The organism is Amphritea pacifica, assembly GCF_016924145.1.
In the GTDB taxonomy this organism is placed as follows: Bacteria; Pseudomonadota; Gammaproteobacteria; order Pseudomonadales; family Balneatricaceae; genus Amphritea; species Amphritea pacifica.
In genome coordinates, this window is the sequence record NZ_JAFFZO010000009.1 from 37,631 (window position 1) to 95,301 (window position 57,671).

General features: G+C 52.0%; 55 protein-coding genes (1 of these 55 cut by a window edge). 23 read left to right on the forward strand and 32 right to left on the reverse strand.

All coding sequences use genetic code 11. The annotated features are described in order from the left end of the window. Window positions 1-313 precede the first annotated feature (313 nt). Both JW499_RS06375 and JW499_RS06380 read right to left on the reverse strand, forming a co-directional pair. A complete protein-coding gene (locus tag JW499_RS06375; protein WP_205209813.1) occupies window positions 314-1,078 on the reverse strand; it encodes a ParA family protein in 765 nt (254 codons plus the stop codon). Between the two features lie 61 nt (window positions 1,079-1,139). Then, window positions 1,140-2,183 carry a DUF2333 family protein gene (locus tag JW499_RS06380; protein WP_205209814.1) on the reverse strand — a complete coding sequence of 348 codons (1,044 nt, stop codon included), beginning with the start codon at window positions 2,181-2,183 and terminating at the stop codon, window positions 1,140-1,142. A 361-nt stretch (window positions 2,184-2,544) separates the two neighbouring features. Here JW499_RS06380 and aroQ point away from each other — a divergent pair, with 361 nt between their 5' ends. The 10 genes from aroQ to JW499_RS06430 all read left to right on the forward strand — a co-directional run bounded on the left by aroQ (window position 2,545) and on the right by JW499_RS06430 (window position 13,402). Next, the gene (gene aroQ, locus JW499_RS06385) at window positions 2,545-2,988 is read left to right on the forward strand and encodes a type II 3-dehydroquinate dehydratase (RefSeq protein ID WP_091359951.1); all 444 of its coding nucleotides are present in this window, start codon (window positions 2,545-2,547) and stop codon (window positions 2,986-2,988) included. Window positions 2,989-3,017: 29 nt separating this feature from the next. Next, entirely contained in the window at window positions 3,018-3,470 is a 453-nt protein-coding gene (gene accB, locus JW499_RS06390) for an acetyl-CoA carboxylase biotin carboxyl carrier protein (protein ID WP_205209815.1), read from the forward strand. A gap of 25 nt (window positions 3,471-3,495) precedes the next feature. Further along, window positions 3,496-4,839 (forward strand): acetyl-CoA carboxylase biotin carboxylase subunit, encoded by a 1,344-nt coding sequence (gene accC / locus JW499_RS06395; protein ID WP_205209816.1) that lies wholly within the window; start codon window positions 3,496-3,498, stop codon window positions 4,837-4,839. A 102-nt stretch (window positions 4,840-4,941) separates the two neighbouring features. Further along, on the forward strand, window positions 4,942-5,835 hold the full coding sequence (prmA, locus tag JW499_RS06400; RefSeq protein WP_205209817.1) for a 50S ribosomal protein L11 methyltransferase: 894 nt from the start codon (window positions 4,942-4,944) through the stop codon (window positions 5,833-5,835). 12 nt (window positions 5,836-5,847) lie between these two features. Then, the gene (locus JW499_RS06405; RefSeq protein ID WP_205209818.1) at window positions 5,848-7,287 is read left to right on the forward strand and encodes a DUF3426 domain-containing protein; all 1,440 of its coding nucleotides are present in this window, start codon (window positions 5,848-5,850) and stop codon (window positions 7,285-7,287) included. Between the two features lie 233 nt (window positions 7,288-7,520). Further along, window positions 7,521-8,525, forward strand: a complete 1,005-nt coding sequence (gene dusB, locus JW499_RS06410) for a tRNA dihydrouridine synthase DusB (RefSeq protein ID WP_232846266.1) — start codon at window positions 7,521-7,523, stop codon at window positions 8,523-8,525. Window positions 8,526-8,547: 22 nt separating this feature from the next. Beyond that, on the forward strand, window positions 8,548-8,838 hold the full coding sequence (fis, locus tag JW499_RS06415) for a DNA-binding transcriptional regulator Fis (RefSeq protein ID WP_091359963.1): 291 nt from the start codon (window positions 8,548-8,550) through the stop codon (window positions 8,836-8,838). A gap of 37 nt (window positions 8,839-8,875) precedes the next feature. Further along, window positions 8,876-10,459 (forward strand): bifunctional phosphoribosylaminoimidazolecarboxamide formyltransferase/IMP cyclohydrolase, encoded by a 1,584-nt coding sequence (purH, locus tag JW499_RS06420; protein WP_205209820.1) that lies wholly within the window; start codon window positions 8,876-8,878, stop codon window positions 10,457-10,459. A gap of 72 nt (window positions 10,460-10,531) precedes the next feature. Further along, entirely contained in the window at window positions 10,532-11,815 is a 1,284-nt protein-coding gene (gene purD / locus JW499_RS06425; RefSeq protein ID WP_205209821.1) for a phosphoribosylamine--glycine ligase, read from the forward strand. 150 nt (window positions 11,816-11,965) lie between these two features. Then, window positions 11,966-13,402 (forward strand): L,D-transpeptidase Cds6 family protein, encoded by a 1,437-nt coding sequence (locus JW499_RS06430; protein ID WP_205209822.1) that lies wholly within the window; start codon window positions 11,966-11,968, stop codon window positions 13,400-13,402. 103 nt (window positions 13,403-13,505) lie between these two features. Here the strand turns inward: JW499_RS06430 and JW499_RS06435 are convergent, their stop codons facing one another. Next, on the reverse strand, window positions 13,506-14,729 hold the full coding sequence (locus tag JW499_RS06435) for a L,D-transpeptidase family protein (protein WP_205209823.1): 1,224 nt from the start codon (window positions 14,727-14,729) through the stop codon (window positions 13,506-13,508). Between the two features lie 576 nt (window positions 14,730-15,305). Between JW499_RS06435 and JW499_RS06440 the strand changes: the two genes are divergently transcribed. From JW499_RS06440 to JW499_RS06470, 7 genes are all read left to right on the forward strand, one after another. Next, on the forward strand, window positions 15,306-16,352 hold the full coding sequence (locus JW499_RS06440) for a Leu/Phe/Val dehydrogenase (protein WP_205209824.1): 1,047 nt from the start codon (window positions 15,306-15,308) through the stop codon (window positions 16,350-16,352). 10 nt (window positions 16,353-16,362) lie between these two features. Further along, window positions 16,363-17,451, forward strand: a complete 1,089-nt coding sequence (gene pdhA / locus JW499_RS06445) for a pyruvate dehydrogenase (acetyl-transferring) E1 component subunit alpha (RefSeq protein ID WP_205209825.1) — start codon at window positions 16,363-16,365, stop codon at window positions 17,449-17,451. Further along, window positions 17,444-18,427 (forward strand): alpha-ketoacid dehydrogenase subunit beta, encoded by a 984-nt coding sequence (locus tag JW499_RS06450; protein ID WP_205209826.1) that lies wholly within the window; start codon window positions 17,444-17,446, stop codon window positions 18,425-18,427. Before pdhA ends, JW499_RS06450 begins: the two co-directional genes overlap by 8 nt. Next, window positions 18,424-19,539: a dihydrolipoamide acetyltransferase family protein gene (locus JW499_RS06455; RefSeq protein ID WP_205209827.1), complete on the forward strand. Its 1,116-nt coding sequence runs from the start codon at window positions 18,424-18,426 to the stop codon at window positions 19,537-19,539. The genes JW499_RS06450 and JW499_RS06455 overlap by 4 nt, the downstream gene beginning before the upstream one ends. A gap of 178 nt (window positions 19,540-19,717) precedes the next feature. After that, window positions 19,718-21,640: a PrkA family serine protein kinase gene (locus tag JW499_RS06460; RefSeq protein WP_091359978.1), complete on the forward strand. Its 1,923-nt coding sequence runs from the start codon at window positions 19,718-19,720 to the stop codon at window positions 21,638-21,640. 40 nt (window positions 21,641-21,680) lie between these two features. After that, the gene (locus tag JW499_RS06465; RefSeq protein WP_205209828.1) at window positions 21,681-22,955 is read left to right on the forward strand and encodes a YeaH/YhbH family protein; all 1,275 of its coding nucleotides are present in this window, start codon (window positions 21,681-21,683) and stop codon (window positions 22,953-22,955) included. A 4-nt stretch (window positions 22,956-22,959) separates the two neighbouring features. Beyond that, a complete protein-coding gene (locus JW499_RS06470) occupies window positions 22,960-24,477 on the forward strand; it encodes a SpoVR family protein (RefSeq protein ID WP_205209829.1) in 1,518 nt (505 codons plus the stop codon). Window positions 24,478-24,528: 51 nt separating this feature from the next. Here the strand turns inward: JW499_RS06470 and JW499_RS06475 are convergent, their stop codons facing one another. The 3 genes from JW499_RS06475 to JW499_RS06485 all read right to left on the reverse strand — a co-directional run bounded on the left by JW499_RS06475 (window position 24,529) and on the right by JW499_RS06485 (window position 26,705). Further along, complete coding sequence (locus JW499_RS06475; protein ID WP_205209897.1) at window positions 24,529-24,894, reverse strand: histidine triad nucleotide-binding protein; 366 nt, start codon at window positions 24,892-24,894, stop codon at window positions 24,529-24,531. Window positions 24,895-25,216: 322 nt separating this feature from the next. Next, window positions 25,217-25,684 (reverse strand): hypothetical protein, encoded by a 468-nt coding sequence (locus tag JW499_RS06480; RefSeq protein ID WP_205209830.1) that lies wholly within the window; start codon window positions 25,682-25,684, stop codon window positions 25,217-25,219. Then, on the reverse strand, window positions 25,668-26,705 hold the full coding sequence (locus tag JW499_RS06485) for a hypothetical protein (RefSeq protein ID WP_205209831.1): 1,038 nt from the start codon (window positions 26,703-26,705) through the stop codon (window positions 25,668-25,670). Before JW499_RS06485 ends, JW499_RS06480 begins: the two co-directional genes overlap by 17 nt. Before the next feature lie 633 nt (window positions 26,706-27,338). On the opposite strand from JW499_RS06485, the gene JW499_RS06490 reads away from it, so the two are divergent. After that, complete coding sequence (locus JW499_RS06490; protein WP_205209832.1) at window positions 27,339-28,280, forward strand: bifunctional enoyl-CoA hydratase/phosphate acetyltransferase; 942 nt, start codon at window positions 27,339-27,341, stop codon at window positions 28,278-28,280. Between the two features lies 1 nt (window position 28,281). Beyond that, the gene (locus JW499_RS06495; protein ID WP_205209833.1) at window positions 28,282-29,472 is read left to right on the forward strand and encodes an acetate/propionate family kinase; all 1,191 of its coding nucleotides are present in this window, start codon (window positions 28,282-28,284) and stop codon (window positions 29,470-29,472) included. A 319-nt stretch (window positions 29,473-29,791) separates the two neighbouring features. Here the strand turns inward: JW499_RS06495 and JW499_RS06500 are convergent, their stop codons facing one another. After that, the gene (locus JW499_RS06500; RefSeq protein ID WP_205209834.1) at window positions 29,792-30,049 is read right to left on the reverse strand and encodes a YdcH family protein; all 258 of its coding nucleotides are present in this window, start codon (window positions 30,047-30,049) and stop codon (window positions 29,792-29,794) included. Window positions 30,050-30,444: 395 nt separating this feature from the next. Between JW499_RS06500 and JW499_RS06505 the strand changes: the two genes are divergently transcribed. Continuing rightward, window positions 30,445-30,723 (forward strand): hypothetical protein, encoded by a 279-nt coding sequence (locus JW499_RS06505; protein ID WP_205209835.1) that lies wholly within the window; start codon window positions 30,445-30,447, stop codon window positions 30,721-30,723. Window positions 30,724-30,858: 135 nt separating this feature from the next. Here the strand turns inward: JW499_RS06505 and rlmB are convergent, their stop codons facing one another. From rlmB to JW499_RS06545, 8 genes are all read right to left on the reverse strand, one after another. After that, window positions 30,859-31,599, reverse strand: a complete 741-nt coding sequence (gene rlmB / locus JW499_RS06510) for a 23S rRNA (guanosine(2251)-2'-O)-methyltransferase RlmB (RefSeq protein ID WP_205209836.1) — start codon at window positions 31,597-31,599, stop codon at window positions 30,859-30,861. Further along, entirely contained in the window at window positions 31,589-32,635 is a 1,047-nt protein-coding gene (hemH, locus tag JW499_RS06515) for a ferrochelatase (protein WP_205209837.1), read from the reverse strand. The genes rlmB and hemH overlap by 11 nt, the downstream gene beginning before the upstream one ends. A 114-nt stretch (window positions 32,636-32,749) precedes the next feature. Continuing rightward, on the reverse strand, window positions 32,750-33,406 hold the full coding sequence (gene adk / locus JW499_RS06520; RefSeq protein ID WP_205209838.1) for an adenylate kinase: 657 nt from the start codon (window positions 33,404-33,406) through the stop codon (window positions 32,750-32,752). Window positions 33,407-33,813: 407 nt separating this feature from the next. After that, entirely contained in the window at window positions 33,814-36,420 is a 2,607-nt protein-coding gene (gene ppc, locus JW499_RS06525) for a phosphoenolpyruvate carboxylase (RefSeq protein ID WP_205209839.1), read from the reverse strand. 97 nt (window positions 36,421-36,517) lie between these two features. Beyond that, on the reverse strand, window positions 36,518-36,904 hold the full coding sequence (locus JW499_RS06530; RefSeq protein ID WP_205209840.1) for a hypothetical protein: 387 nt from the start codon (window positions 36,902-36,904) through the stop codon (window positions 36,518-36,520). Between the two features lie 23 nt (window positions 36,905-36,927). Continuing rightward, on the reverse strand, window positions 36,928-37,740 hold the full coding sequence (mazG, locus tag JW499_RS06535) for a nucleoside triphosphate pyrophosphohydrolase (RefSeq protein WP_205209841.1): 813 nt from the start codon (window positions 37,738-37,740) through the stop codon (window positions 36,928-36,930). Beyond that, on the reverse strand, window positions 37,740-39,995 hold the full coding sequence (gene relA / locus JW499_RS06540) for a GTP diphosphokinase (protein WP_205209842.1): 2,256 nt from the start codon (window positions 39,993-39,995) through the stop codon (window positions 37,740-37,742). The genes mazG and relA overlap by 1 nt, the downstream gene beginning before the upstream one ends. A 274-nt stretch (window positions 39,996-40,269) precedes the next feature. Next, the gene (locus JW499_RS06545; RefSeq protein ID WP_205209843.1) at window positions 40,270-40,911 is read right to left on the reverse strand and encodes a class I SAM-dependent methyltransferase; all 642 of its coding nucleotides are present in this window, start codon (window positions 40,909-40,911) and stop codon (window positions 40,270-40,272) included. A gap of 67 nt (window positions 40,912-40,978) precedes the next feature. Here JW499_RS06545 and JW499_RS06550 point away from each other — a divergent pair, with 67 nt between their 5' ends. After that, window positions 40,979-41,410, forward strand: coding sequence for an acyl-CoA thioesterase (locus tag JW499_RS06550; RefSeq protein ID WP_205209844.1), 432 nt, complete (start codon window positions 40,979-40,981; stop codon window positions 41,408-41,410). 219 nt (window positions 41,411-41,629) lie between these two features. Here JW499_RS06550 and JW499_RS06555 read toward each other — a convergent pair whose 3' ends face one another. Beyond that, window positions 41,630-41,824: a CopG family transcriptional regulator gene (locus JW499_RS06555; RefSeq protein ID WP_205209845.1), complete on the reverse strand. Its 195-nt coding sequence runs from the start codon at window positions 41,822-41,824 to the stop codon at window positions 41,630-41,632. A 166-nt stretch (window positions 41,825-41,990) separates the two neighbouring features. Between JW499_RS06555 and dauA the strand changes: the two genes are divergently transcribed. Beyond that, complete coding sequence (dauA, locus tag JW499_RS06560; protein ID WP_205209846.1) at window positions 41,991-43,739, forward strand: C4-dicarboxylic acid transporter DauA; 1,749 nt, start codon at window positions 41,991-41,993, stop codon at window positions 43,737-43,739. Between the two features lie 121 nt (window positions 43,740-43,860). Here dauA and dnaB read toward each other — a convergent pair whose 3' ends face one another. The 6 genes from dnaB to JW499_RS06590 all read right to left on the reverse strand — a co-directional run bounded on the left by dnaB (window position 43,861) and on the right by JW499_RS06590 (window position 48,385). Further along, window positions 43,861-45,243 carry a replicative DNA helicase gene (gene dnaB, locus JW499_RS06565; protein ID WP_091360025.1) on the reverse strand — a complete coding sequence of 461 codons (1,383 nt, stop codon included), beginning with the start codon at window positions 45,241-45,243 and terminating at the stop codon, window positions 43,861-43,863. 139 nt (window positions 45,244-45,382) lie between these two features. Then, window positions 45,383-45,829, reverse strand: coding sequence for a 50S ribosomal protein L9 (gene rplI / locus JW499_RS06570; protein WP_205209847.1), 447 nt, complete (start codon window positions 45,827-45,829; stop codon window positions 45,383-45,385). A gap of 119 nt (window positions 45,830-45,948) precedes the next feature. After that, window positions 45,949-46,176, reverse strand: a complete 228-nt coding sequence (gene rpsR, locus JW499_RS06575; RefSeq protein WP_019622438.1) for a 30S ribosomal protein S18 — start codon at window positions 46,174-46,176, stop codon at window positions 45,949-45,951. A 32-nt stretch (window positions 46,177-46,208) separates the two neighbouring features. Then, complete coding sequence (rpsF, locus tag JW499_RS06580) at window positions 46,209-46,652, reverse strand: 30S ribosomal protein S6 (RefSeq protein ID WP_205209848.1); 444 nt, start codon at window positions 46,650-46,652, stop codon at window positions 46,209-46,211. Between the two features lie 175 nt (window positions 46,653-46,827). Continuing rightward, window positions 46,828-47,304, reverse strand: coding sequence for a hypothetical protein (locus JW499_RS06585; protein WP_205209849.1), 477 nt, complete (start codon window positions 47,302-47,304; stop codon window positions 46,828-46,830). Between the two features lie 136 nt (window positions 47,305-47,440). Continuing rightward, window positions 47,441-48,385, reverse strand: coding sequence for a GlxA family transcriptional regulator (locus JW499_RS06590; RefSeq protein ID WP_205209850.1), 945 nt, complete (start codon window positions 48,383-48,385; stop codon window positions 47,441-47,443). Between the two features lie 144 nt (window positions 48,386-48,529). Between JW499_RS06590 and JW499_RS06595 the strand changes: the two genes are divergently transcribed. Beyond that, window positions 48,530-49,096 carry a cysteine hydrolase family protein gene (locus tag JW499_RS06595; protein WP_205209851.1) on the forward strand — a complete coding sequence of 189 codons (567 nt, stop codon included), beginning with the start codon at window positions 48,530-48,532 and terminating at the stop codon, window positions 49,094-49,096. A 191-nt stretch (window positions 49,097-49,287) separates the two neighbouring features. On the opposite strand, the gene JW499_RS06600 is transcribed toward JW499_RS06595, so the two are convergent. The 10 genes from JW499_RS06600 to JW499_RS06645 form a co-directional block, all read right to left on the reverse strand. After that, complete coding sequence (locus JW499_RS06600; protein WP_205209852.1) at window positions 49,288-49,695, reverse strand: OsmC family protein; 408 nt, start codon at window positions 49,693-49,695, stop codon at window positions 49,288-49,290. 27 nt (window positions 49,696-49,722) lie between these two features. Further along, complete coding sequence (trpC, locus tag JW499_RS06605; protein ID WP_205209853.1) at window positions 49,723-50,535, reverse strand: indole-3-glycerol phosphate synthase TrpC; 813 nt, start codon at window positions 50,533-50,535, stop codon at window positions 49,723-49,725. A 6-nt stretch (window positions 50,536-50,541) separates the two neighbouring features. Then, a complete protein-coding gene (trpD, locus tag JW499_RS06610; RefSeq protein WP_205209854.1) occupies window positions 50,542-51,576 on the reverse strand; it encodes an anthranilate phosphoribosyltransferase in 1,035 nt (344 codons plus the stop codon). A 10-nt stretch (window positions 51,577-51,586) separates the two neighbouring features. Continuing rightward, on the reverse strand, window positions 51,587-52,168 hold the full coding sequence (locus tag JW499_RS06615; RefSeq protein ID WP_205209855.1) for an aminodeoxychorismate/anthranilate synthase component II: 582 nt from the start codon (window positions 52,166-52,168) through the stop codon (window positions 51,587-51,589). Window positions 52,169-52,515: 347 nt separating this feature from the next. Continuing rightward, a complete protein-coding gene (gene antC, locus JW499_RS06620; protein ID WP_205209856.1) occupies window positions 52,516-53,535 on the reverse strand; it encodes an anthranilate 1,2-dioxygenase electron transfer component AntC in 1,020 nt (339 codons plus the stop codon). Window positions 53,536-53,681: 146 nt separating this feature from the next. Beyond that, window positions 53,682-54,185, reverse strand: coding sequence for an anthranilate 1,2-dioxygenase small subunit (gene antB, locus JW499_RS06625; protein ID WP_232846267.1), 504 nt, complete (start codon window positions 54,183-54,185; stop codon window positions 53,682-53,684). Then, a complete protein-coding gene (gene antA / locus JW499_RS06630) occupies window positions 54,185-55,576 on the reverse strand; it encodes an anthranilate 1,2-dioxygenase large subunit (protein WP_205209857.1) in 1,392 nt (463 codons plus the stop codon). The genes antB and antA overlap by 1 nt, the downstream gene beginning before the upstream one ends. A 29-nt stretch (window positions 55,577-55,605) precedes the next feature. Beyond that, window positions 55,606-56,496, reverse strand: coding sequence for a SphA family protein (locus JW499_RS06635; protein WP_205209858.1), 891 nt, complete (start codon window positions 56,494-56,496; stop codon window positions 55,606-55,608). A gap of 66 nt (window positions 56,497-56,562) precedes the next feature. Beyond that, complete coding sequence (locus JW499_RS06640; protein WP_205209859.1) at window positions 56,563-57,093, reverse strand: flavin reductase family protein; 531 nt, start codon at window positions 57,091-57,093, stop codon at window positions 56,563-56,565. A gap of 1 nt (window position 57,094) precedes the next feature. Further along, on the reverse strand, window positions 57,095-57,671 hold the final stretch of the coding sequence (locus JW499_RS06645; protein WP_205209860.1) for a styrene monooxygenase/indole monooxygenase family protein. 665 nt of this gene lie beyond the right edge of the window; 577 of the gene's 1,242 nt are visible here — the last part of the coding sequence; its start codon lies off the right edge, out of view; the stop codon is at window positions 57,095-57,097.

Sequence of the window (57,671 nt, forward strand, 5' to 3'; positions counted from 1 at the left end):
CGTTGCTCGTTGCTCGTTGCTCGTTGCTCGTTGCTCGTTGCTCGTTGCTCGTTGCTCGTTGCTCGTTGCTCGTTGCTCGTTGCTCGTTGCTCGTTGCTCGTTGCTCGTTGCTCGTTGCTCGTTGCTCAGGATTATTGCCCTTCACCCGACCTATGCAACAACTTTCTTACAAAGTTCATCACTCAAATACAGACCTTCGCTTAAAAAGAAGGCTTTTATCGAGCCACGAACAAGTCACGCTCTTTGTGACGATCGAGCTACGAGCAACGGCTTTTAAAGCTCTCTGTGACCTCGAGCTACGAGCAACGGCTCTTCAGCTATGCAACTCATCATAGAGCGCCAGATATTCCAGTGTCAGCTTATGCTTTGGCGCAAAGTAGATCAGCGGCATACACTCATTATGCGACTCTTTCATCTTCACGGACGATGAAATCTTAGCGTCCAAAACCGGCAGATCATCCGCTTTCAGGGTCTCGACGATGGTTTTCGAAGCGTTGGCTCGGGGCTGATACTGATTCACCACGATCCCTTCGATAGTCAGCTTGTCATTATGGTCCTGCTGGGTTTCCTGCACGTTATACATCAGGCTGTAGAGCGCCTGGCGTGAAAACTCATCACAGTCAAAAGGGATCAGGCAGCTATCCGCGGTACAGAGTGCCGAGAGGGTGTAAAAGTTAAATGCCGGAGGGGTATCAATATAGATCGCATCATATTGATCCAGATTGAGCAACGCATCGCGCAACTTGTAGATCTTGTGCTTCGCTTCCAGTTTGGCGTGCAGATCACCCAGCTCAGGGCTGGAAGGCAACAGGTCGAGGTTTTCATACACGGTGGGGTGGATGAAATCGGTAATCTCTTTGGGACGCACCTGAAAGCTCAGGGTCTGTTCAAAGAAATCTTTAATATCACCCACGGTATCGTTCACAAGGTCTCCCAGCAGATAGTGGCTGGTATTACACTGTGGATCGAGATCAACCACCAGCGTCCGATTACCTCTGCTGGCGCTGATCGCCGCCAGGTTGGTACTGATACTGGACTTACCTACACCACCTTTCTGATTAAAGACAACTCGGATCATACAATTTCCTTTGAGGTATGCACTTACAGCAAGCTGTTAAGATAAAAATATCGGAATAGCATCAGCCCTGTTCTAACAGAGTACGCAGATCGATAATGGCAGCGTTAGCCCGGGATATATAGGAAGCCATCACCAGCGAGTGATTTGCCAGCAAACCAAACTCATTGCCGTTCATAATCATGGGACTCCAGACGGTTCCCTGAGTCGCTTCCAGCTCACGGATAATCTGCCGCAGACTGATCAGGGCATTTTTCTTCTCCAGAGCATCGGCGAAGTCAACTTCAACCGCCTGTAGCAGATGGATCAGCGCCCAGGCGGTTCCGCGGGCTTCATAAAAGACATCATCGATCTCCAGCCAGCCGGTTTTTACTTCCAGCTCGGCGGCGTTATCGGTGGACTGTCGCGCAGTCGATTCACCAGCCAGATCAGTATTCACCCGTTTCTGGCCGACACTGGCACTGAGGCGCTGAGACAGGCTACCCAACCGGGTCGACACATCTGCCAGCCAGCCTCGCAGATTATCGGCCCGGGCATAAAACTGAGCGTTCTGCTGGGTCGGATCGGACAAACGGGCTTCATAGGCGCGCAGGTACTTCAGCGCCTTCTTATACTCGCCTTCACTGGAGGGCAGCAACCAGCTGTTATTATCAAAGTGCAGCAGCGGCTCCGCCTCTTTCAGATCGACGTCTTCGGTCGACTGCGATTGTGAACGACTGAAGTCTTTGCGCATCGCCCGGGACATATCCCGCGCCTGCACCAGCACACCGAACTCCCAGTTAGGAATATTGTCCAGCCAGACGCCAGGAGGGGTGCGATCATTGGAGAGATAACCTCCGGGCTTTTGCAGCAGGGTTTCAGTAATTCTGATCAGCGTTGATACCGTTGCCGATCCGACAATCTCTTGCTCAGCCCCCTGAGCGGTCTGCACCATCACCGGTTTAACCTCAAAAGGATCGGGTTCCTGACTCCACCAGATTCCCAGCCCCAGGCTGACCAACAGATAGAGCCCCAGTAAAACTAAAACAGGCCGCAGAAGCTTCACCCGTCCTGTTGCTGCTGTCAGTTTGTCCCAGAATGTGAACCACAACCGCTGTAACATTTCCATGGTATATCCTTTAACGAAAAAGCGCTTATTGCACCGCAATATGTCCGATTTGTAACGGCGGGTCAATGCTGACCGCTGTGTAAATAGTTGATCATTATAGTATCACTGATAAGACTCTATTTATTCAGCACGGAGAATAAAGCCAGAAGACACTGAAAAGATCGCCCGAATCGCCGCAGCAACACCTCAGAACAACAGAGAGTTAAAGCCAACTATGATCAGAAAGCATACAGAACGTCGGGAAAACTGATGATAAAACACAATAAGTAGCAAAGCTGTTTACACTGTTTCGCTTTTCCGGCAAACTACCCTACTTTTATACCCATCGGACGCGATCCTGCGTCATACAGGCAAAATTTTCATGGCTAAGTTACTGCTTCTTAACGGTCCAAACCTGAATCTGCTCGGCACGCGCGAGCCGGACGTCTACGGTGCCGATACCCTGCAGGACATTAACCAGCGCCTAACTACCCTGGCTCTGCAGGCGGGTCACCAGCTTGAGTGCCTGCAAAGCAATGCCGAACATGTGCTCGTTGAACGAATTCATCAGGCCCGTGTCGAACAGGTGGATTTTATACTGATCAATCCAGCCGCCTTTACTCACACCAGCGTCGCACTGCGTGATGCGCTTCTGGGCGTAGCGATCCCTTTTATAGAGATCCACATCTCCAATGTGCACGCCCGTGAAACGTTTCGCCACCACTCCTATCTGTCGGATGTGGCTGTGGGGGTTATCTGCGGCCTGGGCGTCCAGGGTTATGAATTTGCATTACAGTCCGCTATTAGCCGGATTGAAAAACCTTAACATCTGAATTTATAGAGAATTTCATTCGTATGGATATTCGCAAAGTAAAAAAACTGATTGAGCTGCTGGAAGAATCAAACATCAACGAGATTGAGATTCATGAAGGTGAAGAGTCCGTTCGCATCAGCCGCGGCTCAACTGTTGTTGCAGCACCGGCACCTGTTGCGGCTGCTCCAGCGCCGGTTGCGGCGCCCGTCGCGGCCCCTGCGCCTGCCGCTGCAACCGCTGAAGCGGCACCAGCGCACAACGGTCACGCGGTGTTGTCACCGATGGTCGGTACGTTCTACCGCGCCCCATCACCAAGCTCAGCCTCATTCGTAGAAGTAGGCCAGAGCGTTAAAGAGGGCGACCCGATCTGCATCGTTGAGGCGATGAAGATGATGAATCAGATCGAAGCAGACAAATCCGGGGTGGTCGAAGCGATATTGGTAGAAGACGGCCAGCCAGTTGAGTTTGATCAGCCACTGGTAATCATCGTTTAAGCTATCAACCAGACAGGTTTACAACATGCTAGAAAAAGTTGTTATTGCCAACCGGGGCGAAATCGCACTGCGAATTCTCCGGGCGTGTAAGGAACTGGGCATCAAAACGGTTGCGATTCACTCCACTGCGGACCGCGATCTGATGCATGTTCGCCTTGCTGACGAAGCCGTATGTATCGGACCACCTCCCTCTGCGCAAAGCTATCTGAACATCCCTGCTATCATCGCCGCTGCAGAAGTCACCGACGCTATGGGTATCCACCCCGGCTACGGTTTCCTGGCTGAGAATGCTGATTTTGCAGAACGGGTCGAAAAGAGTGGCTTTGCTTTTATCGGTCCGAAAGCGGAAACCATCCGTATCATGGGTGATAAAGTAGCTGCCATCGAAGCGATGCAGAAAGCGGGCGTGCCAACCGTTCCCGGGTCTGATGGCGAACTGCCAGAAGATAGCGACACCATTTTAGAGATCGCCCGCAGAATCGGTTATCCGGTAATTATCAAAGCAGCCGCCGGCGGCGGTGGTCGCGGTATGCGCGTTGTCCACAGCGAAGCCAGCCTGCTGAATGCGGTGTATGTCACCAAATCAGAAGCCAAAGCAGCGTTTGGTGATGAAACCGTCTACATGGAGAAGTTTCTCGAAAACCCACGCCATGTTGAGGTTCAGGTTTTGTCTGATGGCCAGGGCAATGCGATCCATCTGTACGACCGTGACTGTTCAATGCAGCGTCGCCACCAGAAGGTTGTTGAGGAGGCGCCCGCGCCACACATCGACCCTGATGCACGGGCTAAGGTACTGAAAAGCTGCGTGGATGCCTGTATTGCGATCAACTATCGCGGTGCCGGAACCTTCGAGTTCCTCTACGAAGATGGCCATTTCTACTTTATCGAGATGAACACCCGGGTTCAGGTTGAACACCCGGTATCGGAGATGGTTACCGGTATCGATATTGTGAAAGAGCAGCTGCGTATCGCTTCAGGTATGCCACTGTCCTTTAAACAGGAAGACGTAAAACTGCTGGGCCACTCCATTGAGTGCCGGATCAACGCTGAAGATCCGAAAACCTTTATGCCATGTCCCGGTACCGTTAACCACTTCCATGCACCGGGCGGCATCGGTGTACGGGTTGATTCTCACCTGTACAACGGTTACTCGGTTCCTCCACACTATGACTCGCTGATCGCTAAGCTGATCACCTATGGAGAGGATCGGGCCACCGCGCTGCGCAGAATGGAGATCGCTCTGGATGAGATGGTGATCGAGGGGATCCGCTGCAACATCCCGCTGCATCAGACGATCGTCCGCGATTCCAACTTTGCCAAAGGTGGCGTTAACATCCACTATCTGGAAAAGAAGCTGGGTCTGGACTGATCAGTCAGCTGCCTCAGAAAAAAGCCTCCCTTGGGAGGCTTTTTTTCGCTTGCTCCTCTTGCTATAAAGACTATATACACCAAAGGTTATAAGGAAAACGTCATGCCCTGGTTACAGATCAAACTGGATGTCCTGCCTGATAATGCTGAGCAGTATGAAGATCTGCTACTCGCTGCGGGCTGCGCCGCGGTAACCCTGCAGGACCGGGAAGATACGCCAATCTTTGAACCCGATCTGGGAACCACTCCGCTGTGGAGTAATACTATACTGACCGGGCTGTTTTCTGCCGACCATGATCTGGATGCCACTCAGGCATTTCTGCATGAATCCCATGCACAACTCTTCCCCAATACCCCTTTTCCTAAGATGAAAACTGAGATTCTGGAAGATAAGGACTGGGAACGTGAGTGGATGGATAACTACCATCCGATGAAGTTCGGCACCCGCTTATGGGTCTGTCCCAGCTGGAAAGCGGTGCCCGACCCGGATGCGGTGAACCTGATGCTGGACCCCGGCCTGGCCTTTGGTACCGGCACCCACCCGACCACGGCCCTGTGCCTGGAATTTTTAGACTCCCTCGATCTGCACGGCAAACAGGTCATCGATTATGGCTGCGGCTCAGGCATTCTGGGGATAGCAGCACTGCTGTTAGGCGCCACCCATGTGACTGCGGTCGATATCGATCCGCAAGCACTGGATGCCAGCCTTGATAATCTGCAACGCAATCAGCTGTCCAAAGAGCGGCTGCAGGTTTATCTCCCGGAGAGAGCACCGAAGGAACAGGCCGACCTGGTGGTTGCCAATATCCTTGCCGGCCCCCTGGTACAGCTGTCCCCGACACTGTCAGCGTTATGCAAAACCGGCGGCCGGTTGATTCTGTCCGGTTTACTGGCAGATCAGGAAGCTGAACTGCGGCAAGCTTATAGCCCCCAGTTTGAGCTGGATACAGTGACCGAACAAGAGGGCTGGATTCGCATCACCGGCATAAAACGATAACCGGTTATTGATATGGGCCGCAACATCATCACCGAATGCCCTGCCTGTCACACACGCTTTCAGGTCACTCAGGGGCAGCTGAATATTGCCAGCGGGAAGGTACGTTGCGGTGCATGTCTTGAAGTGTTCAATGCTGAAGTCTATCGCTGTGATGACCTTGATGATCCGCTGGAGTCGATAATTCAGCCGCCGGAGGCGCCAGCGACATCAGATCAGAGCCATAAAGATCCGTTGTTTGATTCGATCGAGATCCCCCCATTCAGTCCTCCAGCCAGCCCCCACGAAGACATCAATAAACGTTACGCCCCGGACCACCTGCCGGAAAGTGTTATTGAGCCGCCAGCGGATGCCCCCCGGGTTCAACAACTACCGGAACAGCTGCCCGGTTGGGCCACCCGACAACAGAGTGAGCGGCTTCAGAGTGAAGCCGATACAGGGCTGCCGCTCACTGAAGAGGATCTTCTCTATCAGGCTGACCCTCTGTTCGCAGAACCCCAAACAACTGAGGAAATCAGCGAGACTGACACAGCACCGTCGCCTGAAGCGCCTCAGGGACACCCCTCATTACCGGCTACAGAGCCAGCGGATCTGGACCAACCGGTGAGCGAACTGCTGCAGCCTGTCGGACAACCTCAAAACCCGCAGCAGTTCGATCTGATTGAGACTGACAGGTTGCAGCCCTCAGCAACTAGCTCGGGGAATAATGAAACCCCAGCGACGGCCCCCGCACCTGACATAGCACCTGACATAGCAGCTGAAACGGAGCCGGAGTCCGGCCATGCCCTCGCCTCCGACAGCGAAGACAGCTCCAGGATCGATAGTCCTCAAAGCGACAATAACGCTGTCCCCGAGCCTACCGCAGCGAAGCAAGAGCCCCCCCCGGCTGAGGGACCACAACAGCCAGCGGTTACCAGCTTTCGCGCCGAACCGGTGATGATCAGAACCACAACAGCAAAACCCAGCTCGCGCCCACTGGGCTGGGCCATACTGTCACTGCTAGCTATCATGCTGCTGGCAGGCCAGTATCTCTGGTTTAATCGCCAGCAACTGAACAGCGATCCCCGTTTACGCCCAGCCTACGCCCTGGCATGCCAATATATCCCCTGCCAGTTGAACGCCCCCATCAGGCTTGATCAGATCAGCACCAGGAAACTGATCATCGTGGAACATCCCGACTATCAGGGTGTGTTAAGCGTGAATCTGCTGCTGGAAAACCGAGCCGGGTTCGCCCAGCCCTACCCAGCCATTCTGTTAGCGTTCTCCGACAGACTAGGCAAGCTGATCAGTGAACGACTGTTTCAGCCGAGCGATTATCTGCAGCCGGATAACCCGGATCAGATGCCCGCTCAACAGACCGTCGAGATACATTTCGATATTCTTGACCCCGGCCGCCGGGCGCTCAGCTATGAAGCCTCTCTAAAGGCGCCCACGCCACCAGAAAAGCAGGAATAACAGGCCTCAGGGCTCCGGCACACTCCCCCTGCATAAACTTTGCAGCCTATGAAGCGCAAAGATTCTGATCATTTTGTAACAGATTTTGCAACAACAATATGATCAAAAAAGCATCAAAAAGTCCTTGGCCCTCATCGTCTGAAAGAGTATTATTGTCCGCCTTCCAAGCAGCAGTACAGCGGCTGTCATTTTGATAGCCACGGACAGCTATTACTCTAAATTCGGGGTTGGCCATGTTTCAAATCGGACAGCACACCATTGACAGCCAGGTTATTCTGGCACCGATGGCCGGTGTAACCGACCTGCCATTTCGCCGGTTGTGCAAACGACTGGGAGCAGGGATGGTGGTGTCTGAGATGGTCACCGCAGATACCCGACTGTGGCACACCCGAAAATCCAGCCATCGATTAAAGAAAGACCAGAATGACAGTCTCAATGTTGTCCAGATCGCCGGTGGTGATCCTGAGATGATGGCCGAGGCTGCACGGGTCAATGCCATGAATGGCGCCCATATTATTGATATTAATATGGGTTGTCCGGCAAAAAAGGTCTGTAATAAGGCGGCCGGGTCTGCCCTGCTGAAAGATGAGCAACTGGTAAGGGATATTCTTCAGGCGACCGTGGCAGCCGTTGAGCTTCCGGTGACCCTGAAGATCCGTACCGGATGGGATAGCCAAAACCGCAATGGCGAAACCATTGCGCGCATTGCAGAAGATGCGGGTATTCAAGCCCTTGCTGTCCACGGCCGTACCCGGGCCTGTGGCTACAAAGGTGATGCCGAGTACGAGACCATCGCCCGGATTCGCCAGGCGATCGATATCCCCCTGTTTGCCAACGGCGATATCAACTCTGCCGAAAAGGCCCGTCAGGTGCTCGATTACACCGGTGCTGATGCCGTTATGCTGGGACGGCCTGCTCAGGGAAATCCATGGATTTTTCGTGAGATAAGTCATTACCTTACGACCGGCAAAGTGCTACCCTGCCCGACCGCTGAAGAGGTTCGGGACACCCTTTTGGAACATCTGCAAGCACTGTATCTTTTTTATGGAAGCTATGCCGGGATACGGATTGCCCGCAAACATGTCGGCTGGTACCTGAAAAACAGACAGGGTTCAGAACGATTCAAAAACTCAGACATGTTCAGAAATGAGTTTAATCAAATAGAAGAAACCGAACTTCAGCTTAGTGCAATCCGGACATTTTTCACCGCGCCGGACAGGGCAGAGGCTGCTGCCTGAATATCGGTTCATTTTTAGGTTAATGCAAGTGGATAACAAAACAGTGAATACACAAGTAACACAATTAGAAAACATCGATGTGCAGGAACGCACTCTGCGTGACAGTGTGCAACTCTCTATGAATAACTACTTTCGTCAGCTTGACGGACAGCCGGTAACCGACGTCTACCAGATGGTTCTGGCAGAGATTGAAGCTCCACTGTTTGAGGCTGTTATGGCTTACACCCGGGACAATCAGACCAAAGCCTCAGAGCTTCTGGGTCTCAACCGGGGCACCCTGCGCAAAAAGCTGAAACAATACGGCTTGCTATAACCGATTATTTTTTAACTTAAATTCAGAAGACTAAACCATGGCAGAGCAGAAAATCACTCCGGTCCGTCGCGCGCTGATCAGCGTGTCTGATAAAACCGGAATCGTTGAATTCGCCCAGGCACTGAGCCAGCGCGGTGTTGAGATCCTTTCCACCGGTGGCACATACAAGCTGCTGAAAGAAAACGATATTCCGGCTATTGAAGTATCTGACTACACCGGTTTTCCGGAAATGATGGATGGTCGTGTTAAGACCCTGCACCCGAAAGTACATGGGGGTATTCTCGGCCGTCGTGGTATTGACGATGCCATCATGAACGAGCACGGTATCACCCCGATCGATATGGTAGTGGTTAACCTCTATCCGTTCGAACAGACCATCGCCCGTCCGGACTGCGACCTGCCTATGGCCATTGAGAACATCGACATCGGTGGCCCGACCATGGTTCGCTCAGCGGCGAAAAACCATAAAGATGTCGCCATCGTTGTGGCTGCTGACAACTATGACCGGATCATCGCTGAACTGGATGAGAGCCTTGGGCTGACTCAGGCTACCCGCTTTGATCTGGCGGTTCAGGCGTTCGAACACACCGCCGCGTATGACGGTATGATCGCTAACTACCTTGGCGCCATCACCGATGGCGGTGAGGATGAGCCAGCAGACTTCCCCCGCACCTTTAACACTCAGTTTGTTAAGGCGCAGGAGATGCGTTACGGCGAGAACCCACACCAGAAGGCTGCCTTCTACATTGAGGCCAACCCTTCAGAAGCCAGTGTTTCGACCGCCCGTCAGCTGCAGGGCAAAGCCCTGTCATTCAATAATGTCGCTGATACGGATGCCGCTCTGGAGTGTGTCAAACCATTCCATGAGCCCGCCTGTGTTATTGTTAAGCACGCTAACCCATGTGGTGTGGCAATTGGCCAGAACATCCTGGAAGCCTACAACAAAGCGTTCCAGACCGACCCGACATCCGCCTTTGGCGGTATCATCGCCTTCAACCGTGAGCTGGATGCCGACACCGCACAGGCGATTGTTGAGCGACAGTTTGTCGAAGTCATTATCGCCCCCACGGTCACTCAGGAAGCCTCTGATATTGTAGCTGCCAAGCCCAATGTTCGTTTGCTGGCATGCGGCGAATGGTCTGCTGAACGCTCAAAGCGTTTCGACTACAAGCGTGTCAACGGCGGTTTGCTGGTTCAGGACCAGGATCTGGGCATGGTGGATGTCAGCGAACTGAAAGTGGTAACCGAACTGCAGCCTACTGAGCAGGAGATCCGCGATCTGTTGTTCTGCTGGGAAGTGGCTAAGTTTGTTAAGTCCAACGCCATTGTCTATGCCAAAGATGGTCAGACCATCGGTATTGGCGCCGGTCAGATGAGCCGTGTATACAGCGCCCGTATCGCCGGCATCAAAGCCGCCGACGAAGGACTGGAAGTGAAAGGCTCAGTGATGGCATCAGATGCTTTCTTCCCCTTCCGTGATGGTATTGATGCCGCCGCTGCTGCAGGTATCAAAGCGATCATTCAGCCGGGTGGCTCAATGCGCGATCAGGAAGTGATCGATGCCGCCAATGAACACGGCATGGCGATGGTCTTCACCGGCATGCGCCACTTCCGCCACTAAGAGTATCAACAGTACAAGAGCCAGTTTGACTGGCTCTTCTGTTATTGCAAGATTCAGAATTAAGGTAAAGATATGAACGTATTAGTGATTGGCTCTGGTGGCCGCGAACACGCACTGGCGTGGCAGGCAGCCAAAGACAGCAGGGTAAACAAAGTCTTTGTTGCACCGGGTAACGCCGGTACCGCTATCGAGCCTAAGCTGGAAAACGTTGCCATCGATGTGATGGATCAGGATGCTCTGGTTGCATTCGCCAAAGCAAACAACATCACCCTGACGATTGTCGGTCCTGAAGCGCCATTGGTTGAAGGGATTGTTGACCGCTTCACCCGTGAAGGTCTGCGCTGCTTTGGCCCATCAAAAGGCGCCGCTCAACTGGAAGGTTCCAAAGCGTTCACTAAAGATTTTCTTGAGCGTCAGCAGATCCCTACCGCTGAGTACCAGAACTTTACCGAGATTGAACCAGCACTGGCTTATCTGCGTGAAAAAGGTGCCCCTATCGTTGTCAAAGCAGACGGCCTGGCGGCGGGCAAAGGGGTTATCGTGGCAATGACCCTGCAGGAAGCTGAAGATGCGGTGCAGGATATGCTGGCGGGTAATGCCTTTGGTGAAGCAGGCCACAGAGTTGTCATCGAGGAGTTTCTCGACGGCGAGGAAGCCAGTTTTATCGTCATGGTTGACGGCACCAACGTACTGCCAATGGCGACCAGCCAGGACCATAAACGGGCGGGCAACGGCGATACCGGACTGAACACTGGCGGTATGGGCGCATACTCTCCCGCTCCGGTTGTCACACCGGAGATCGATCAGCGCATTATGGATGAAGTGATTCTGCCCACCGTTAAGGGGATGGCAGAGGAAGGCAATACCTATGTCGGTTTCCTCTACGCCGGCCTGATGATTATGTCTGACGGCACGCCGAAAGTGATCGAATACAATTGTCGTTTCGGTGATCCGGAAACCCAGCCGATCATGTTGCGACTGAAATCCAGCATTGTTGAACTGTGCGATGCCGCGCTGGATGGCAAACTGGATCAGACCACTGCTGAGTGGGATCCTCGCTGTGCAGTTGGCGTTGTTCTGGCGGCAGGTGGCTACCCCGGTGATTACGCCAAAGGCGACGTAATCACCCTGCCACAGCAGGTTGCCGAAGGCACTAAGGTGTTCCACGCTGGTACTGCAACAAAGGATAACCAGATAGTCACCAGCGGTGGCCGGGTGCTCTGTGCTACCGCCCTGGGCAACAGTGTCACTGAAGCTCAGCAGCGAGCCTACGAACTGGTAAAACAGATCGACTGGAACGGTGTCTACTTCCGTGATGATATTGCTTTCCGGGCAATCGCACGGGAACAGCAGTAAATACTCAGATCAGGATAAAAGCAGTCGCCCACCGTGACTGCTTTTTTCTGAGAGGTGTGACCTGCACAGGCTTTTTGATAACCTTTTTCCAGTTATAATCATCAGCCACGCGCCATAATAGTGCCTGATTAATCCAAACGGAAACGCCCGATGACAAAGAACGGTATCACTCCAATACGTTCAGTTAAAAACCACAAACTGACCCTGATTCTGGCCATAGGGCTGATCAGCGGTTCGGTTACAGCGGCGGCTGCCGCCGGACAGTCAGACAGTTATTGTCAGAGCGCTGGAGAACAGAACGGCTACGACTGTGCCAAAGCCCAGAGCTTTCAGGCCAAACAGTCCGATATTGATGCCAAACTGAAAGAATTGAATCGCTGGATGACGGATGAACAACAGGCCCAGGGCAAGACACTGGTGACCCCTGATCAGCCGGAATCAGACAAGCTTCGTGAAAAAATACGCTTCAATGCCGAGCTGTTGGCTGGTGAACTGAAACAGGCGAAAAAGCTTCAGAGCAAAGGTGATCTGGAAGGTGCTTTTGACCGGGTAAATGACTATCTGGTGACAAACCCCAAAGATCCAAACGGCTGGCTGCTCTATGGTATCTCACTGATCAATCAGAATAAGCTGAATGAGGCGGCGGATATTTTCAGTAAACTGATCCGTCTCTATCCTGACTCGCCTGAGCCCTATAACAACCTGGCGGTAGTCTATGCCCGCAAAGGTGACAATGAAAAAGCGGTCGATGTGCTGCTGCAGGCATTTGAAACCCATCCAAGTTATGCCCAGGTGCAGAGCAACCTGAAAGCGGTATACGCAGCTCTCGCTACCCAGGCCTACAACCGGGCGCTGGATCTGGACACCAGCCACAAAGCGCCACGAGCCGACCTGGGGGTTCTGGATCAGGTTTACCTGCCAGCCTCGGAGACACTGCTGGCGTCAGCACAGCCAACCGTTGCAGCAGCACCAGTGGCAACAGCTAAACCGGCTGCACCTGTATCACAGCCAACCGCTCAGGTAGTCGCAAGTGCACAGCCCGAAGCCGGGCTGGTTATTGAGGAGCGGGATAAATCGGAAGGGATCGTTCCGGCCCAGCAAACCGCAGAGCCCGCCACCACTGGGGAAAAGAACGGGCAAACTGGCCAGGAAAAACAAACCGCAACCGGGCTGGCTGGCACAACGGATACTGCTGAACAGCAGAGTGTCGCAGATAACACCACCATCCCGGTAAAACTCAGTACACCGCTGAAGACTGAAATTCAACAGATGATCAGCAACTGGGCGGCCTCATGGGCGGCACAGGATGTCCAGGCGTATCTGGATTTTTACACCGCTGAGTATACTCCTGAGACAGGTATCAGCCACAAACAGTGGGCATGGGGACGCAAACAGCGCCTCAGCGCCCCCTCATTCATTAAAGTCGATATCTCCGATATCTCAGTAGCAGAAGCCGGTAACGGCACGATACGCTCAGTATTCCGCCAGAAATACCAGTCCGATACCTATCAGGATGAGGTTTATAAAACCCTGACCCTGACCCAGGAAAACGGTCGCTGGAAGATCGCCACTGAATCGACCCTGTAGCGCTGCTACTAAAATTGCTCTGATAAGGAGTTCTGAATAAGAGTTCTGATAAAAAAACCGCCGAATGGCGGTTTTTTTATATTAATTCATAACGTCTGTCAGCCTATGGCTTACCCTTTTGCGGTTCGCCCTCGTAAGCGATATGCCAGCGCCCCGCTTCATTGATCCAGTATTGACGCTTTACACTACGGCTACTGTAGTTATCGCTTTCGTAGTTCTGGGTGAAAGTGGCAATAAACATATCCGGATTATCAGGATGCTGATAGATACTCAGGTTTTCAATGTCCACATTAATATATGATTTACTGCTATTCACCCGCCGCTTGTGTTCAGCAAACCCCTTAAAACCAACCTCGCCATTATTAAACTGTTCAGAGTAGTGGCTTAGATAGGTCTCGGTATTACGGCTTTCCCAGTCTTTCCGCCAGCCATCAACCACCTGGGCAAAAGCCTTCTGCTTCTGCTTCCAGCTGGTCTGATCAAGCCACTCAAAACTGGTGCCGATCAACACCGGGGTTTCAGCCAGATCAACAATACTGTCGAGCTCGGTAAAGTGATTATTACTCAGAGACAGGCAACCTTCACTGGCCTGCGGTGGACGACTAAACGTGTCCTTGGGGGAACCATGCACCCAGATACCACTGCCCGTATGACCAAGACGCTGATCCCAGGCGTTCGGATAGTTGATCGGTAAGGCACCGGAACCATAGCGGGGTGGCAGCTGTTCATCGGTCAGGCGTCCGGTTGTAAAATAGACGCCTAAGGGCGTTTTCAGATCACCCCGGGCACGTTTATCAACCCCGCCACGACCATAGGAAACATAGTAATCCCTGATCAGCTGTGGCACACCATCATGATTTTCAAATAGGTATAACCGGGACAACCCGGTGTCCACTACAATGACATGTTTCTGGTCGGGAGACATCTGTAACAGACTGCCGGGAATAGTGCCCGGCTGCGGCTTATAACGGTCCACGCTCATCCGTGCCCGGGCTTCGGATATCAGCCCTTGTAACGCCTTCGGGTCGGTCTGGCCATTATTGCCGATGGCACTGATAGTGCCTACCTGGGCAGCCATCAGATCGGCATAGATCAACTGCGCCAGTTTGAAATCGGGTTGCTCTTTTATCAGCGCCCGCAGCTTAGTCATGGCACCATTCATCTGATTCTGCTGCAGATCTCCCAGACTGGCCAGCAGCAGGGATTCCTGATCCAGATTTAAATCACTATCCTGTGCCTGAAGATTAAACGGCAGCAATACACACAAAGAGATCAATAACGCTCTCTTACACGGCTTTACTACAGTCAGATCGGGGAGGCTTTTCATAACTCTGGCAACTAACCTTAAACTACGACAGATTCAGAACGTTAGCCGAATTATACCTATAAAGCTGGGTTTTGCAGCTGTATTCTTACAGCGCGGGCCTATTTCGGGCGGTTTACCGCTGATACATGTCAGGCTTTCTGCTTTTTGTTGAATATAGCCCTGTTTTTTACCATTATTCCTCGACGTTAGTCACAATTCATCACACGTATTGACCTGAGTAGCAACATTTCGGGCTAATTCAAGAGCAAAAAAAATTTAAAAATATTTTTACCGCCTTCATTTTTATATCCTGCATCGGCCAATCGTCGCTGATCCCTTGCTGTTATTGCAGTTAATGCACTGCAGCAAAAACTTCAGCCATCTCCGCCGTTGCCTGAAAATAGTTTTGCCGCAACCTTGCAAGCTGAACTTTCCGCTAAGCTGTGCTATCCAAAAGACAGAGCTGAATAAGGCTTAATCGAATTGCGGTGCGATCCAAAAGGTCGGCAGCAATCCAGAGAGGAAGTGCAACAACAAGCCTTCCCATACAGACTTTCAGGTAGTTCCAGGTTTGAAACGCGTACGGAGGATCCCGTCATGTTTAGACAGATGGAAAGCGCCGGTTTACAGGATCTCCACTTCTGGCAGGATCCGGATACCGGTTTGCAGGCGATTATCGCCATCCATGATACTTTCCGCGGCCCGGCCATTGGCGGTTGCCGCTTCATCAGCTATCCGGACAGTGCAGCCGCGGTCACCGATGCCATCAGGCTGGCCAAGGGGATGAGCTATAAAGCAGCGCTGGCAGGACTGCCCCATGGCGGCGGAAAATCAGTCATTGTTAAACCCTCTGGTCTCTATAACCGCAGCCAGTTAATGCAGAGCTTTGGTCGCTTTGTCGATAGCTTAGGCGGCCGCTATATCACGGCAATGGATAGCGGCACCCAGATCAGTGATATGGATAACATCGCCCTCAATACCCGCTTTGTTACCTGTACCCGGGATATGGGGGACCCTTCCCCTTCTACCGCGCAAGGGGTTTTGGCCGGCATCCGGGCCAGTGTCAAGTTTCGTTTTGGCACCCATGACCTGCACAATGTTCATATCGCTATCCAGGGGCTTGGCCATGTCGGTTATGCCCTGGCAAAACTACTGCACCACGCCGGAGCCCGGTTAACCGTTACCGATATCGATGCACAAAAAGTTGCCAGAGCTACGGCTGAGTTTAATGCCACTGCGGTCGAAACCGATGCGATCTACGATGCTGCCGCCGATATTTTCTGCCCCTGTGGCCTGGGGGCTATTATCAACGCCGATACGGTCAACCGTCTTAATTGTGCCATTGTCGCCGGTTCCGCGAATAATCAGCTGGCTGATGATAGTCAGGGAGACAGCCTTGCCCGGCGGGGCATTCTTTATGCTCCGGACTACCTGATCAATGCCGGCGGACTGATCTTCGTTGCTCTGCAACACGCCCGTCACCATGAACAGGCGATCCGGCTGAAAGTTGAGTCCATCTATGATGCCCTGCTGGAGCTTTATAAGCACGCTGAAGCAGACCACCGCCCCACCAACTATATTGCCGACCTCCGAGCCGAAGCAATTATCCGTCAGGCCAGCATGGCAACTCATCAGGCTGCATAAGGAGACTCCTATGGAAACCGTATTTCAGGCTCAGATCAGCTATAACCAGTTTCTTTCTGCAGCAGGCACACCACTGCAAGCGCTGCCAGAATGGGCAGGTAAGCCCGATATTCTGGTGCGTTACTACCGGAATATGGTGCAGTTGCGTCAGTTGGACAACAAAATCATCGCGCTGCAACGCACAGGTCAGATGGGCACCTATGCATCGCTACTGGGTGCAGAAGCGATTGAAGTGGTGCTCGGCGAGCTGATGCTGAGCGATGATGTGCTGGTGCCCTATTATCGCAACCACGGTTTGCAGATGCTCAGAGGCTTACCACTGGCAGATATGCTCAGTTATTGGGGCGGCGATGAGCGGGGCAGTGCCTCTGCAACGATGGCGCAAGATTTTCCCAATGCCGTGCCAATCGCCACTCAGGCATTACATGCTGCTGGCGTCGCAACGGCAATCAAGATCCGGGGAGAAAAACGAGCAGTGGTCACGGTGTGTGGTGATGGTGCCACCTCTAAAGGTGACTTTCTGGAAGCACTGAACGTGGCCGGAGCCTGGCAGTTGCCGGTGGTATTTGTGGTGAACAACAACCAGTGGGCCATCTCTGTCCCCCGTTCGCTTCAGTCCGCAGCCGCCACGCTGGCGCAGAAAGCGATCGGTGCCGGTATCCGCGGTGAGCAGGTAGATGGCAACGATGTAATCGCCCTGCACGAGTCGGTTACTGAAGCACTGAAACACGCCCGTGAAGGCAAGGGGCCGACACTGATCGAAGCGATCAGCTATCGTCTTTCAGACCATACCACGGCTGATGATGCCACCCGTTATCGTAGCAACGAAGAACTGAAAGCAGCCTGGGAGCGGGAACCTATCAAGCGGCTGCAGACATTCCTGCATACGCAGGGATGGTGGGATGAGGTACAGGAGACCGCCTGGCAGAAAGAGGTGGCGCAGATCATTCAGCAGGGGCTAGATAGTTTTTTACAACGCCCTCCTCAGCCAGTCGAAGATCTGATCGATTATCTCTATGCCGAGCTACCCGATGCGTTGAAGGAGCAGCGGGAACAGCTGATCCGCAATGCTCAGCCAGGAGGAAACCATCATGAGTGATGCAATAACTATGGTCGAAGCGATTAACCTTGCACTGCACTCTGAGATGCAACGGGACGACTCAGTGATTGTTCTGGGCGAGGATGTCGGCGTCAATGGAGGGGTGTTTCGCGCCACTGTCGGATTACGGGAAACCTTTGGTATCAAACGGGTGCTCGACACTCCATTGGCAGAAACGATGATTGCCGGCCTCTCGGTCGGTATGGCCGCGCAAGGGCTTAAACCAGTAGCGGAAATTCAGTTTATGGGGTTCATATTCCCCACGATGGAACAGATTATCTGTCATGCTGCCCGCTTGCGCCACCGCACCCGGGGCCGCCTGCACTGTCCGATGGTGCTTCGGGTACCGTTTGGTGGCGGAATCCATGCGCCGGAACACCATTCTGAGAGTACTGAAGCGTTGTTTGCCCATATACCAGGGCTGCGAGTCGTCATTCCCTCTTCGCCGAAACGCGCCTATGGATTGCTGTTAGCCGCGATCCGCAACCCTGATCCGGTGATATTCATGGAACCCAAACGGATCTACCGGCTTAACGCTCAGACCGTTGAGGACAATGGTGAGGCCCTGCCGCTCGACAGCTGTTACACCCTGCGAGAGGGTGCCGATATCACCCTGGTCAGTTGGGGAGCAATGATCAAAGAAACGCTCGAAGCTGCTGACCTGCTGGCGCAACAGGGAGTCAGCTGTGAGGTGATCGATGTGGTCACACTGAACCCGATCGATCATGAAACTATTCTGGCATCGGTGGCTAAAACCGGACGCTGCGTGATCATCCACGAAGCCCCTAAGAGTTGTGCTGTGGGAGCAGAGATTTCAGCCACCCTCGGCGAACGCGGGCTGCTTAGTCTGCAAGCCCCTGTCGCACGGGTGACCGGATATGACACCATCATGCCTTACTACCGTATGGAAAATCACTACCTGCCTAATACCGCAGATATTGTCGAAGCGGTGACGGCAACACTGGAGTTCTCATGAAATATTTCAAGCTACCCGATCTTGGGGAAGGATTACCCGAAGCTGAAATTGTTGAATGGAAAATCAACGAAGGCGACCAGGTTAAAGCTGATCAGATTCTGGCCACCGTAGAAACCGCAAAAGCGATTATCGAGATCCCTTCGCCACAGGATGGTGTGATTGCCCATCTGTTTGGTCAGGCCGGCGATACTATCCACACAGGTGAGCCGTTGCTGGAGTTTGCCGGCGAGGAGGATGACAGCGGCACCGTGGTCGGGGAGCTGAAACGGGAAACCAACAGCGCTGCCAGGGATGACTTTTTTATTGGCGCTGCCCCGAGCACCCGGGCACACAGTCAGCAAATGACACCTGCAGTACGCTCACTGGCAAACCGCCTCAATGTCGATACCGAAAACCTTAAAGGCAGTGGTCGTAACGGCCAACTGACCAGTGACGATATCGAGCGCATGGCGAAAACAGATCGCACCCATGGTAAAGCTGCACCATTAAGGGGAGTCCGTAAACAGATGGCCCGTAATATGGCCCAGGCTCATGCCGAGGTGGTTCCGGTAACCCTGCATGAAGATGCCGATATCAACGGCTGGGCCGCAGGGGAAGATATCACCATGCGTCTGATACACGCGATTGCGGCGGGCTGTAAAGCGGAACCGGCACTCAACACCTGGTTTGACGGACAGCAACTGGCACGAAGAGTGCTATCTCAGATAAACCTGGGGGTTGCCGTGGATACTGAGAAGGGGCTGTTTGTTCCTGTACTGCGGGATATCGGCAATCGCAGCCTGGACGATATTCGTGAAGGACTCAACAGGCTGAGGCAGGATGTTATTGAGCGGACCATTCCGCCGTCAGAACTTCAGGGGGGCACCATTACCCTGAGCAACTTCGGCACCATTGCCGGACGTTATGCCAGCCCGATTGTGGTGCCGCCCACAGTAGCCATTCTGGGGGCCGGGGTGATCCGCGATCAGGTAATGCCCGTAGCAGGAGAGATCGCCATACGACGGGTGATGCCGCTCTCTCTGACCTTTGACCATCGCGCAGCAACCGGTGGCGAAGCGGCGCGATTTATGCGAGCAGTCATTAGCGATTTAGCCAAGGAATCAATCAGTTAATAAAATATTTATTCCTCATAACGAGGATAAAAAAATTATCAGATTTGCTACACGCTGGTTATCCATGAACTAAACTGAATCTAAGAAATAAAGTGAGATGATGTTATGAGCCCTGAGTGAGTTTCGGGCTATTTGCGAAGGTAGCCCAACCGGGTCAGTTATAGCAGGAAGGTGGCATATGAGTATTTTCGAAAAATATAAGGCACGTTACGACTCCAAACAGGAAGAGGAATACTCCCTGCAGGAGTACCTCGAAATTTGTAAAAACGATCCGATGGCCTATGCCAGTGCTGCCGAGCGGCTGCTTGCAGCAATCGGTGAGCCGGAACTGATCGATACCTCTCGGAACCCTCAGCTAAGCAGAATCTTCTCCAATAAGATGATCCGTCGCTACCCGGCCTTCTTCGAGTTCTACGGCATGGAAAATGCGATCGAACAGATCGTAGACTACTTTAAACACGCGGCTCAGGGCCTCGAAGAACGTAAACAGATTCTCTATCTGCTGGGTCCGGTCGGGGGCGGTAAGTCCTCCCTGGCTGAACGTCTGAAAGCACTGATGGAACACATCCCTTTCTACGCTATTAAAGGGTCTCCGATCCATGAATCACCACTGGGGCTGTTCAACCCCCTCGAGGACGGTGCCATTCTCGAAGAGGAGTACAATATTCCGTTGCGCTACCTTAAAGGTCTGATGTCCCCCTGGGCGGTCAAGCGGCTGCATGAATTCGGAGGGGATATCACCCAGTTCCGGGTGGTGAAACTCTATCCCTCAATTCTCAATCAGATCGCGGTGGCCAAAACGGAACCCGGCGACGAAAACAATCAGGATATCTCCAGCCTGGTCGGTAAAGTTGATATCCGCATGCTGGAAGAGTTTCCACAGCATGACCCGGATGCTTACAGCTTCTCCGGCGCACTCTGCCATGCCAACCAGGGCATGATGGAGTTTGTCGAGATGTTTAAGGCGCCGATTAAGGTGCTGCACCCGTTGCTGACCGCCACCCAGGAGGGTAACTACAACAGTACCGAGGGGATGGCAGCCATTCCCTTTGACGGCATCATCATGGCCCACTCAAATGAATCGGAGTGGCAGACATTCAAGAACAACAAAACCAACGAAGCCTTTATCGACCGGGTCTATATTGTCAAGGTACCGTACTGCATGCGGGTTTCTGAAGAGGTTAAAATCTACGAGAAGCTGCTGGAAAACAGCTCCCTTGCCCAGTCACCCTGCGCACCCGACACCCTCAATATGCTGGCGCAGTTTACGGTGTTGTCGCGACTCAAAGAACCGGAAAACTCCAACATCTATTCGAAGATGCGTATTTACAACGGTGAAAACCTGAAAGATACCGACCCGAAAGCCAAGTCGATGCAGGAGTATAAGGACAACGCCGGGGTCGATGAAGGAATGGTCGGAATCTCAACCCGGTTCGCCTTCAAGATTCTGTCCAAGGTGTTCAACTTCGACTCCACGGAGGTCGCCGCCAACCCGGTGCATCTGATGTATGTGCTGGAACAACAGATCGAACAGCAGCAGTTCCCACAGGAAACCCATGACAGACTGATCGGTTTCCTGAAGGAGTATATCGCCCCCAAATATATCGAATATCTGGGTAAAGAGATTCAGACCGCCTATCTGGAGTCCTATTCTGAGTATGGCCAGAACATCTTTGACCGTTACGTCACCTATGCCGATTTCTGGATTCAGGATCAGGAGTACCGCGATCCTGACACCGGCGATATTCTCAACCGACAGGCGATCAGCGAAGAGCTGGAAAAAATCGAAAAACCAGCGGGTATCAGCAACCCGAAAGATTTCCGCCACGAAATCGTCAACTTTGTGTTGCGTGCCCGGGCAGAAAATGACGGTAAAAACCCCGCCTGGAACAGCTATGAGAAGATGCGCACTGTGATCGAGAAAAAGATGTTCTCCAACACAGAAGATCTTCTGCCCGTTATCTCCTTCAACCCCAAAGCATCTACTGAGGACCAGAAAAAACACAGCGAGTTTGTGAAACGGATGACCGAGCGCGGTTATACCGAGAAGCAGGTTCGACTACTGTCTGAATGGTATATCAGGGTGCGCAAATCCCAGTAAGGGGGTTTGCCTATGCCGGGTCTGAGCAGGAGAGCGCTGTATGAGCTATATCATCGACCGCCGCCTAAACGCGAAGAAGAAGAGCACCGTCAACCGGCAGCGTTTTCTTCGCCGCTATAAGAAGCATATCAAGCGGGCTGTTGAGGAAGCGGTAAACTCCCGTAGCATCCGTGATATTGATCAGGGAGGCGAGGTCAGTATCCCGAACAAGGATATTTCTGAACCGGTGTTTCATCACGGTAATGGCGGCATCCGCCAGCGGGTTTTTCCAGGTAACAAAGAGTTCGTCGTCGGCGACGAAATTAAACGCCCCGAAGGTGGGGGCGGAGGTGGCTCCGGCCAGGGGCAGGCCAGCAATCAGGGGGAAGGTGAAGATGATTTCACCTTTCAGATTAATCAGGAAGAGTTCCTCGACTTTATGTTCGAAGATCTTGAACTGCCCAACATGATTAAGAAACAGCTGCGCGATGCCACCAGCTTTGAGGTGCGTCGTGCCGGCTTTACCAGTGTAGGCTCGCCGGACAAACTCAATGTGGTGCGATCATTACGAGCCGCCAATGCCCGGCGTATCGCCCTTTCGGGTAAAGAGCGCCGCAAAATCCGAGAACTGAAAGCGGAGATCAAAACCCTGGAGGGGTTACTGCCCAACCAGGAAGCGGTGTTGCAGATAGCGGCCCTGAATGAAGAGATCAAAGCGCTCAACAGACGCATCAAGCGGATGCCATTTATCGATGAGTTTGATCTGAAATACAACAACCTGATCCGCACCCCGGTGCCCAGTTCTAAAGCAGTGATGTTTTGCGTGATGGATGTCTCGGGGTCGATGACCCAGTCGATCAAGGATATCGCCAAACGCTTCTTTATTCTGCTCTACCTGTTTCTCACCCGCAGCTACAAAAAAATTGAGGTGGTATTTGTCCGCCATCATACCCATGCCAAGGAGGTGGATGAGGAGGAATTTTTCTACTCCCGTGAAACCGGTGGCACCATCGTCTCCAGTGCGCTCAACCTGAGCGCAGATATTATTCATGAACGCTACCCTCCCGGCGACTGGAATATCTATGTTGCCCAGGCGTCTGATGGTGATAACTGGGATGGTGATTCCCACGTCTGCCGGGAAATTCTGGAGCAGCGCATTCTGCCTCTGGTGCAGTATTTTGCCTATGTTGAGATCACCACCGGACCACATCAGAATCTCTGGCTGGAATACGAACAGATTCGGGAAAAGTTTGGTGAAACCTTTGCCATGCAGACCATCGTTGAACCCTCCGATATCTACCCGGTGTTCAGAAAGTTGTTTGAGAAAAAGGAGTGACCCCATGAAAAAGCGCAAGCCTATTTCCACCGGGTCAGAATGGACCTTTGAACTGATTCAGCAGTATGACAAAGAGATTGCCCGGGTCGCTGAACATTACGGGCTGGATACCTACCCCAATCAGATAGAGATCATCACCTCTGAACAGATGATGGATGCCTACTCCTCTGTGGGGATGCCCCTTAACTATAATCACTGGTCGTTTGGTAAACAGTTTGTCTCCACCGAACAGCAATACAAACGGGGCCAGATGGGGCTGGCCTATGAGATTGTCATCAACTCCAACCCCTGTATCTCTTATCTGATGGAAGAGAACACCATGACCATGCAGGCGCTGGTCATCGCCCACGCCTGTTACGGACATAACTCGTTTTTCAAAGGCAACTACCTGTTCCGCACCTGGACCGATGCGTCCGCTATTATCGATTATCTGCTGTTTGCCAAGAACTATATCGCCAAGTGTGAAGAGCGCCACGGCGTTGATGCGGTAGAACAGATGCTGGACGCCTGCCACGCACTGATGAACTATGGCGTTAACCGTTACCTGCGCCCTCAGCCGATTACCCCTGAAGAGGAGAAGAACCGGTTACTGGACCGCGAGGAGTATATCCAGCGTCACCTTAACCAGCTGTGGAACACTATCCCGAAAAAAGATGAGATTAAGGAGAAGAAAACCCCGCGCTTCCCGAAAGATCCGGAAGAGAACCTGCTCTACTTCATTGAGAAAAATGCGCCGCTGCTGGAACCCTGGCAACGGGAGATTGTCCGCATTGTCAGAAAGATCGCTCAATACTATTACCCCCAGCGTCAGACTCAGGTCATGAATGAGGGGTGGGCCTGCTTCTGGCACTACACTCTGCTACACCATCTGCACGATGAAGGTCTGGTTACCGATGGTTTTATCATGGAGTTTCTGCATTCACACACCAGCGTCATCTATCAGCCACCGTTTGACTCACCCTATTTCAACGGCATCAACCCCTACTCCCTGGGCTACGGCATGATGCGGGATATCCGGCGAATCTGTGAAAACCCTACCGACGAAGACCGTAAATGGTTTCCCGATATCGCCGGCAGCGACTGGAACGAAACACTGCAGCATGCGATGCGCAACTACAAGGATGAGAGCTTTATACTGCAATACCTTTCACCCCATATGATCCGTGAGCTGAAGCTGTTTACTATCACTGACAACTCGGCCCTGAGCACCCTGCAGATCAGTGCTATCCATGATGATGAGGGGTATCAGAAAGTACGGGAAAGCCTCGCCGCCAGCTATAACATCGGCAACCGGGAACCCAATATTCAGATCTATAACGTCAATATCAGAGGCGACCGATCACTGACATTGCGCCACTATATGCATAATGAACAGCCTCTGGGGGATGACACCGATGAGGTATTGAAACATCTCCACCAGCTATGGGGCTTTGACGTCCACCTGGAGTCAGTCTCACCTGAAGGGCAGGTTGTCAACGAACGCCACTGCCCACCCAAACCCCATGCTGAGGAAGTGGCCTGACCTTCCCCCAGATAGATAAAACCGCTCATTCAGAGCGGTTTTATTATAACGTCATACCGGCGTTTTGAGCTTTTCCTGATAGGGAGGCCAGCCCATCGGTTTGCCCCCCAGCAGGTGCAGGTGGATATGGTAAACCGTCTGACCGCCGTGGCTGTTACAGTTAAAGACGGTACGATAGCCGTCCGTATCAAACCCTTGCTGTTGCGCAATCTTCCCGGCCACCATCACCATATGCCCCACCAGATCACAGTCTTCTGTGTTGATCTCATTCAGCGTCGCGATATGTTTACGGGGAATAATCAGGGCGTGGGTCGGTGCCTGGGGGTTGATATCATTAAAAGCGATAACCCGGTCATCCTCATAGATAATATCCGCTGGAATCTCGTTATTCAGAATTTTACAAAACAGACAATCCATCATCCCACCTTCATCTTATCAACGTTTCAGGAATTACACCGCAGCACCGTGCAGATATCAAGTTCAGTATTCAGAACGTCGCTTCGCGACTTGCTCGTGGCTAGACGGAAACTTCGTTTCCTTGCTCGAAAAAGCAGAGAAAGGCGCATAAAGCATAACTCGTCCGTTTTCTCAAAATGCCTGTTTTCTACCCAGAGCGGACGTTAACGCCCAGTTCAGTTGCATTTTGGTTGTAGTGGATTTTTGTGCGAATATTTGCGAAGCAAATGCACAAAAAGGAACGTAGACCAAAACGTCAACTGGAACTGATTGTTAAGCATTCTCACCCGCCAGATTTATTCTTTTCGTCGACAGTTTTTTGCTCTTCTTCAACAGCCTTATTTTCAGCCAAATCAAGAGCCTTACTCCAATTGATTCCGACATAATAAATTGCGATAGCAACCAAAACCCAAGAGGCAAAAGCTAACATTAGGCAGAAGCCAACGTATCGATAATCATCAACGTACCCAATTGAAATCTGTGACAAGGCGCTAAGAAATGAAAGTACTATTGCTGACATAAATAGGCGTGAAAAATTTTTTAATGGCCCGTAGTACTTCACCTCTTGCCCTAGTCTACGACGTTGGGCAATCTTCCGTTGATATTCCGGATTATCATAATAATCGTCCCTCATTGTTTTTAAGATGAATGTTTTCATCGAAAACAGGAAAGATCCGATAGTAAAGCCCGATACGAAAAGCGCTGTACGAAATTCTTGGTGATAAGTAACTAAACTATCCAGAGATAGCATCGGTCTGACTCCGCTCAGTGATTTTAGCAGTAAATATCCTTAGAGGCTGCTTAGTACTCCGATGCTTCCAATCAACATTCGGAGGCAACTTTCCAAACACTACATCGGTTTCCATGATTTTTTCAATCAGCCTTTCCAAGGCTTCACATTTATTGTATTCCTTCCATTTTACTAAAGGCAGCAGATCTACATACTCATCGTAATGTATGCGCCCGAAATTATCATTGTTCTCGCCCACAATGAGACTCAACTCTTCACCGGAGTGCGCCAAACCAATAACTCGCAATACAGTCTCTTCTTTTTGTTTAGCGTAAACACCAAAAACCTTTTTTATTTTATCGGTAACATCACCAATCATACTGTTCTGATCAATGTCTACAATAACCGACGATTTTTTGGAAATATCCTCTAACGGTGTGTAACGTCCACCGTCGGACAGTGCATTTGACGCTCTTAGAATAACCGACTTTATCGCTGAGTATCTCGGGAGGAGCTTACTGAGATCTGCAGGTGTCGCCAGAAGGGATAATGAAAAGCTCCCTGAATAACGCGCAGAAATCTTTTTACTTACATTTTTAACTGGCTTAGTACCAAACTCTGTTAGTTCATCTTTGTAAGATGATTTCTTATACTTTAAATCTTTGTCGTGACACTTTTTTAGAAGCTCAGCGAACCCTGTTGGTGAAACTGAGCCACTATAGCTGTAAAATAAACCTTTTAGCGTTATCGGATTGATAGAAAAAATTGATACTTCTGTGCCATGCTCATTTTTCTTTAGCGTGTTTTTTGTAACTTTTAGATCGCCATCCTTGTCCCTCGCAGTAATCAGAGATTTACGGCTCGATTTATAGCTTAAGACGATGCCACACAATAAACCATCTACCACATCTGTATAGAGAACAGTCTTTCGTGATTTCAAATCAATCTCTTTGTCTTCAATGGCTTCAATTTGCTGATAAAAGTCCCCTACAGTTACTCCTTTCGCCAGTTTAATTTCAAAGCCAAGTATGCTTACTCTCATTTTATATCCTTAACTTGGGGTATACCTGCTTAACAACTTTGCTATTGCGCCCGTTCAAGGTTCTAAAGCTTGCAAGCTTTGCTACCTTACAAGGTACGTTATCATCCGAGTATGGGTAAAATATGTATCGTAGAAGTCGTCAATATCAGGAATCTGTGACTCAGTTGGCAAAGGCAGGGGCTGTCAGAAAAGGATCAAGGATTGATGGTGTTCATCCTGAATACCCGTCTGAACTGTCTTGAGTGCCTGGCCGAGCTACACAGCTAATCAAAATCACAGACTATGATACGGGTACTCCTATTACCCACCAGACTTTACTTTATCCTAATAGCTTAATAATGACTACAAAGGCTGTTTTTTTTGCTTTTTCGAGCAAGTCGCGTAGCGACGTTCGAGCCACGAGCTAGCGGCGAAGCCGCGATCTAGCCACTAACCCATCCCAAAAGTGCGATATATCAGTTAATCATCGGTTTACACAAAAACTACTCATTTTAACTAACCTGCATGTTGCACTGCGTCATAAGAAGTTCATACTCTTACCATAGAGTAAATGCTAAGGCCGATAGCGCCTGTTATATAGGATTGAGCACGGTGACCCCGGGTTTCCAACCGCCGAATAGCTGGAGCAGTATAATGATTCTTTCAGAAAAGCCCCCCATCCATAACCAACTGGAATTCTTTATTGATGAAGCGGTTAAGGCTCGTCCGGTCACCACTGCCGTAGTACATCCAGTTGAACATAACGGTCTGATGGGCGCTATTGAAGCCGCTGAACGCGGTCTGATCGTACCTATTCTGGTGGGACCTGAGGCTAAAATACGGGCGGCTGCTGATAAGTATGAACTGAATATTGACGACTATGAACTGATCGATGTTGAGCACAGCCACGCTGCAGCAGAGCAGGCCGTTGGACTGATACGCGAAGCCCGGGCTGAAACCCTGATGAAGGGAGACCTGAGTACATCAGAGCTGCTCAGTGCAGTGATACACAAAACTCTGGGGATACGCACCGAACGGCGGCAAAGCCATATCTTTGTACTGGACGTTCCCAACTATCATAAACCGTTGATGATTACCGATGCGGCTATCAATGTTGCCCCAGACCTGCTCACCAAACGGGATATTGTGCAGAACGCAATCGACTTCTGCCACGCACTGGGGATGAAGGAGCCAAAAGTGGCAATTCTTGCGGCTGTCGAGAAAGTGAAGCCGACGATGCAGAGCACCATCGATGCTGCTTCACTGTGCAAAATGGCAGACCGGGGACAGATCACCGGCGCCATTCTTGATGGTCCGCTGGCCTTTGATAATGCGATATCCCTGCAGGCCGCTATCGATAAGCATATCTCATCACCGGTATCCGGCGATGCTGATATTCTTCTGGCACCCGACCTGGAATCAGCCAATATGATCGCCAAGCAGCTTATTTATCTGGCGGATGCCAAATCTGCGGGTATCGCCCTGGGTGCCCGTGCACCGATCATACTCAACAGCCGCTCTGACGGCACTCTGGCCCGCCTGGCATCCTGCGCTCTGGCATCTCACATGGTTCTGCATCCTCAAGGAGTGAAATAAGATGGGTCTGGTTCTGACAGTTAATGGCGGCTCTTCCAGCCTGAAATGCGCTCTGTTTTCACGCCACGAAAAGAAAGTGGAACCCCTGTATCAGTTCAAGCTGGGGAATATCCTTAACACGCCGGTCATGAAAGTCCTCTCCAGTGAGGGGAAAACACTGGAAAAGCTCGAACCCGACATGACCTCCATCGAGGTTGATGATCGCCATCAGGCGTGCCTCAATCTGGTGATACAGTGGGTGCGTAAACAGTTACCCGATAGCCGGATCTGCGCTTTTGGTCACCGGGTGGTCCATGGTGCAGAGGCGTTCAGCGATCCGGTCATGATTACGCCAGACATCATGAAGGCACTGGAAGAACTGATTCCGCTGGCTCCACTGCATCAGCCCTATAACCTGAAACTGATCCGTGCCTGCCAGCAACTGGAACCGGAGCTGCCACAGATCGCCTGCTTCGATACCATGTTCCATATCGGCCAGCCACAGGTGGAACGCCACTACGCCATTCCCCGCAAATACACTGAAGCCGGGATCCATCGATATGGTTTTCATGGCCTGTCCTACGAATATATTCAGCGCTCGCTGGAGCAAATAGGCAAAGGGGCGGAAAGTGACAACACCATTATCTGCCATCTCGGCGCGGGTGCCAGCATGTGCGCGGTCAGACAGGGCAGATCGATCGCCTCCTCTATGGGCTTTACTGCAGTAGACGGCCTGCCGATGGGCAGCCGTACCGGCAATATCGATCCAGGTGTACTGCTCTACCTGCAACGCCACTATGGAATGGATACCGACCAACTGGAAAACTTCCTCTACAAAGAGAGCGGCTGGCTGGGAGTCTCTGGTATCAGCTCCGATATGATAGCGCTGGAACAATCCGACCAGCCGGAAGCGGAAGAGGCGGTCGCCATGTTCGCCTATCGCGCCGCTCTGGAGATCGGTCGGCTGAGCGCTGCTCTGCAGGGGTTAGATCAGTTAGTCTTCACTGGCGGCGTGGGTGAAAATGACAGCAAACTGCGCAAGCGGATCTGCGATCAGTTGGAGTGGCTGGGAGTCAAACTCAACAAAAGCGCCAACAAAGAGGGCGAAGCCATTATCAGCAAAGCCAGCGCTAAGGTTATCGTTCGGGTGATACCAACCAATGAGGAAGCGATGATCGCATTGCATACGGGAGAGGTCTTAGCTGAAAGCTAGGATCTTCGCCGCTTCGCGGCTGATCAGACGTTGCTGCGCAACTAGCCGTAAGCGCAGTAGCTAGACGTTGCTTCGCAACTTGCTAGTGGTTAGACGGAAAACTTCGTTTTCCTTGCTAGAAAAAGCAAGAGCAGAGAGCTATTTTGGTTTTTGCTTAAGGAGCGGGTCTGGCGAGTGTCGCGAAGTGATACGCTCATGCGCACAGCTCGGTTTATCGCTGCGGGATACCCAGAGGGCATGCCAACACGGCTCCTGCAGAACCATCCCGCTTTTTCTAGCGAGTCACGAAGTGACGTTCTGACAAGCGACGCAGTCGCGTCTAACAAGTAGCGCGCAGCGCTACGGTCTTAATCCGCCGGTAGAGGGCATCCTTGAGCTCAGATCGTTCCTGCTTCAGCTGATGCATGGAGAGATCATCGATAGGAGAGTTATTCATCTCCAGCACCCGGATCTGCTTATCGAGGGATTGGTAATAACGGTTCTCTTTAGCAAAACGTTCGTCAGATTCTTTCAGTTGATCGATAACATCCTCATAATCAGGGAAATCATGTGCTAAAGAGTGCTCTTCACCTAACATTTGAAGTACCTCCTGTCGGTTTCTCAGTTCACTGTCGTTCTTACCACTATGGCTATTAACTTTTTAGTCAAAAAACCGTGATTCTTCCACTAATTCGCTGAAATAGCGGTTGGCAAGCTAGCAATGGGGGCGTTCTTTTAGATGACGAAACCACCTGTCACTGTATTCCCAATAAGCTTGATGTGTTGAAGGGCACAACACCGGCAGATGTTATGGTAAGGTTTATGGGCACACACTTGTCGAGGTTAAACTCTCCACTCTGCACTCTTTACTATCGACAAACTACCGAAAAATTCTTTTTCCTTTTTATTTAAACGCCTTACTTTTTAATAGCGGAGACTCTCGTTGCCAGAACACATAAAACAGATCACCTATTATCAAAAAGGTTCTGATCGGTGAATAAGCCGGACATTCCAGAGTGGGTCATTAAGCTTATTATCATGGTTGCCCTGCCTGCAGTGACCTGCTTTGGACTCTACTCGGTTGCTTATCTGGATAGTGACAGAGATATCTTCACACTGCCGGTTATACTCTCCTACCCTGTAGCCTTACTCGGCATAGCGGGCACCTATAAAACACTGGTCTCTCCGGCTAAAAATCACCTGAAATTAGCATTCTGGATTGCCTGTATCGTCGTTCCGGTGATGATACAGGTTGCAGTGAGATCAACCTGAGCAGAATCTGCGGCACTGTTGATAAACAAGTGTAGCTTATCGCCGCGAGGGCGCGCCTCCCACAAATCTGCGCCCCACTTTTTCTAGCAAGTGGCGGAGCCACGTCTAGCTCCCAGCAAGCTGCGAAGCAGCGTTCTAGCGACGTCTCTGCCGTACCGCCTCAAACAGACACACCCCTGTCGCCACCGATACATTCAGCGAGGAGACCTCGCCTGCCATATCGATTTTTACCAGAAAATCGCAGTGTTCACGGGTGAGGCGGCGCATCCCCTGGCCTTCGGCTCCCATCACCAGGGCCATTGGGCCTTTCAGGTCGGCATCGTAGATCAGAGTGTCCGCTTCGCCAGCGGTGCCGGTAATCCAGACTCCCCGCTGTTGAAGATCTTTCAGGGTGCGGGCCAGGTTAGTCACCAGCACATAGGGGACGACTTCAGCGGCACCGCAGGCCACTTTGCTGGCGGTGGCATTTAACGGCGCGGACTTGTCTTTCGGCGCGATCACCGCATGAACGCCAGCGGCATCCGCAGTACGCAAACAGGCGCCCAGATTATGGGGATCAGTGACACCATCCAGCACCAGCAGAAACGCGGGCTCTTCCAGCTTATCGAGCAGCGCCTCAAGAAACTGCTCGTTCTTCGCCTGAATCGGTTCGCAGGCGACCACAACTCCCTGATGCACACCGTCCTGCGCCATATTGTCCAGCTCTTTACGGCTGACCCACCCGACAGTGAGCTTTTTCTCTGCCGCCAGATCCAGTAGTTTCTGCATCCGGGCATCAACGCGCCCTTTCAGCACCCACATCCCTTTAACCCGTTTGCTATCACGTTGCAGGGTGGTGGTAGCCGCGTGGATACCGAAGATATATTCAGGACGCATTCTCTGTCTCATTCTGTTCGTTATTGTTACAGGTCTGACAAACCCAGCCGCAACTATTCTGTCTTACCAGTGCCACCAGCAGGCGGATCATCCCGGGATCGGCGTTCAGTGCCGGGATATACTGGTACTGCTCGCCTCCAGCCTGCATAAACAGATCCCTGTTTTCCACGGCGATCTCTTCCAGGGTTTCCAGACAGTCAGCAGAGAAGGCGGGACAGATGATATCAACCTGTTTTGTACCGCTCTTAGCGAGTTTCTCAAGGGTTTTATCGGTATAGGGCTGTAGCCAGGCTTTAGGACCAAAACGGGACTGAAAGGTGGTCTGCCACTGCCCGTCACTCAGGCCCAGCTCTGTTGCCAGCAGTTCAGAGGTGCGATAACAGTGTTCCGGATAGGGATCACCCTTATCGGCATACTCCTGCGGAATGCCATGATAGGAGAGCACCAGCTTGCCACTCTCAGGATGCTCTGCGCGGAAGGCCTTAACCGAATCAGCCAGCGCGCGGATATAGAGTGGATGGTCATGATAATCATGAACCACCCGGATATCGGGAAAATTGCGGGTCTTCAACTGGAAACGGGCGATCTGGTCATAGATCGGTGCGGTAGTGGTTGCCGAATACTGAGGATAAAGTGGCAGCACCAGAATTTTGCTGTAACCCGACTGTGTCAGTTCTTCCAGGCGCGCCGCCAGCCCCGGATTGCCATAGGTCATGGCGGAAAAAACCTGCATATCCTGATCCGGCATCGTTTGTTGCAACGCCAGTTGCAGCGCGGCCACCTGCTGATTGAGTATCAGCCGCAGGGGGGAATCCTGGTCCCAGATCGATGCGTATAGTTTTGCCACCTTGCGGGGACGAAAGGTCAGGATAATAGCATTGAGCACCGTTAACCAGATCAGCCGCATCACCCCATCGCCCTCTACCACCCGACGATCTGAGAGAAATTCTTTAAGATAGCGACGCACCGCTGCAGGAGTGGGTTGATCCGGTGAACCTAAATTAACCAGCAGTATTGCGGTTTTGGGGAGAGACATCTATCTATTTCCGATTACAGGCAAAGCGCTATTATCGCGGAATAACCGGCAATAAAAAACCGCTGTTTTGATTCAGGGATCAAAGCAGCGGTTTTTTATATTCACGCCAACGGCTTATTTTTCCAGAGACGCAAATACCGCATCACGGATATCTTCAACGCTGCCGACACCGGGAATGTAGCTGTACTTAGGTGCATCAGCAGGCGACTCTTCAGCCCAGCCTTTGTAATAGGTGATCAGCGGCGCGGTCTGTTCATGGTACACATCCAGACGCTGACGAACTGTCTCCTCTTTATCATCTTCACGCTGCACCAGATCTTCACCGGTGACATCATCTTTACCTTCGACAGCAGGCGGGTTGAAGATAACGTGATAGGTGCGACCGGAACCCGGATGAACACGACGGCCAGCCATCCGCTTGATGATTTCATCGTCAGCAACATCGATCTCAACAACCGCATCGATAGTCACACCGGCATCCTTCATCGCATCAGCTTGAGGAATAGTCCGTGGAAAACCATCAAACAGTGCACCATTAGCGCAATCAGCTTCAGTAATACGCTCTTTTACCAGACCAATAATAATCTCATCAGATACCAGACCACCGGCATCCATGACTTTTTTAGCTTCGATTCCCAGAGGAGTACCCGCTTTTACCGCTGCACGCAGCATATCGCCGGTGGAGATCTGGGGAATACCGTATTTTTCGCAGATGTACTGAGCCTGAGTACCTTTACCGGCACCCGGTGCACCCAAAAGAATAATTCGCATGTAAGGATTGCTCCGTTTCTAATTTTATAATGTAAAATCTTGAAGCCGGCCGTTTATTAGATAACCACCGGCTGAAATTTTTCTGAGTGGCAATATGTCACAATATCGTTCTATGCCTGCTACTCACAATTGGACATTCGGCCTACTACCAATTTCTAATTCTGCCAATTGCAGGAGACAATTTTTCTGCATTGTAATATTTACTACACAATGTCGTGGAAAACGAACGCTCGAGGTTAGTCAAAACCGGCTAAGGTAGCAACCCCCTAAAAGGATAACATCTGCTTTTGTTGACCGAAGTTATCAAAACCTCATGCCAGCGATACCCCGGCTTTCGGGGCATCGCCGCCATTCGTCCACCCGCCTGCGCTAAGCGTCCCTATCCTTGCCTGAGCGCCCCCCGGTGTTTATCCGGTATTGCGCATACCTGCCGAAATGCCAGCCATGGTAATCATCAACGCTTGCTCCAGCCGGGCATCCGGGTGATTACGGTCACGATAGAGCAGTTCCGCCTGCAGAAAGTGCAATGGATCGATATAGGGGTTGCGCACCTCAATCGACTGACGGATCACCGGACTATGCTCCAGCAGTGTCTCCTGCTGCTTAATCTTTTTCACCAGTTCAATGGTTTTCGCCAGGCGACAGCGCAGATCGGCCCCCAGCACCGCCAGCTCTTCTGATACCAGCCGTTTTTCATAGTAAGCGGCAATGTTAGCATCTGACTTGGCCATCACCATCTCCAGCATATCCATATAGGAGCGGAAGAATGGCCAGTCCCTGCGCATCGTCTGCACCAGTTCAAACTGACCTTTATCCAGTGTCTGCTGCAGGGCGACATCACTGCCCAGCCAGGCTGGCAACATCAGGCGGATCTGTGTCCAGGCAAAGATCCAGGGGATGGCCCGCAAGCTTTCAACACCGCCATCCGCCTTACGTTTTGCCGGACGGCTGCCCAGCGGTAGTTTTGCCAGTTCCTGTTCCGGGGTTGCCGAGCGGAAATAGGGCACAAACTGAGGATCAAAGCGTACCACATCACGATAGGCGGTCAGGCCCGCCAGCGACATCTCATCCATCAACTGACGCCATTCGGGCCTCGGCCCGGGAGCCGGTGCCAGAGTTGCCTCGAGGGTCGCCGAGGTATACAGCTCCAGATTACGTACCGCGATCTCCGGCACCCCGAACTTAAAGCGGATCATCTCGCCCTGCTCGGTTACCCGCAGGCTGCCGGCCACAGACCCCGGAGGCTGTGCCAGAATCGCAGTATGGCTGGGGCCGCCACCACGACCAACCGTGCCGCCCCGGCCGTGAAACAGAGTCAGGTGAACACCGTAGTCTTTACATACCCTGGTCAGTGCTTCCTGAGCCCGATACTGTCCCCAGGCTGCCGCCAACTGCCCGGCATCCTTCGATGAGTCGGAATAACCGATCATGACTTCCTGGTGCCCCCCGGTGTAATCTCTGTACCAGGGAATAGCCAGCAACTGGCGGATACAGTTTTCGGCGTTATCCAGGTCATCCAGCGTTTCAAACAGCGGCGCAACCCGCATATTGTGATGAATACCGCTCTCTTTCAGCAGCAGGATAACCGCCAGTACATCCGATGGCTGACTGGCCATGGAGATAACATAGGAGCCCAGAGAGTTCGGTTCTTCACGGGCGACCACGCTAAAGGTATCCAGTACCTCCTGAACATTTTCCGAGGGAGACCACTCGCGGGGCAACAAAGGACGCTTCTCCTGTAGCTCCTTCAGCAGAAACATCTGCTTGTTGGTTTCACTCCATTCGCTGTAACAACCGATACCGTAAAAGCCCGTCAGCTCGTCCATGACCTCTGCATGACGATCAGAATTCTGGCGAATATCCAGATTCACCAGAGTCATCCCAAAGCACGCCACCCGCCGTATCGTATCACTCAGCAAACCATCAGCGATTACACTCATATTACAGCTACGCAACGAGGCATCGATCAGTAACAGGGGTTCCAGCAATTGCCGGGGATAGATATACACCCCCTCTTTATCTACCGGCCGCCCCTCAAGACGCTCAGTGGTCCAGCGCTTGGTTTGCGTCAGATGGGTGCATACCGTACGCAACAGTTCACGGTAGGGCTCCGGATGATCACCTACCCGCTCACGCAACTCCGCACTGCACTCATTCATCGATAGCTCACTGCGCAAGCGGTCAATATCTTTGATATAAAGATCGGCCGCCATCCAACGGGACAGTAATAATACTTTCTCGGTGGTCACAGAGGTAACATTGGGATTGCCATCACGGTCGCCCCCCATCCAGGAGGCAAACCGCACCGGCGAGCTGCTCAGTGGCAGATGTTCACCGGTCGCATCAAACAGCTGCTTATCAATATGCCGCAGGAATACCGGCACCGCCTCCCAAAGGGAGTTTTCAATCACCGCAAATCCCCACTTCGCTTCATCCACCGGCGTCGGTCTCTGCTTGCGAATGGCGTCTGTGTGCCAGGCCTGGCTGATCAGTTCATGCAGCCGGTGATAGAGGTCTTCTCCCCGATCAATTCTTTGCAGGCATTCGGTAATGGCATCAAACTTCTGGATCAGCGTGCGCCGGTTAACCTCAGTTGGATGAGCTGTCAGAACCAGTTCAACATCCATATCCTGCACCGCTGCGGCGATCTGCTCTTTTGATAAACCCTGCTGTTGCAACCGGCCGAGCAGGCCACAGAATGAGTCACTGGTACAGACATCCATAATGCCTGAACGACGACGCACCCGATGATGTTCCTCAGCGATATTGGACAGGTTGAGAAATTGAGTAAAGGCTCTGGCAACCGGCAGCAGATCATCATCACCCAGCTCACTGAGGGTTTTGAGCAGTTCATCATCGACAGGTTTGCCCGATGATCTGGCCGCTTTGGAGAGCGCCCGGATCTTTTCAATTTTATCAAGAAACAGCTGGCCTTTATGCTCAACAATGGTCTGTCCCAGACAATCACCGAGCATCCGGACATCGTCCCTCAGGTCTTCATGAAGCGTTGTCATTCAGTGTCCCCTGTCATCTCTGCGAAGTTCTATTGATACTACATAGTTTGTGCAAAGCACAAATACTATCTTAGTCTCAGTTCGTCAGCCCAACGTATTAAAGACCGGTTAACTGCTGCAGTTTCCTCAGGGCTATTTCAACACTGTGCTCATTTGAGTAGCGAATCTCGACCTCCGGCACAGGAGCACCCTCAAGTATCAGGGCGATTCGATAGTCGGTTTCAGTTTCTGCGCTGCTACGAAAACGAACCTCTGCGTCTTTAAGCTGATCGAAACCGAGACGCAGATATCCACTCGGCACCAGGACCGCCACCTGACGCTGGGTGGTACTGACCAGCAGACCGGGATTGCCTTTAAGGTCATCAGAGATCTGGAACCCGGCGCTGACCAGTTGCTTACGCTGCCCATCGATGCGCTGGTAGTTCCAGTACCCCAGCCCGGCCATCACAATCAGCGCGACAATAAACCATTGAAATGATCCCATCGATTATCTCCCGCGGGCTGCGACTAAAGCCCTTTCCGTTTAGCTTCGTTCCACCAGTGGTCCAGTTCATCGAGGGTGAACGCCTGCCAATCTCCAGAGGAGCGCTCGACCTGGTCTTCGATATAATTAAAGCGATTGGTAAACTTCTGATTGGTGTAGCGCAACGCCGTCTCCGGATTAACCCCCATATGACGGGCCAGATTCACCTGAGCAAACAGCAGATCGCCAAGCTCATGCTCCATCTCCAGCTGATCACCAGCAGCGATCGCTTCGCGCAACTCCGCGATCTCCTCCTCAATCTTATCCAGCACTGGCAGCACATCACCCCAGTCAAAGCCGACCCGGGCAGCCCTTTTCTGCAATTTTTCAGCCCGGTTGAGTGCCGGTAGTGCCATCGGGATATCATCCAGCACCCGGGGTTCCTGAAATGGCTTTTCACCCCGTTCCTCTGCCTTGATCACTTCCCAGGTCTCTTTGATTTGTTGCTCATCCAACGCCGTGGAACTACGCCGGCTGGTCAGAGTTCCCTCGGGAAAGACATGGGGGTGACGACGAATCAGTTTCTTTACCAGGGTATCGACGATATCGTCAAAATTATAGCCCTGCTGCTCTTCCGCCAGGCGGGCATAAAAGATCACCTGAAACAGCAGGTCTCCCAGTTCGCCCTGCAGGTGCTGCCAGTCCTGTCGCTCGATGGTATCGGCCACCTCATACGCCTCTTCAAGGGTATGGGGAACAATGCTGGCAAAATCCTGTTTCAGATCCCAGGGACAACCATCCTCAGGGTCCCGCAGCCGGGCCATCAGCGTTTGCAGATCGTCAAGGGTATAACGCATCAGCGGGTACCACTCCGCTGTCGATGCACCTCGGTAACGTTTGGAATCTGGTTGATCTTGTCCATAATCTTACCCAACAGCTCGAGGCGACTGATCTCAATCGTAAGTGTCAGATAGGCTATATTGCTCTTCTTATCCGACTGAGTATTCGCGGCGATCAGGTTAACATTCTCGTTTGCCATCACCATCATCAGATCGCGCAGCAGACCAGCCCGGTCAAAGGCTTCCACATAGATATCTACCGGGTAGGTTGACTCGCCCTCTTCTCCCCAACTGACTTCAACCATCCGTTCCCGCTCCTGCTGACGCAGCTGAAAAGCGTTGGTACAGTCATCCCGGTGAATAGAGACACCCCGGCTTTTGGTGATATAACCGATAATCGGATCGCCCGGTACCGGCTTACAACACGGAGCAATAGTCGTCAGCAGATTACCCACCCCGCGTATTTTTATCCCTTCATAAACGGACTGAGAACGAACACTGCTGCCGGGCAATGCCAGATCCAGCTGTTCATCGTGATGATCCGTCTCAACCTGCTGTTGCGCGGCGTTGATCACTTGCGAAAGACGGATATCCCCGGCGCCCAGCGCAGCATACATATCATCGGCAGAACGATGATTAACCGCCTTCGCCATCAGATCAAAATTAAGATCGGCATTCTCCAGCGCCAGACGGCGGAACTCACGATCGATAATTTTCTTACCGGCGGCGGCGTTTTTATCTTTGTCCTGAAGTTTAAACCAGTGTTGAATCTTGGCCCGTGAACGGGCGCTGGTGATGTACCCCAGGTTTGGGTTGAGCCAGTCACGCCGCGGATGCTCTTCACTTGCGGTCAGGATCTCCACCTGATCGCCGGTCTGAAGCTGACGGGTCAGAGGGACGATCCGGCCGTTCAGTTTTGCTCCGCGACAGCGGTGTCCCACTTCGGTATGCACCCGGTAAGCAAAATCGACCGGTGTCGAGCCCACCGGCATATCGACGACATGACCATCCGGGGTAAAGACATAAACCCGGTCATGGGTCACATCGCCACCGATCACCTCAGAAAACTCTTCAGTGCCTCCCAGATCCTCAGTCCACTCAAGCACCTGACGCAGCCAGGCGATCTTGTCTTCATAACTGGAGCTTTGTGAGTGGGTATCGGTGCCTTTATAGAGCCAGTGTGCGCAAACCCCTAACTCTGCCTCTTCATGCATCGAAAACGTCCGGATCTGAATCTCCAGTACTTTGCCAGAGGGACCAAATACCGCGGTATGCAGGGAACGATAACCGTTGGGTTTAGGCGATGCGATGTAGTCATCAAACTCGTGGGGGATGTTACGCCACAAGCCGTGAACAATACCCAGCACGGTATAACAGTCACGAATCTCCGGCACCAGAATCCGCACCGCACGGATATCATAAACCTGGTTAAAGGCGATGTTCTTACGCTGCATTTTACGCCAGATACTGTAGATGTGTTTGGCGCGTCCCATCACATCGCCATCAATATTGACCTTTTTCAACTCAGCATTAAGAATGCTCACCGCATCTTCGATGAACTGTTGACGATCCAGGCGCTTCTCATCCAGCAATGACGCAATCTGCTTGTAGTCGTTGGGTTTGAGATAGCGAAATGAGAGATCTTCCAGTTCCCACTTGATATGACCGATCCCCAGCCGGTGAGCCAGCGGCGCATACACATCAAACACCTCCCGCGCCACCAGATAACGCTTCTTACGGGAGTCACTCTTAACACGACGAATAGCACAGGTGCGCTCGGCAATCTTGATCAGCACGACCCGCACATCATCGATCATCGACACCAGCATTTTGCGGACGTTGTCCAGCGGGTTACCGCTCTGGCCCAGCACATTCTCACGCCGGGGGTTCTGTCGACTGCCGATAGCAGCCATCTGCAACACGCCATCGATCAGCGTAGCAATTGTCTGACTGAAGCGACGGCGAATATCTTCCAGTGTGGTACGCTTTTCACGAACACTGCGATACAGGATGGCGGCTACCAGCGCGTCCTGATCCTGATTCAGTTCAATAAGAATCTGGGCCATCTCCAGCCCGGTGAGGTAACTGTCACTGTCTTTCCATGAATCTTCCGAAGGTTCAGCCTCCTCTTTCAGCTGTTTGGCATAAAGACAGGCCTGACGGACGGTATCTATATCCTTAACCTCGACCTGCTCCTGCAGCCTTTCCAGCCACAGATCCAGATCGACACTACCGTCAGCATGTATTGGATGATCTTCGCGTACTTTTACCACAGCGCTACGCCGCTCCCTTGTATACCTTCGTGATGCCACTCATATTGCGCTATCTGCACCCTGCTGATGACCACGTTATAACAGTAGCAGGGGCCAAAATATTATGAATCCATAGCACTTACAGCGGCCCATTTTAGTATTTCAGCCATGCAATAGCGAGTATGTTCAGCGTAAATCGGGGTATGCTGTCGGTAATCAGGGGCGGGAAAACCGGCTTTCTAATTAAAAAAGAAAACCCGCTGGCCGATCCGCCATACCGGTTGAGGGGCTGATTTCAGGAAGGTTTAACGGCGATACCCGTCACCAGTTGTCTTACCAGCCGCGGAAAGGCGTGATGCTGATAGCGCTGTAGCTGCGGCACCTCAAAACCAGCGCGGGAAATAAGCTCTGCAGTCTCCCGGTTCAGCTGGCAGCCCCCGGCACACCGTCGCCAGAAGGGATTAAGACGATGTTGCCAGCGCTGTACTGCAATGTCATCTGAGAGCACATGCTCAAAGAATAGCAGTTGCCCGCCCGGCCTGAGCACGCGATAAATTTCCTGCAACACCTTTTGCGGATGAGGCACGGAACAGAGCACAAGAAAGCAGACCACTGTATCAAACTGGTTATCTGCCAACGGGATATCCATCGCATCAGCAACCAGTAACTGAATTTTATTACGCTGAACTTCCGGTAAAGCTGCCAGAACTGCGCTGGCTTTCTGCATCACTCCGGTATCAGGCTCAAGTGCATACAGTTCAGAGACCTGCCCCGGATAACAATCAAAGCTGGTGCCGGTACCTGCGCCAATCTCCAGCACGGTCCCTCTGGCATAGCTCAGGAGTTGCTCTCTTTCAGGAGCGACCAGCTTCGATACCCGGTCCAGCAACCAGGGAAACAACCAGCGATAATATGGATTGAATCGGCGTAGACTCATCTCTTGGCATCCACTATTCTTGTACTGAAATTACGTACTTTTGTTTTACATTTCAGGAGCTTTACCTATGGCACGTATCAAAATTGATATGCCCGAAAACTACAGTTTCACCACCGAAATACCGGTACGTATCAGTGATATTAACTATGCTGGCCACCTCAGCAACGACGCTGTGTTATCCATCGTACATGAAGCACGACTTCGTTATCTGAACTCCCACAACTATACAGAGCAGGATATCGAAGGTTCAGGCATTATTATGACCGACTCGGTTATCGTCTATAAGGCCGAGAGTTTTTACGGTGACCTGATACAGATCGATATTACTGTGGGCGACTTCAATAAGTATGGCTGTGATATCTACTACCTTCTCAGCAATAAGAAGACAGCGGTAGAGATCGCCCATGTCAAAACCGGTATCGTATTTTTTGATTACACCGAAGGAAAGGTGGTGACCGTACCCGAAGGGTTTAAAGACAGAATCATCAAAGTGGTTTAAACACCCGAGTCTGACTGTTTAATAATTACTCAAAAAAAACAGTTTAACTGGTTGAAAAAAATACAGAAATGACAACCTGAACGAATTTTAACCCACCGCCGCAAAGCCCCATAATATGGGGCTTTCACAGAGTTATCCTAGAGTTATTAACAGCCTTGTGACACTATTTCTGTTTATAAAAGAGGGATAACGCTCCATTGCCGGGACGCAGTCCAATACTCACTGATCACCGTCCGACTCTTCACTAAAGACTTCATCGCGCCACGCGGGCCCCAGCTTCTCTTCAATATAATCACGAATCAGCTTACGCACCATCTGCGAAGGGGTGACATCATCTGCATTGCACAGCTTTTCAAAGGTCGCTTTCTTGTTCGGGTCAATCAGCAGTGTCAGCCGTGCTGTTCTCTTCTCCATAACAACTCCTCTAAACTATTTATGTTAATCATATTAACATTGATTTATACAGTGATGAACATGTAATGTAATCTATATTCTAACAACCACTCAACCGAACCTGAGGCTACATTGCCGGTCGCAGCGTCTTTTATCCGCTGTGACGGCTTAGCGAGAGCAATTATTCATGTCGCATCGTTTACATCTGCACAGTATTAAGCCTTTTAGTGCGCTGCGTGAGAGCCTTAAAGAGGGCTACACCCTGGCTTCCCTATACCGGGACCTGATGGCGGGCATCACGGTTGGCATCATCGCTATTCCATTATCAATGGCGCTGGCGATTGCCAGCGGTGTCCCGCCACAATACGGCCTCTATACCGCCATCATCGCCGGTATTCTGATCCCCCTGACCGGCGGTTCCCGCTATAGCATATCCGGTCCGACTGCGGCTTTTGTCGTGATTTTGTATCCCGTGGCTCAGCAGTTCGGACTCAGTGGGCTGTTGATCGCCTCACTGATGGCAGGCGTGATGCTGGTGTTAATGGCGTTGAGTCGCCTGGGCCGTCTGATTGAATACATTCCCGAACCGGTCACTCTGGGCTTCACCTCAGGCATTGCGGTGGTGATCGCTACCCTGCAGATGAAAGATTTTCTGGGGCTCGAGCTCCCGGAGATGCCAGAAAAATATATCGATAAAGTACTCGCGCTGATCAATGCATTGCCCACCCTGGAACCTGCCGAGTTTCTTATCGGGGCCACAACCCTGGCGGTGTTAGTCGTCTGGCCCCGGTTGCGCATTCCGATTCCGGGGCACCTGCCAGCCGTTGCCATCGGGGTAGCACTGTCTTTACTGCTGGCCAGTGCCGGTTTTGATCTCCAGACCATCGGTTCCCGTTTCAGCTATCAACTGGCTGATGGCACCATCGGTCAGGGTATTCCTCCGGCTTTGCCCGAATTCAACTGGCCCTGGCTGCAGCCGGGGCCGGATGGGCAACCGATCGACTGGGATTTCCATAAACTGACGGCACTGATTCCGATCGCCTTTTCAATTGCGATGCTGGGGGCGATTGAATCACTGCTCTGTGCAGTGGTGCTGGACGGCATGAGTGGCAAGCGCCATCACTCCAACGTCGAACTGCTGGGCCAGGGGGTCGGCAATCTGATAACTCCCTGGTTTGGTGGCATTACCGCAACGGCAGCCATCGCCCGCTCCGCTGCCAACTACCGTGCCGGTGCTCGGTCACCCCTGGCGGCCGTTATTCACGGTCTGGTCGTACTCGTCAGCCTGCTGATACTGGCACCCTGGCTGGCGTATATACCGATGGCCTCAATGGCGGCGATGCTGTTGATGGTCGCCTGGAATATGAGTGAAGCGCCGAAAGTGGTGGAGCTTCTTAAAAAAGCGCCCTCCGGGGATATTCTGGTGCTGCTGACCTGTTTCTCTCTGACCGTGATGATCGATATGGTGGTGGCGATCTCCTTCGGTATTGTCCTTGCTTCCCTGCTGTTCATGCGGGATATCGCCCAGATGACCCGGGTGATCGAGATCAGTGATAACCGCAAACATGTACCCGACTCGCTGCCAGAAGACTGGGGCGTATATAAAATCAGCGGGCCGCTGTTTTTTGCCGCAGCCGACAGAATTTTCTCGGAAATGTTATTGCTCACGGAGCATAAGCAATGCGTCATCCTCTATATGGATGCTGTGCCGATCCTGGATGCCGGCGGATTGTCCGCACTGAATCATTTTCTGGAGGCAAAATTCAAGACGGGTAGCTTTGTTATTATCGCCGACCTGCAATTTCAACCCCTGAAAAATATCGCTAAAGCAGGACTGAAACCGATCGATCAGGCACTGGTTTTCACACCGACACTGGCTGAAGCGATTGAAGTGGCTGGTGCCAAAGTCACACAGGCAAACGCCCTGCCTCACTAACAAGACCGGGCAAAACAGGACTTTTTTTTACATCCCCTGTTTTCAGATGGGCGGCGTTCAAAAAGCAAAAAAACCGCCAGTGATGGCGGTTTTTTCACAGGGCCTGCGCCAGTGTGACCTTCTATTCGTAGTCCTGATAGGCCATCGGTGCCAGATTCTCAAACTTGGTAAACTGACCGATAAACGCCAGACGGTTACTACCGATAGGACCATTACGCTGTTTACCAATGATGATCTCGGCAATGCCCTTATCCGGAGAGTCCTCGTTGTAGACCTCATCCCGGTAGATAAACATGATCACGTCGGCATCCTGCTCGATCGCACCGGATTCCCGCAGGTCAGAGTTAACAGGACGCTTGTTAGGTCGTTGCTCCAGCGCACGGTTCAGCTGCGACAGCGCAACAACCGGGCATTCCAGCTCTTTAGCCAGCGCCTTAAGAGAGCGCGAAATCTCGGAGATCTCCGCCGTACGTCCCTCACTACTCCCCCCTTTCAGTTGCATCAACTGAAGGTAATCCACCATGATCAGAGCGATATCACCATGTTCCCGAACAATACGCCGGGCACGGTTGCGCATCTCTGTCGGACTGATACCGGCAGTGTCATCGATAAACAGCGGCTTATCCCGCAACATATTCACAGCCGTGGTCAGACGGGGCCAGTCATCCTCTTCCAGCTTACCGGAACGTACCCGGGTCTGGTTGATCCGCCCAAGGGAGGAGAGCATCCGCGTGACCAACTGGTCTGCAGGCATCTCGAGGCTGAATACCAGTACCGGTTTATCCTGCGCCATCAGAGCATTTTCGACCAGGTTCATGGCAAAGGTAGTTTTACCCATGGAGGGACGGGCTGCCACGATGATCAGGTCAGAAGGCTGCAAACCTCCGGTGGATTTATCCAACTCTTCAAACCCGGTGGTAACTCCGGTCATCGAGCCTTCGGAGTTAAACAGCTCATCAATCTTATCCACCGCTTTTTTCAGCAGTGGATTAACCCCGACAGGCCCCCCCTCGTTGGGCCGGTCCTCGGCGATCTGAAAGATCTTCTGTTCCGCTTCGCTGAGGATATCCGTGCCTGGACGCCCTTCCGGCATAAAGGCACTTTCGGCAATCTCGTGGGCAACGGTGATCATCTTGCGCAACAGCGCCCGATCACGAACGATCTCGGCATAAGCACGGATATTAGACGCACTGGGGGTATTTCGGGCCAGCTCAACCAGATAGTCGAGTCCGCCCGCCGCATCCAGATTTCCGGTGCGATCCAGCTCTTCAGAGATGGTCACCACATCGATCGGCTGCATATTATTAACCAGCTTCTCAATCGTACGAAAGATCAGCCGGTGATCGTGGCGGTAGAACTGATCTTCCAGCACGATCTCTGATACCGCATCCCAGGCGTTATTATCCAGCATCAGCCCGCCGAGTACGGACTGTTCAGCTTCCTGCGAGTGAGGAGGAACTTTTACCCCCTCCATATCGGCTGAATCAGGATCCAGATAATCCATAAAACTTTATACCTCAACACACAGAATACCCGCTTCAGATCCCCTTGGCCTGAAACGAAAAAAGCACTGCGCAGTATAATACTACGCAGTGCTTCTTAACTCACCCGCTGATCTGAAAGATTCAGATCAAAAGCAGTGCTTACTCGCCAACAACAACGATGCCGACAGTAGCAGTCACTTCCGGGTGCAGCTGAATAGCAACTTCGAACTCACCAGTGGTACGCAGCGCACCTTCTGGCAGACGAACTTCACTCTTAGCCACTTCGATACCTGAAGCTGTAATTGCATCAGCGATATCAGCAGTACCGATAGAACCAAACAGTTTGCCCTCTTCGCCCGCTTTAGCAACGATAGACAGTTCAATTTCGTTCAGTTGTGCAGCACGTGTCTGAGCAGAATTCAGCTTCTCAGATGCAGCAGATTCCAGTTCAGCACGACGTGCTTCAAAAGCTTCCAGATTAGCCGCTGTCGCAGGAACCGCTTTCCCAAAAGGAAGCAGGTAGTTACGACCGTAACCACGCTTAACGGTTACCTTGTCACCCAGGCTACCCAGTTTGCCAATTTTCTCGAGCAGGATAACTTCCATCTCGCAAACCTCTATTTTTACTCTCGCCTGTCAGCGTCTGGCACTCACAGGCTGAAACTTGTTTAATCACCTGCACACATATTTCACATACCTGAATAGGTGCAGCAGGTTAACCGTTATTACTGGTGGCTGTCAGTGTATGGCAGCAGTGCAACGTAACGCGCACGCTTGATAGCTGTTGCCAGTTGACGCTGGTAACGCGCTTTAGTACCAGTGATACGGCTAGGTACGATTTTACCGGTTTCAGTAATGTAACCTTTCAGGGTATCCAGATCTTTGTAATCGATCTCAGTAACGCCTTCAGCGGTAAAACGGCAGAATTTTCTACGACGGAAAAAACGAGCCATGGTATATCTCCTCTAAATATGGGTTAAACCGATTACTCGGCAGCAGCTTCTTCAGCAGCTGGCGCATCAGCAGCCGGAGCTTCTGCAACAGGTGCATCAGTCGCTTCAGCAGACTTTTCAGAACGCTCTTCGCGACGTGGACGACGCTCTTCACGGCCTTCAGCAGCTTTAATTGGAGATACTTCAGTAACCGCATCTTTACGACGAACAACCATGTTACGGATAACCGCATCGTTGTAACGGAAGATGTTGGTTAGCTCGTCCAGAGTTTCCTGAGCACACTCAACGTTCATCAGAACGTAGTGAGCTTTATGGATCTTGTTGATTGGGTAAGCCAGGTGGCGACGACCCCAATCTTCCAGACGGTGGATTTTACCTTCAGATTCTTCAATCAGCTTGGTATAACGCTCAACCATAGCTGGAACCTGCTCACTCTGATTCGGGTGAACCAGAAAAACGATTTCGTAATGACGCATTAATTGCTCCTTACGGTTTATACAGCCTTCAGCCGCATCGAAAAACGGTAGAAAGCAAGGAGTTAGAGTTAGTTTCCTCAATGGCATAGCCAACGGGAGGCGAAATTATACGCGAAGATCGATAAAACACAAACAAATCTACGCTATTTCTGTCCTCTGGTGTTGCAAACCGATATTAACTGGCAGGAGAGATCGACTGACTCATTTTTGCGCAAAACAGTTTTTTGGTATGTTTATCAGGATCTTTGCGAATGGCAGCCCAACAACTGTTGGTGTCTTCAAATTGGGTAAAATTCAGGCCATTGCGCAGATCGATCAGATAGACCTTGTCGTAAAAATCATGGTCATTCCATTCGCTGACCTTTAACCGGGTTTCGATGCAGGTGTAATGAGGCACGATGTTCACGCCGGTTTTCTGCGCCCGGATATAGTGGCGGTAATAGTTTTTACCCCGCTCAGTGCCGCGTATCTGGTAATGAACAAAATCACGGCACTGCTCCAGCTCCGTTACCCGCTTATCTTCCAGCAGCACCGCTTTACTGATGGGCGTACCTTTATAAGTAAACTCACCAAGCAGATAGATCTCTGGCTGCTGGGCAAGGGCCATCGGTGAAGCCAGCAGCGTTGCCAGCAGCACTCCTTTATAAAGCATCGCAATCCTCCTGATTATAGCGAAACAGAGTTGTAGGGATGAGTTTTCACAATATCGCAGGCTAACGCATCTCAGCCTTTTATTCGACCTCTGGGCCAAAAAACGATGACAACTGACCGAATATTCATGATGGTGGTCATGTTTGTGCACTAAAGCGGCGCCGAAACTCTCGTGGCGTCAGCCCGGTGATCTTAATAAACACTTTTCTGAAAGCACTGACATCATCGTATCCGCTACTCAGCGCGATCACCTCAATACTATCAGCTGAGCTTTCAAGCGCGTCGCAGGCTTTGCTGATGCGCAACTGCTGGATATACTCTTTTGGCTTATACCCGGTCGCCCGGACAAAACGCCGGAGAAAGGTCCGCTCGGTCAGATGGCACTCCTCTGCCAACTGTTTCACCGTCACGCTGGTCTGAGTATGACTTTGTAAATAGTGCTGACTCTTCAGAACAGCGCGGTCGCCATGATCAAATGGCGGGATAAAGCAGCGATAATAGCGTTGCTGACGGGGGGCGGTATCCACCACCAGCTGCTTACCTAACTGGCGCATCAAAGCCGGACTACCAAACTGAGCCACCAGCTCCAGTCCCAGATCCAGCCAGGCCATCAGGCCTCCGGCAGTCATCAGATCACCATCATTAATCAGTATCCTGCTGTCATCCACGCGAACCCCGGGAAACCGCTGAGCCAACTGATCAGCCAGCATCCAGTGGGTGGTCGCCGCGCGCTGATTAAGCAAACCGGTCTGCGCCAGAAGAAAAGCCCCGGCGCAGACTGAACAGAGTAACGCCCCTGACCCATGCATCGCTTTAAGCCATCCGCTCAACACCGGCTGTTCATCGGTGTAGAAACGACCCTCAATACAGGGGGGTAAAATAACCACCTGCGGAGCATCACTGCCAACAGACACAGACGAGCCGGTTAACTCAGCGCCCGACAACACCTGTACCTCAAAATGCACCCCTTCTGCCCGCGCCAGAGCCAAACGATTGGCCATGCCAAACAACTCAGACAGCCCCTCAATGGCGGATCTCATCCCCCCTGGATAGCCGATAACCGCAACGTGGATTGTTTTCATAAATACCGACACTATATGTCATGTCACTTACATATCATTTATATGTCATTTATTGCTCTAAATATGTCAAAAACGACTCCAGTATAGCGTGCGGAGTCAACGGATAATAGTTATATCAACCGATACTATTGAAGAGGTATAGCTATGACACAGATTCAGCCAAACACAGCACTGCTGCTGATCGACATTCAGAACGACTATTTTCCGGGTGGCAAATGGGAACTGGTTAACACTCAGCGGGCTGCGGATAACGGCGCGAAACTGCTGACCGCTTTTCGTGAAAAACAGATGCCGGTTATCCATGTACGCCATGAGTTTGAATCAGTTGAGGCGCCGTTCTTTGTTCCCGGTTCTCAAGGCGCACAGATCCACAGCACCGTTGCGGCCGAGGGCGACGAACCGGTGGTTTTAAAGCACTCAGCAAACTGTTTTAAAGAAACTGATCTGCAAGAGATCCTCAAAAGCCTGAATATTGAAAATCTGATTGTGGCCGGCGCGATGAGCCATATGTGTATCGACGCAGGTGTGCGTGCCGCAGCGGACCTGGGATACAACGTCACCGTCGCCCAGGATGCCTGCGCCACAAAGGATCAGGAATTCAATGGCATCACCATCCCCGCTGAGCAGGTGCACGCATCATTTATGGCGGCACTGGCATTTGCCTATGCAAGGGTGGAAGATACTGAGATTTTGTTGGAAGAGATGAAGTAATTCGGGGCTGGGGTGAACTGCCCCAATTAACACAGCCATTTTAATTGTAGGAGCGGCTTCCAGCCGCGAGAAATATGTGAAAATTTTCATTCGCGGCTGGAAGCCGCTCCTACAAATACAAAGAAGGCTTTTCCGGGCAACGGGCAAGTCACGCTCTTTGTGACGTCGAGATAAACAACGAGCGACGGCTGTTATGCTACCTCAACAATCTCAAAACTGTGGCTAATCTCGACCCCACCCTTTTCCAGCATCAGTGAAGCGGAGCAGTACTGTTCAGCCGAAAGCTTAACCGCACGCTCAACCTTCTTTTCGTTCAGGCCGCGACCGGAAACAATGAATTTCACATGGATCTTAGTGAACACCGCAGGTACCGCATCGGCACGTTCAGCATCGATCTCTGCCACACAGTCAACCACATCCTGCCGGGTTTTCTTCAGAATGCCGATCACATCATAAGAGGTGCAGCCGCCCAGTCCCAGCAGCATCAGTTCCATTGGCCGGGGCCCCTGCTTCAGCTCGCCATCAATGGTAATTTCAAACCCGGAACCGGTGGTTCCCTTGAAACGGACATCGCCATCCCATTTTACTTTTGCTTGCATAGTATCTGTATCTTCTTTCAATCGTTATTATCTGGCGAACAGTTCAGCCAGCTTACTGCCCGGATCAGCGGCCCGCATAAAGGCTTCACCCACCAGGAAACTGTCCACCTGATGCTCACGCATGGCGATCACATCATCACGGCAGAGAATCCCGCTTTCGGTGACCACGATGCGATCATCAGGCACCCTGTCCAGCAACTCAAAGGTGTGTTCAAGTGACACTTCAAAGGTGTGCAGGTTGCGATTATTGATCCCCACCAGAGTGTTACCGAGCGGCAGAGAACGCTCCAGTTCAGCCTGGTTATGCACTTCAATCAGTACGTCCATGCCCAGCTCCAGCGCCAGGGCATTGAGGTCCGCCATCTGAGCATCGTCCAGCGCGGCCACGATCAGCAGGATACAGTCGGCACCGATCGCCCGGGCTTCGTAAATCTGATAAGGGTCAACAATAAAATCTTTACGGATAACCGGCAGGGAACAGGCGGCACGCGCCTCCATCAGGAAGGCTTCGCTGCCCTGAAAGAAATCGGCATCGGTGAGCACTGAGAGACAACTGGCACCACCCGCTTCATAGGAACGGGCAATATCCGCCGGCACAAAAGGATCACGGATCACCCCTTTAGAAGGGCTGGCTTTTTTCGCTTCAGCAATAATAGCTGAACGTCCTGCAGCCAGTGTTTTCGCCATATTCGCGACAAAACCCCGGGGATCGGTTGCACTGCCCTGCTGGTCGGCGATCTGCGCCTTCAGGTCAGCAATGCTTTTTACCGGCTGACGCTCAGCAATCTCTTCATATTTGCGCGCAATAATTTTTTTCAGCACGGTGGGTGTATCGGTCATCGTTGTTCAGTCCTTCAGCGACTGGCTAAACTCCGCCAGCTGTTGCATTTTATTCAGTGCCGCGCCCGAGCGGATCGCGTCCAGTGCTTTTGCCACACCCTCTTTATGGCTGGACGCCAGACCACTCAGATAGATCGCCGCGCCGGCATTCAGCGCCACCATCGATGCCGCCTTTTTAGCAGCCAGATCTTCAGCACCGGAGAAGGCTTTCTTAATCAGTTCCAGTGACTGGGCCGGACTCTCAATAATCAGGCCGATCAGACTCTGACTCTCAACACCGAGATCTTCAGGTGACAAACGATACTCAGTAATCTCACCGTCTTTCAGCTCAGCCACATAGGTGTGGGTTGCCAGACTGATCTCATCCAGACCATCATCCGCATGTACCACCATGATATGTTCGCCGCCCAGTTGCTGCATCACCTCAGCCATCGGCCGACAGAGTTTCTTGGTAAACACACCAATCACCAGGCGCTGTGCGCCAGCCGGATTGGTCATCGGCCCGAGAATATTAAATACCGTGCGGGTAGCCAGTGCCCGACGGGCACCGATGGCGTGTTTCATCGCACCATGAAAACCCGGTGCAAACATAAAGCCAACACCGACCTCATCGATACAGCGGGCTACGGCATCGGCCCCCAGATCCAGGTTGATCCCCGCCTGTTCCAGCAGATCTGCACTGCCACTGCTGGAGGAAACCCCACGGTTACCATGTTTGGCCACATGAACACCGCAAGCCGCCGCGACAAAAGCGCTGGCAGAGGAGACATTAAACAGGTTGGCACCATCGCCACCGGTACCGACGATATCGACCAACGGCGCAGAGGTTGCTTTTACCGGCGTCGCCAGCTCACGCATCACCTGAGCAGCCCCGGTAATCTCATCGATCGACTCACTCTTCATCCGCAATGCAACCAGAAACCCGGCGATCTGAGATTCAGAACACTCACCGGTCATCACCTGACGCATCACTTCAACCATTTCGTCACGGCTCAGATCAATATGATCAACTACCCGCGCCAGCGCTTCTTTGATATCCATTGTGTCGTCCTTATGCTCGGTTTAAAAAGTTTTGCAGCAGATCATGGCCCTGCTGAGTGAGGATCGATTCCGGGTGGAACTGCACCCCTTCAATATCCAGCTCTTTATGCCGCACACCCATAATCTCATCGACAGAGCCATCCTCATTCTGAGTCCAGGCGGTGATCTCCAGGCAGTCTGGCAAAGTATTCTTATCGATCACCAGTGAATGATAGCGGGTAACCGACACCGGATTCTCCAGCCCGGCAAACACCCCGGTATTATTGTGATATACCGGTGAGACCTTGCCATGCATCACCTGACGGGCACGCACCACATCACCGCCAAACGCCTGGCCCATACTCTGATGACCCAGACAGATACCAAAGATCGGCAGTTTACCGGCAAAATGCTTAATCGCCGGTACCGAGATACCCGCTTCATTTGGCGTACAGGGGCCGGGAGAGATCACCAGCTGAGAGGGATTCAGGGCTTCGATCTGTTCGATGGTAATTTCATCATTACGATACACCTGAACGTCAGCGCCCAGCTCACCCAGATATTGCACGACGTTATAGGTAAACGAGTCGTAGTTATCGATCATTAGCAGCATATCAATATTTAACCTATTGATTTATATAATTAATAACATCGAGCCTTATTCAGGTTACCCGGTTTATAAACCTAAGAAATCGAAACTGAGCAGCAGATGGCCTCGAAGAACAGCCGATTATAGTACAGTAACCTAATTCTGGATAACACTGATGCGCGATGAAAACCGCCCATGGAGGGGCTAACAGAGGAAAACGGCTATAAACAGCCCAAGAAAAAATACCTGCCTATCCGTTTCCAGGATATTCAGGTATGGAATGTGATCGCCGTTGAGGGAGCATGAGCACTGCTTTTTTAAAGACAGCAGCAGGCCCGCCGGCTCAACAGAACCTGGCGGGCAAAGCAGCGTTAACTGGCAGAGAACTTCTCATAATGGATCGCACTATTGGCCATCTGCCGTTGATCCAGCCAGCCCTTAACGGCATCCACCATCGGCGGTGGTCCGCAAAGGTAGAGATCAACCTCGCCGTCGTTGAAATGGCTATCCTCAAACAGATCGGTAACCACTCCAACAGGGCCCTGCCAGACATCGTTTTCTTTCATCACGATGCTGTAGTAGCTGAAGTCAGGCAGCTTTTCTGCAAACGCCTGGATACGTTCTATCTCACACAGATCAGCCACCTGAGTGACGCCGTAAAACAGCGTGATCGGCTGATCACAGCGTTGTGGATTTTCAACCAGCTGATCGAGCATGCCGAGAAACGCCGCCAGCCCGGTTCCGCCGGCAACAAAGATCAGCGGACGCCTGATCTGATGCAGATAAAACGCTCCCAGCGGCGCCTTCAGCTTCATGCGGTCGCCCGGTTGCGCCCGGTCACGCAGATAATCGCTCATCACCCCCTGCGGCAGCAGACGGATCAGAAACTGCAGCTGATTCGTCTCATTTGGCGCACAGGCAAAGGAGTAGGAACGCCACTCCTCGGTACCCGGCACATTCACATGGGCATACTGCCCCGGCAGAAAATCCAACTGATCACCAAGGGCCCTGGCATCGATGTAAACCACCGCGGCGGATTCTGATACCAGGTCGATGCTGGTAATCACGGCCTCCAGTTCTTCCGGCCCGGAGCTGGTACAGAGCGTTGACTCAAAGCCAAACTCGATGGCGCAATCGGATGCCACCCGCATCTGACAGGTCAGCACACTGCCCTGCTCAAGATCTGACTGACTCAACGCATCCTCATCAACATATTCAAGCTGGTAATCCCCGGAGCTGCAGCGTCCTTTACAGGTAGCACAAACACCCTCACGACAATCCACCGGAATCGTAATCCCCTGACGCAGGGCCGCATCAAGCACGGTTTCTCCAGCATTAACACCGATAAATCGGGTGCGCCCGTCACTGAAATTCAAAGCAACTTTATTCATAAAACACCTCAGAGAATCTTCGTCTGATACAAGACCGGAATCATCGACAAACAGACCATTGCAGCAGCCCGCGAAGGGGAAAAAGCGGGCTCTGCTCTGAAGCCTGAAGCTCTTAAAACCGACCTTAATACCGACCTGATAACCGATCAGACGTGATAGAAATCAAGCACATGACGAATCTTATCGTTCAATAAAATCGATTGCTTACGAAGCACTTTCCAACGGTCACCTTCTGACCGAAGAGTGTATTCAACCCGGCCAAAGAAGGCCTCAGATTCACCGAAGCGGTAAAAATGGGTCACCCAGTTAGCTTTCACCTTCCAGGTACCATCCGCCTGCTCCTCCCCCTGCACATTGTTAACACTGTGCAGGGTACGGGGCATCGGGGTACAGGCCGCCGACTTACCGGTGCGGATGCGGAATACCCGATCCTCAAGACCCGCCCGGGTGGCATAGTAGATCAGCGACATCTCCCGTTTAGGGTCGGTGGTATGCACATGCTCCGAATCCCACTGGGGAATATGAAACTCAGCATTCTCATCAAAGGTTGCCAGATACTCATCCCACTGCTGACGATCACAATGCTCGGACTGTTTATAGAGAAACTGCTCAATACTCTGCAATGCAGCGCTTTTCATTTCGGTGCTCATCACTTTTCCTCCTGCTGCAGCTTACGATCCAGCCCCTGCAGCAGATAACGCTGCCAGGTAGAGTGCTGATTGACATAGAGACCTTCATGGGTGAACTCGGTGCCGGTGATAGCCGGATTAATCCCCAGAGCTTTGGTGTTCGCGGTGGCTTCGCGGGTCCACTTATCACAGCCACGGGAAATGTCATTCCAGCGTTCCAGGCGCGCTTCAAAACCCTTCTGCGCTTCGCGGAACTCCACCAGATCATCCGGCGTCCCCATACCGGAAACGTTAAAGAAGTCTTCAAACTGACGGATCCGGTTTTCCCGGTCATCATCGGATTCACCTTTAACTCCCAGACAGAAGCTATGCACTTCGGTTTTATTCCAGGCAACCGGACGGACAACCCGCAACTGAGAGCTGATCTGATCCATAAAGAACAGACTTGGGTAGATGTTAAGATTACGCAAACGGTGCATCATCCACTGCGCCCGGCTTTCACCATACTCTTCAATCAGGCGAGGCATAACCGAGGCGTAACCCGGGCGAACTTCAGGGTTGGGCATGTCGCTGAAGAGAATGGTGTGACCGTTGTTAAAGGCAAACCAGCCATCATCAGTTTCCTTATCGCCCGCCCCCAGCTTGCTGTAGTCGAGCACTTTTTTGCCAGCCCCATGCTTTTCTACTTCCAGCTGCTGACGATACTGCACCGTCGCAACATAGTTGTAGTGCACGGTACTGACGTGATAACCATCCAGGCCATTTTCGTTCTGCAGTTTCCAGTTTCCATCAAAGGTATAGGAGGAGGACCCCGGCAGCACTTCCAGCTCACCGCTCTCTGACTGCGCCACCATCATGTCAAAACCGATACGGGCATCGCCGAGAAAATCTTCCAGAGACTCAGTGCAGGCGGTATTCAGATTGATAAAAATAAATCCCTTATACGAGCTGATCAGCGCTTTACGCAGCCCCCGGGTGGACTTATCAAAGTCATCGGGATATTCACCGGGCGCCTTGACCTTCACCAGCCGTCCGTCGGTCTTATAGCACCACGCATGGAAGGGACAGGTAAAGGTAGACTGGTTGCCGCGACATACCCGTGTCAGAGTGGCGCCACGATGCTGACAGGCATTGATCAGCGCATTCAGTTCACCATTACCATCACGGGTGATGATCATCGCCTGGCGACCCGCCTGCATGGTAAAAAAGTCATGGGGGTTGGCGACCTGGCTCTCATGGCAGGCATAGATCCAGGTGTTCTCAAAGATCAGATCCATTTCGATATCGAAAAGATCACGATCGGTAAACATCTCGCGGGCCACCCGGTATACATTTTCTTCGGGACGGAAGTCGGTCAGTCCTTCAACCTTAGCGCGCCACTCAAGCAGTGTTTGTTTCGAATTAGTTTTCATTGATTCAGTCTCCTGGCTGAGCGCATTGATTAAAACTTCACAACCGTTTTTATCCAGAAAGCATCACCCTTAGGCCGGTTTTCAACGGCCATCTCTTTTTGATACTTAACGGATAAAAAGAAGCCTTTGCCGTTATCGAACTTAATCGCAGGACCGATCGCAAAAGCCTGGCCCTTATTACCGATATCGGTGCCGCTGACTTCATCTCCGGTTAACTGTTTGTAGGCATACCCGCCGACACCGATCACCCAGTTGGGTGATACGCCGTAACCCAGGGAGTAATCAGCATGCAACTCCTGACCCGACCGATAGTTGGTATCATCATTTTCGAAGTTGTAGTCGTACATCACTTTTACCCCCCAGTTGAGGCCGGCAGGATCAATATGGGAGGCGGCGTAGATACCCTGAACAGTCCAGTAGTTACGGCCGATATTGGCCAGGCGGGATGCATCGTATTCACCGGTTGGCGCGATCACATCGACACCGACAGCGGTATGAAACTGAGGACTATGATGAAAGGCCAGCGCTGCCGTCAGATCCAGATCACCAATACCCGATTCGCTATCGTTCATCCCCATGACCGATACATCCAGATCAACCAATGGCAGCAAACCGGCAAAAATCAGCTGACCACCGAACAACGTTTTATCGGTGACATAAAGCAGTCGTGGCGCCAGAACATCGGCTTTCAGGCTGAAGCTGATCGGCAGACTTTTACCATCATTACCCTTAAAATCATCCGCTTCATAATGCTCGGCATAGATCAGCGGATAGACCCCGGGTGGTGGCAAAGCTCCCACCAGCAGATCTTCAGCCCCCATAGGGTAGTTTGAGCCACCGCCCTCCGTCGCCTGAACCTGGGTAGTGATTAAAGATGCCCCGATCAGGCACCCCATTGCATAGTTAACGGTACGTTTCATGAGTGGTTATTCCTTATTATTAGTCTGATCAGAGCCCGGCGACTGCCGGACTCAACGGCGCAGGGTTCAGTCACAAAGTTGCTTAAAACCACCCCGGTAAAACACCAGAGGTTCACCCTCATCAACCCGGTCAAAGTCCAGCACCCGACCGACAATCAACAGGTGATCACCGGCGACACGGGTAAACTCCACCTGACACTGCAGGGTTGCCAAAGCATCCTCCAGCAGCGGCACCCCTGTTGAACTCAGGCGATACTGAACACCGGAAAACTTGTCCTCGGAGCGGGTCGCCAGCTGCATCGCCAGATCCCCCTGACGCTGACTGAGGATGTTCACATTGAAATATTTACCTTCATCAAATGCCGACACACTGGGTGAGGTCAGTACCAGACTCCACAAAATCAGCGCCGGATCTAACGACAGCGATGAGAAAGAGTTGGCGGTAATCCCCACCAACTGATCGTTCTCGCCACGTGCGGTAATAGCGGTCACGCCGGTGGCAAACATACCAAAAGTGTTGCGCAGCTCGCGGGTATCAATCAGCGGCACTTCAACGGCTGGTGTGGCGTTTATGGATTGTGTATTAGACGCAGTCATCTCAGGCCTCCTGTTTAAAGTATTCGCCAACGACCTGATTACAGGCATCTGCATTGGTCCACCAGGGCATCAGATCCACCGGATTGTTAAACCCGTTGGCGATGGTTTTAGCCAGGTCCGGTGACTGCTGTGCGGCACCCAGCAGGTTGAGGGTATGGTTCTCAGGAGGCAGCAGGATGCTGTTGGTCCAGCCGACCACATCTTTGGCATAAGCCCAGTACGTTTCGAAGGTATCCTTCATCCAGCTTTCATCGAATGGCTGATCACCCCGGGCAAGAATCGAATCCAGATAGATCTTGCTGCACTTCGCGCCATTATTTGATCCCTGACCGGTGATCGGATCGTTGACCACCAGCGCATCCGCCATCCCCAGCACTTTACGTCCGGAAGGCAGGGTCAGTACGGGCTTACGTACCGTTGGCGGGAAGCGCCCGGCCAGTACACCATTGTCATCGGTCAGCTGAATATTCTTGCAACGTTCCGCTTCCCAGGGGCAGTAGGTATTGACGATCTCAAGGCTGCGGGCCAGGTGTTGTTCCGGGGTTTCCACATCGCCCCAGCAATCCATCGGGCCACCC

Coding starts and splice junctions, on each gene's coding strand:
- JW499_RS06405 (WP_205209818.1), top strand. CDS start 5,848: ATGGGCCGCAACATCATCACCGAATGCCCTGCCTGTCACACACGCTTT.
- aroQ (WP_091359951.1), top strand. CDS start 2,545: ATGGCTAAGTTACTGCTTCTTAACGGTCCAAACCTGAATCTGCTCGGC.
- JW499_RS06530 (WP_205209840.1), bottom strand. CDS start 36,904: ATGGGATCATTTCAATGGTTTATTGTCGCGCTGATTGTGATGGCCGGG.
- JW499_RS06380 (WP_205209814.1), bottom strand. CDS start 2,183: ATGGAAATGTTACAGCGGTTGTGGTTCACATTCTGGGACAAACTGACA.
- dnaB (WP_091360025.1), bottom strand. CDS start 45,243: ATGGATTATCTGGATCCTGATTCAGCCGATATGGAGGGGGTAAAAGTT.
- dusB (WP_232846266.1), top strand. CDS start 7,521: ATGTTTCAAATCGGACAGCACACCATTGACAGCCAGGTTATTCTGGCA.
- mazG (WP_205209841.1), bottom strand. CDS start 37,740: ATGCGTTATACCCTTGACGATCTGCAAACGCTGATGGCCCGGCTGCGG.
- ppc (WP_205209839.1), bottom strand. CDS start 36,420: ATGACAACGCTTCATGAAGACCTGAGGGACGATGTCCGGATGCTCGGT.
- JW499_RS06600 (WP_205209852.1), bottom strand. CDS start 49,695: ATGCAAGCAAAAGTAAAATGGGATGGCGATGTCCGTTTCAAGGGAACC.
- trpC (WP_205209853.1), bottom strand. CDS start 50,535: ATGACCGATACACCCACCGTGCTGAAAAAAATTATTGCGCGCAAATAT.
- JW499_RS06435 (WP_205209823.1), bottom strand. CDS start 14,729: ATGAAAAGCCTCCCCGATCTGACTGTAGTAAAGCCGTGTAAGAGAGCG.
- JW499_RS06555 (WP_205209845.1), bottom strand. CDS start 41,824: ATGGAGAAGAGAACAGCACGGCTGACACTGCTGATTGACCCGAACAAG.
- JW499_RS06550 (WP_205209844.1), top strand. CDS start 40,979: ATGGCACGTATCAAAATTGATATGCCCGAAAACTACAGTTTCACCACC.
- JW499_RS06460 (WP_091359978.1), top strand. CDS start 19,718: ATGAGTATTTTCGAAAAATATAAGGCACGTTACGACTCCAAACAGGAA.
- JW499_RS06465 (WP_205209828.1), top strand. CDS start 21,681: ATGAGCTATATCATCGACCGCCGCCTAAACGCGAAGAAGAAGAGCACC.
- JW499_RS06455 (WP_205209827.1), top strand. CDS start 18,424: ATGAAATATTTCAAGCTACCCGATCTTGGGGAAGGATTACCCGAAGCT.
- JW499_RS06585 (WP_205209849.1), bottom strand. CDS start 47,304: ATGCTTTATAAAGGAGTGCTGCTGGCAACGCTGCTGGCTTCACCGATG.
- dauA (WP_205209846.1), top strand. CDS start 41,991: ATGTCGCATCGTTTACATCTGCACAGTATTAAGCCTTTTAGTGCGCTG.
- pdhA (WP_205209825.1), top strand. CDS start 16,363: ATGGAAACCGTATTTCAGGCTCAGATCAGCTATAACCAGTTTCTTTCT.
- JW499_RS06475 (WP_205209897.1), bottom strand. CDS start 24,894: ATGGATTGTCTGTTTTGTAAAATTCTGAATAACGAGATTCCAGCGGAT.
- rpsR (WP_019622438.1), bottom strand. CDS start 46,176: ATGGCTCGTTTTTTCCGTCGTAGAAAATTCTGCCGTTTTACCGCTGAA.
- JW499_RS06485 (WP_205209831.1), bottom strand. CDS start 26,705: ATGAGAGTAAGCATACTTGGCTTTGAAATTAAACTGGCGAAAGGAGTA.
- hemH (WP_205209837.1), bottom strand. CDS start 32,635: ATGTCTCTCCCCAAAACCGCAATACTGCTGGTTAATTTAGGTTCACCG.
- antB (WP_232846267.1), bottom strand. CDS start 54,185: ATGAGCACCGAAATGAAAAGCGCTGCATTGCAGAGTATTGAGCAGTTT.
- accB (WP_205209815.1), top strand. CDS start 3,018: ATGGATATTCGCAAAGTAAAAAAACTGATTGAGCTGCTGGAAGAATCA.
- JW499_RS06480 (WP_205209830.1), bottom strand. CDS start 25,684: ATGCTATCTCTGGATAGTTTAGTTACTTATCACCAAGAATTTCGTACA.
- JW499_RS06595 (WP_205209851.1), top strand. CDS start 48,530: ATGACACAGATTCAGCCAAACACAGCACTGCTGCTGATCGACATTCAG.
- prmA (WP_205209817.1), top strand. CDS start 4,942: ATGCCCTGGTTACAGATCAAACTGGATGTCCTGCCTGATAATGCTGAG.
- purH (WP_205209820.1), top strand. CDS start 8,876: ATGGCAGAGCAGAAAATCACTCCGGTCCGTCGCGCGCTGATCAGCGTG.
- JW499_RS06490 (WP_205209832.1), top strand. CDS start 27,339: ATGATTCTTTCAGAAAAGCCCCCCATCCATAACCAACTGGAATTCTTT.
- JW499_RS06470 (WP_205209829.1), top strand. CDS start 22,960: ATGAAAAAGCGCAAGCCTATTTCCACCGGGTCAGAATGGACCTTTGAA.
- trpD (WP_205209854.1), bottom strand. CDS start 51,576: ATGGATATCAAAGAAGCGCTGGCGCGGGTAGTTGATCATATTGATCTG.
- antA (WP_205209857.1), bottom strand. CDS start 55,576: ATGAAAACTAATTCGAAACAAACACTGCTTGAGTGGCGCGCTAAGGTT.
- antC (WP_205209856.1), bottom strand. CDS start 53,535: ATGAATAAAGTTGCTTTGAATTTCAGTGACGGGCGCACCCGATTTATC.
- JW499_RS06430 (WP_205209822.1), top strand. CDS start 11,966: ATGACAAAGAACGGTATCACTCCAATACGTTCAGTTAAAAACCACAAA.
- JW499_RS06375 (WP_205209813.1), bottom strand. CDS start 1,078: ATGATCCGAGTTGTCTTTAATCAGAAAGGTGGTGTAGGTAAGTCCAGT.
- fis (WP_091359963.1), top strand. CDS start 8,548: ATGCAAGTGGATAACAAAACAGTGAATACACAAGTAACACAATTAGAA.
- JW499_RS06590 (WP_205209850.1), bottom strand. CDS start 48,385: ATGAAAACAATCCACGTTGCGGTTATCGGCTATCCAGGGGGGATGAGA.
- JW499_RS06545 (WP_205209843.1), bottom strand. CDS start 40,911: ATGAGTCTACGCCGATTCAATCCATATTATCGCTGGTTGTTTCCCTGG.
- accC (WP_205209816.1), top strand. CDS start 3,496: ATGCTAGAAAAAGTTGTTATTGCCAACCGGGGCGAAATCGCACTGCGA.
- purD (WP_205209821.1), top strand. CDS start 10,532: ATGAACGTATTAGTGATTGGCTCTGGTGGCCGCGAACACGCACTGGCG.
- JW499_RS06450 (WP_205209826.1), top strand. CDS start 17,444: ATGAGTGATGCAATAACTATGGTCGAAGCGATTAACCTTGCACTGCAC.
- JW499_RS06615 (WP_205209855.1), bottom strand. CDS start 52,168: ATGCTGCTAATGATCGATAACTACGACTCGTTTACCTATAACGTCGTG.
- adk (WP_205209838.1), bottom strand. CDS start 33,406: ATGCGAATTATTCTTTTGGGTGCACCGGGTGCCGGTAAAGGTACTCAG.
- rlmB (WP_205209836.1), bottom strand. CDS start 31,599: ATGCGTCCTGAATATATCTTCGGTATCCACGCGGCTACCACCACCCTG.
- JW499_RS06495 (WP_205209833.1), top strand. CDS start 28,282: ATGGGTCTGGTTCTGACAGTTAATGGCGGCTCTTCCAGCCTGAAATGC.
- rplI (WP_205209847.1), bottom strand. CDS start 45,829: ATGGAAGTTATCCTGCTCGAGAAAATTGGCAAACTGGGTAGCCTGGGT.
- rpsF (WP_205209848.1), bottom strand. CDS start 46,652: ATGCGTCATTACGAAATCGTTTTTCTGGTTCACCCGAATCAGAGTGAG.
- JW499_RS06500 (WP_205209834.1), bottom strand. CDS start 30,049: ATGTTAGGTGAAGAGCACTCTTTAGCACATGATTTCCCTGATTATGAG.
- JW499_RS06640 (WP_205209859.1), bottom strand. CDS start 57,093: ATGACTGCGTCTAATACACAATCCATAAACGCCACACCAGCCGTTGAA.
- JW499_RS06440 (WP_205209824.1), top strand. CDS start 15,306: ATGTTTAGACAGATGGAAAGCGCCGGTTTACAGGATCTCCACTTCTGG.
- JW499_RS06635 (WP_205209858.1), bottom strand. CDS start 56,496: ATGAAACGTACCGTTAACTATGCAATGGGGTGCCTGATCGGGGCATCT.